The sequence below is a fragment of the Streptomyces sp. NPDC101393 genome, from assembly GCF_044767385.1.
Taxonomy (GTDB): Bacteria; Actinomycetota; Actinomycetes; order Streptomycetales; family Streptomycetaceae; genus Streptomyces.
On the sequence record NZ_JBIWNU010000009.1, the window covers coordinates 170497 to 225866 of the forward strand.

51 protein-coding genes, 2 tRNA genes and 1 riboswitch (1 of these 54 running past the window's edge) are annotated in these 55370 nt (G+C 72.2%); of the genes, 31 read left to right on the forward strand and 22 right to left on the reverse strand.

What is annotated here, in order from left to right; genetic code table 11:
* The first annotated feature begins 152 nt into the window (after positions 1-152).
* Positions 153-662: a hypothetical protein gene (locus ACIRQ7_RS27915; protein ID WP_401469650.1), complete on the forward strand. Its 510-nt coding sequence runs from the start codon at positions 153-155 to the stop codon at positions 660-662.
* Complete coding sequence (locus tag ACIRQ7_RS27920) at positions 662-1930, forward strand: sensor histidine kinase (RefSeq protein ID WP_404265415.1); 1269 nt, start codon at positions 662-664, stop codon at positions 1928-1930. The genes ACIRQ7_RS27915 and ACIRQ7_RS27920 overlap by 1 nt, the downstream gene beginning before the upstream one ends.
* 143 nt (positions 1931-2073) lie before the next feature.
* Here the strand turns inward: ACIRQ7_RS27920 and bcp are convergent, their stop codons facing one another.
* A complete protein-coding gene (gene bcp / locus ACIRQ7_RS27925) occupies positions 2074-2541 on the reverse strand; it encodes a thioredoxin-dependent thiol peroxidase (protein ID WP_404265416.1) in 468 nt (155 codons plus the stop codon).
* A gap of 236 nt (positions 2542-2777) precedes the next feature.
* On the opposite strand from bcp, the gene ACIRQ7_RS27930 reads away from it, so the two are divergent.
* The 3 genes from ACIRQ7_RS27930 to ACIRQ7_RS27940 all read left to right on the forward strand — a co-directional run bounded on the left by ACIRQ7_RS27930 (position 2778) and on the right by ACIRQ7_RS27940 (position 4100).
* Positions 2778-3095: a DUF3618 domain-containing protein gene (locus tag ACIRQ7_RS27930; protein ID WP_401469659.1), complete on the forward strand. Its 318-nt coding sequence runs from the start codon at positions 2778-2780 to the stop codon at positions 3093-3095.
* 120 nt (positions 3096-3215) lie between these two features.
* Positions 3216-3518, forward strand: coding sequence for a co-chaperone GroES (locus ACIRQ7_RS27935; protein ID WP_260639972.1), 303 nt, complete (start codon positions 3216-3218; stop codon positions 3516-3518).
* Between the two features lie 158 nt (positions 3519-3676).
* Positions 3677-3748: riboswitch (guanidine-III (ykkC-III) riboswitch) on the forward strand.
* A 31-nt stretch (positions 3749-3779) separates the two neighbouring features.
* Entirely contained in the window at positions 3780-4100 is a 321-nt protein-coding gene (locus ACIRQ7_RS27940; RefSeq protein WP_401469662.1) for a DMT family transporter, read from the forward strand.
* Positions 4101-4123: 23 nt separating this feature from the next.
* Here ACIRQ7_RS27940 and ACIRQ7_RS27945 read toward each other — a convergent pair whose 3' ends face one another.
* Positions 4124-6427 carry a transglycosylase domain-containing protein gene (locus ACIRQ7_RS27945; RefSeq protein WP_404265417.1) on the reverse strand — a complete coding sequence of 768 codons (2304 nt, stop codon included), beginning with the start codon at positions 6425-6427 and terminating at the stop codon, positions 4124-4126.
* A gap of 365 nt (positions 6428-6792) precedes the next feature.
* Here ACIRQ7_RS27945 and ACIRQ7_RS27950 point away from each other — a divergent pair, with 365 nt between their 5' ends.
* Complete coding sequence (locus ACIRQ7_RS27950) at positions 6793-7479, forward strand: DUF1707 domain-containing protein (protein WP_404265418.1); 687 nt, start codon at positions 6793-6795, stop codon at positions 7477-7479.
* A 115-nt stretch (positions 7480-7594) separates the two neighbouring features.
* Here the strand turns inward: ACIRQ7_RS27950 and ACIRQ7_RS27955 are convergent, their stop codons facing one another.
* The gene (locus ACIRQ7_RS27955) at positions 7595-8905 is read right to left on the reverse strand and encodes an SGNH/GDSL hydrolase family protein (RefSeq protein WP_404265419.1); all 1311 of its coding nucleotides are present in this window, start codon (positions 8903-8905) and stop codon (positions 7595-7597) included.
* A gap of 269 nt (positions 8906-9174) precedes the next feature.
* Between ACIRQ7_RS27955 and ACIRQ7_RS27960 the strand changes: the two genes are divergently transcribed.
* The 4 genes from ACIRQ7_RS27960 (at position 9175) to ACIRQ7_RS27975 (ending at position 13238) form a co-directional block, all read left to right on the forward strand.
* Positions 9175-10524 carry a DUF445 domain-containing protein gene (locus ACIRQ7_RS27960; protein ID WP_404265420.1) on the forward strand — a complete coding sequence of 450 codons (1350 nt, stop codon included), beginning with the start codon at positions 9175-9177 and terminating at the stop codon, positions 10522-10524.
* Between the two features lie 179 nt (positions 10525-10703).
* The gene (locus tag ACIRQ7_RS27965) at positions 10704-11408 is read left to right on the forward strand and encodes a class E sortase (RefSeq protein WP_404265624.1); all 705 of its coding nucleotides are present in this window, start codon (positions 10704-10706) and stop codon (positions 11406-11408) included.
* A 133-nt stretch (positions 11409-11541) separates the two neighbouring features.
* Positions 11542-11733, forward strand: a complete 192-nt coding sequence (locus tag ACIRQ7_RS27970) for a DUF3311 domain-containing protein (protein ID WP_401470337.1) — start codon at positions 11542-11544, stop codon at positions 11731-11733.
* Positions 11730-13238: a sodium:solute symporter gene (locus ACIRQ7_RS27975; RefSeq protein ID WP_404265421.1), complete on the forward strand. Its 1509-nt coding sequence runs from the start codon at positions 11730-11732 to the stop codon at positions 13236-13238. The genes ACIRQ7_RS27970 and ACIRQ7_RS27975 overlap by 4 nt, the downstream gene beginning before the upstream one ends.
* Here the strand turns inward: ACIRQ7_RS27975 and ACIRQ7_RS27980 are convergent.
* From ACIRQ7_RS27980 to ACIRQ7_RS27990, 3 genes are all read right to left on the reverse strand, one after another.
* Positions 13216-14184, reverse strand: coding sequence for an SCO0930 family lipoprotein (locus tag ACIRQ7_RS27980; protein WP_404265422.1), 969 nt, complete (start codon positions 14182-14184; stop codon positions 13216-13218). The two genes, ACIRQ7_RS27975 and ACIRQ7_RS27980, sit on opposite strands and share 23 nt — an antisense overlap.
* Before the next feature lie 136 nt (positions 14185-14320).
* Positions 14321-15847 carry an NADH-ubiquinone oxidoreductase-F iron-sulfur binding region domain-containing protein gene (locus ACIRQ7_RS27985; protein WP_404265423.1) on the reverse strand — a complete coding sequence of 509 codons (1527 nt, stop codon included), beginning with the start codon at positions 15845-15847 and terminating at the stop codon, positions 14321-14323.
* Entirely contained in the window at positions 15844-16590 is a 747-nt protein-coding gene (locus ACIRQ7_RS27990; RefSeq protein WP_404265424.1) for a hypothetical protein, read from the reverse strand. Before ACIRQ7_RS27990 ends, ACIRQ7_RS27985 begins: the two co-directional genes overlap by 4 nt.
* A gap of 564 nt (positions 16591-17154) precedes the next feature.
* Here ACIRQ7_RS27990 and ACIRQ7_RS27995 point away from each other — a divergent pair.
* Complete coding sequence (locus tag ACIRQ7_RS27995; protein WP_401470340.1) at positions 17155-17955, forward strand: PucR family transcriptional regulator; 801 nt, start codon at positions 17155-17157, stop codon at positions 17953-17955.
* A 373-nt stretch (positions 17956-18328) separates the two neighbouring features.
* Here ACIRQ7_RS27995 and ACIRQ7_RS28000 read toward each other — a convergent pair whose 3' ends face one another.
* From ACIRQ7_RS28000 to ACIRQ7_RS28010, 3 genes are all read right to left on the reverse strand, one after another.
* Entirely contained in the window at positions 18329-19789 is a 1461-nt protein-coding gene (locus ACIRQ7_RS28000) for a DUF1996 domain-containing protein (protein ID WP_404265425.1), read from the reverse strand.
* Between the two features lie 175 nt (positions 19790-19964).
* Positions 19965-20585 (reverse strand): DUF4142 domain-containing protein, encoded by a 621-nt coding sequence (locus tag ACIRQ7_RS28005; protein ID WP_404265426.1) that lies wholly within the window; start codon positions 20583-20585, stop codon positions 19965-19967.
* 208 nt (positions 20586-20793) lie between these two features.
* Entirely contained in the window at positions 20794-22692 is a 1899-nt protein-coding gene (locus ACIRQ7_RS28010) for an AMP-dependent synthetase/ligase (protein WP_404265427.1), read from the reverse strand.
* 176 nt (positions 22693-22868) lie between these two features.
* Here ACIRQ7_RS28010 and ACIRQ7_RS28015 point away from each other — a divergent pair, with 176 nt between their 5' ends.
* The 3 genes from ACIRQ7_RS28015 (at position 22869) to ACIRQ7_RS28025 (ending at position 25234) form a co-directional block, all read left to right on the forward strand.
* Positions 22869-23174 carry a DUF6412 domain-containing protein gene (locus ACIRQ7_RS28015; protein ID WP_401469700.1) on the forward strand — a complete coding sequence of 102 codons (306 nt, stop codon included), beginning with the start codon at positions 22869-22871 and terminating at the stop codon, positions 23172-23174.
* A 143-nt stretch (positions 23175-23317) separates the two neighbouring features.
* Positions 23318-24238, forward strand: coding sequence for a YidC/Oxa1 family membrane protein insertase (locus tag ACIRQ7_RS28020; RefSeq protein ID WP_404265428.1), 921 nt, complete (start codon positions 23318-23320; stop codon positions 24236-24238).
* 138 nt (positions 24239-24376) lie between these two features.
* Positions 24377-25234, forward strand: coding sequence for a fumarylacetoacetate hydrolase family protein (locus ACIRQ7_RS28025; RefSeq protein ID WP_404265429.1), 858 nt, complete (start codon positions 24377-24379; stop codon positions 25232-25234).
* A gap of 59 nt (positions 25235-25293) precedes the next feature.
* Here the strand turns inward: ACIRQ7_RS28025 and ACIRQ7_RS28030 are convergent, their stop codons facing one another.
* Positions 25294-25773 carry a heme-degrading domain-containing protein gene (locus ACIRQ7_RS28030; RefSeq protein WP_404265430.1) on the reverse strand — a complete coding sequence of 160 codons (480 nt, stop codon included), beginning with the start codon at positions 25771-25773 and terminating at the stop codon, positions 25294-25296.
* A complete protein-coding gene (locus tag ACIRQ7_RS28035; RefSeq protein ID WP_401469712.1) occupies positions 25770-26894 on the reverse strand; it encodes a Gfo/Idh/MocA family oxidoreductase in 1125 nt (374 codons plus the stop codon). The genes ACIRQ7_RS28030 and ACIRQ7_RS28035 overlap by 4 nt, the downstream gene beginning before the upstream one ends.
* Before the next feature lie 55 nt (positions 26895-26949).
* Between ACIRQ7_RS28035 and ACIRQ7_RS28040 the strand changes: the two genes are divergently transcribed.
* From ACIRQ7_RS28040 to ACIRQ7_RS28095, 12 genes are all read left to right on the forward strand, one after another.
* Positions 26950-28122 (forward strand): ROK family protein, encoded by a 1173-nt coding sequence (locus tag ACIRQ7_RS28040; protein ID WP_404265431.1) that lies wholly within the window; start codon positions 26950-26952, stop codon positions 28120-28122.
* Positions 28123-28199: 77 nt separating this feature from the next.
* Positions 28200-28955 carry a GntR family transcriptional regulator gene (locus ACIRQ7_RS28045; protein WP_404265432.1) on the forward strand — a complete coding sequence of 252 codons (756 nt, stop codon included), beginning with the start codon at positions 28200-28202 and terminating at the stop codon, positions 28953-28955.
* A gap of 156 nt (positions 28956-29111) precedes the next feature.
* Positions 29112-30233, forward strand: a complete 1122-nt coding sequence (locus ACIRQ7_RS28050; RefSeq protein WP_404265433.1) for a TIGR03364 family FAD-dependent oxidoreductase — start codon at positions 29112-29114, stop codon at positions 30231-30233.
* Complete coding sequence (locus tag ACIRQ7_RS28055; RefSeq protein WP_404265434.1) at positions 30227-30970, forward strand: phosphonatase-like hydrolase; 744 nt, start codon at positions 30227-30229, stop codon at positions 30968-30970. Before ACIRQ7_RS28050 ends, ACIRQ7_RS28055 begins: the two co-directional genes overlap by 7 nt.
* 1 nt (position 30971) lies before the next feature.
* On the forward strand, positions 30972-32078 hold the full coding sequence (locus ACIRQ7_RS28060; RefSeq protein ID WP_404265435.1) for an ABC transporter ATP-binding protein: 1107 nt from the start codon (positions 30972-30974) through the stop codon (positions 32076-32078).
* Positions 32079-32142: 64 nt separating this feature from the next.
* The gene (locus ACIRQ7_RS28065; protein ID WP_404265625.1) at positions 32143-33126 is read left to right on the forward strand and encodes a 2-aminoethylphosphonate ABC transporter permease subunit; all 984 of its coding nucleotides are present in this window, start codon (positions 32143-32145) and stop codon (positions 33124-33126) included.
* Positions 33113-33910 carry an ABC transporter permease gene (locus tag ACIRQ7_RS28070; RefSeq protein ID WP_404265436.1) on the forward strand — a complete coding sequence of 266 codons (798 nt, stop codon included), beginning with the start codon at positions 33113-33115 and terminating at the stop codon, positions 33908-33910. Before ACIRQ7_RS28065 ends, ACIRQ7_RS28070 begins: the two co-directional genes overlap by 14 nt.
* Before the next feature lie 126 nt (positions 33911-34036).
* Entirely contained in the window at positions 34037-35146 is a 1110-nt protein-coding gene (locus ACIRQ7_RS28075; RefSeq protein WP_404265437.1) for a 2-aminoethylphosphonate ABC transporter substrate-binding protein, read from the forward strand.
* A gap of 188 nt (positions 35147-35334) precedes the next feature.
* The gene (locus tag ACIRQ7_RS28080; protein ID WP_401469721.1) at positions 35335-36114 is read left to right on the forward strand and encodes an HAD-IIA family hydrolase; all 780 of its coding nucleotides are present in this window, start codon (positions 35335-35337) and stop codon (positions 36112-36114) included.
* 238 nt (positions 36115-36352) lie between these two features.
* The gene (locus ACIRQ7_RS28085; RefSeq protein WP_404265438.1) at positions 36353-36910 is read left to right on the forward strand and encodes a hypothetical protein; all 558 of its coding nucleotides are present in this window, start codon (positions 36353-36355) and stop codon (positions 36908-36910) included.
* Between the two features lie 22 nt (positions 36911-36932).
* Complete coding sequence (locus ACIRQ7_RS28090) at positions 36933-37790, forward strand: sortase domain-bontaining protein (RefSeq protein ID WP_404265439.1); 858 nt, start codon at positions 36933-36935, stop codon at positions 37788-37790.
* A gap of 347 nt (positions 37791-38137) precedes the next feature.
* Positions 38138-39244, forward strand: coding sequence for a glycoside hydrolase family 6 protein (locus ACIRQ7_RS28095; RefSeq protein WP_404265440.1), 1107 nt, complete (start codon positions 38138-38140; stop codon positions 39242-39244).
* Between the two features lie 58 nt (positions 39245-39302).
* Here the strand turns inward: ACIRQ7_RS28095 and ACIRQ7_RS28100 are convergent, their stop codons facing one another.
* The 4 genes from ACIRQ7_RS28100 to ACIRQ7_RS28115 all read right to left on the reverse strand — a co-directional run bounded on the left by ACIRQ7_RS28100 (position 39303) and on the right by ACIRQ7_RS28115 (position 44758).
* Entirely contained in the window at positions 39303-39656 is a 354-nt protein-coding gene (locus ACIRQ7_RS28100) for a hypothetical protein (protein ID WP_404265441.1), read from the reverse strand.
* Positions 39657-39783: 127 nt separating this feature from the next.
* Complete coding sequence (locus ACIRQ7_RS28105; RefSeq protein ID WP_404265442.1) at positions 39784-41736, reverse strand: galactose oxidase-like domain-containing protein; 1953 nt, start codon at positions 41734-41736, stop codon at positions 39784-39786.
* The gene (locus ACIRQ7_RS28110; RefSeq protein WP_404265443.1) at positions 41733-43715 is read right to left on the reverse strand and encodes a glycosyltransferase family 2 protein; all 1983 of its coding nucleotides are present in this window, start codon (positions 43713-43715) and stop codon (positions 41733-41735) included. Before ACIRQ7_RS28110 ends, ACIRQ7_RS28105 begins: the two co-directional genes overlap by 4 nt.
* A gap of 362 nt (positions 43716-44077) precedes the next feature.
* Positions 44078-44758: a FadR/GntR family transcriptional regulator gene (locus ACIRQ7_RS28115; RefSeq protein WP_404265445.1), complete on the reverse strand. Its 681-nt coding sequence runs from the start codon at positions 44756-44758 to the stop codon at positions 44078-44080.
* A 169-nt stretch (positions 44759-44927) separates the two neighbouring features.
* On the opposite strand from ACIRQ7_RS28115, the gene ACIRQ7_RS28120 reads away from it, so the two are divergent.
* Entirely contained in the window at positions 44928-46331 is a 1404-nt protein-coding gene (locus tag ACIRQ7_RS28120; RefSeq protein ID WP_404265446.1) for a hypothetical protein, read from the forward strand.
* A 121-nt stretch (positions 46332-46452) separates the two neighbouring features.
* Here ACIRQ7_RS28120 and ACIRQ7_RS28125 read toward each other — a convergent pair.
* Positions 46453-46526, reverse strand: a tRNA-Lys gene (locus ACIRQ7_RS28125).
* A gap of 532 nt (positions 46527-47058) precedes the next feature.
* Between ACIRQ7_RS28125 and ACIRQ7_RS28130 the strand changes: the two genes are divergently transcribed.
* The 4 genes from ACIRQ7_RS28130 to ACIRQ7_RS28145 all read left to right on the forward strand — a co-directional run bounded on the left by ACIRQ7_RS28130 (position 47059) and on the right by ACIRQ7_RS28145 (position 51319).
* A complete protein-coding gene (locus ACIRQ7_RS28130) occupies positions 47059-47478 on the forward strand; it encodes an SsgA family sporulation/cell division regulator (protein ID WP_401469747.1) in 420 nt (139 codons plus the stop codon).
* On the forward strand, positions 47478-48695 hold the full coding sequence (locus ACIRQ7_RS28135) for a hypothetical protein (protein WP_404265447.1): 1218 nt from the start codon (positions 47478-47480) through the stop codon (positions 48693-48695). The genes ACIRQ7_RS28130 and ACIRQ7_RS28135 overlap by 1 nt, the downstream gene beginning before the upstream one ends.
* Positions 48696-48864: 169 nt before the next feature.
* Positions 48865-49458: a lytic polysaccharide monooxygenase gene (locus ACIRQ7_RS28140; protein WP_404265448.1), complete on the forward strand. Its 594-nt coding sequence runs from the start codon at positions 48865-48867 to the stop codon at positions 49456-49458.
* A gap of 199 nt (positions 49459-49657) precedes the next feature.
* Entirely contained in the window at positions 49658-51319 is a 1662-nt protein-coding gene (locus ACIRQ7_RS28145) for an AMP-binding protein (RefSeq protein ID WP_404265626.1), read from the forward strand.
* 92 nt (positions 51320-51411) lie between these two features.
* On the opposite strand, the gene ACIRQ7_RS28150 is transcribed toward ACIRQ7_RS28145, so the two are convergent.
* From ACIRQ7_RS28150 to ehuA, 6 genes are all read right to left on the reverse strand, one after another.
* Positions 51412-51485, reverse strand: a tRNA-Lys gene (locus ACIRQ7_RS28150).
* A 70-nt stretch (positions 51486-51555) separates the two neighbouring features.
* Positions 51556-52314, reverse strand: a complete 759-nt coding sequence (locus tag ACIRQ7_RS28155; protein WP_403668044.1) for an IclR family transcriptional regulator — start codon at positions 52312-52314, stop codon at positions 51556-51558.
* A gap of 370 nt (positions 52315-52684) precedes the next feature.
* Positions 52685-53191, reverse strand: coding sequence for a hypothetical protein (locus ACIRQ7_RS28160; RefSeq protein WP_404265449.1), 507 nt, complete (start codon positions 53189-53191; stop codon positions 52685-52687).
* 56 nt (positions 53192-53247) lie between these two features.
* Positions 53248-53664, reverse strand: a complete 417-nt coding sequence (locus ACIRQ7_RS28165) for a hypothetical protein (RefSeq protein WP_404265451.1) — start codon at positions 53662-53664, stop codon at positions 53248-53250.
* 138 nt (positions 53665-53802) lie between these two features.
* Positions 53803-54318: a winged helix-turn-helix domain-containing protein gene (locus ACIRQ7_RS28170; RefSeq protein WP_404265452.1), complete on the reverse strand. Its 516-nt coding sequence runs from the start codon at positions 54316-54318 to the stop codon at positions 53803-53805.
* Positions 54319-54807: 489 nt separating this feature from the next.
* On the reverse strand, positions 54808-55370 hold the 3' portion of the coding sequence (ehuA, locus tag ACIRQ7_RS28175; RefSeq protein ID WP_404265454.1) for an ectoine/hydroxyectoine ABC transporter ATP-binding protein EhuA. The gene runs 253 nt beyond the window's last position; only the last 563 of its 816 coding nucleotides appear in the window; its start codon lies beyond the right edge, outside the window; its stop codon occupies positions 54808-54810.

Genomic DNA, 55370 nt, shown 5'->3' on the forward strand with positions numbered 1-55370 from the left:
GCAATCAGCCTGTAGCGAGGGGGCGGGAGAGTGGGACGGTCGACCTCGCTCTTCTCCGACGCGTCACGGGTGCCCGCCGGGCCCCTTCGGAGGCGTGGCGGCGTGCGGGTGTGCTGGTGGGGTACGGGGTGTGGCCCCGGGAGGAGATCGTGATGACCGACCGGGAGGGGTCCCGCAGGGCCCGTGGGCGCACGGCCCTGGTGGCGTTCGTGGTGGTGACGGCGCTGGCGGCGGGCGGGGTGTGGTTCTTCGGCCACGCGACGGACCGTGCGTCGGCGGTGGACGCGGCGCCGAAGACGTCGGCGGCGCAGGAGGTGAAGTCGGCCGAGAAGCCGTCCGGGGACCTGCCCGGGGTGCGGGACTGCGGGATGGGACGGCCGGAGATCAAGCCGCAGGTGATCACGCTGGCGTGTGCGGATTCGGGGATGGTGGCGACCGGGATCACCTGGGAGCGGTACGGCTCGCAGGAGGCGGAGGGCACGGGCATGGTGCAGGTCGAGAAGACCGCCGCGGGGGCGGGTACGGACGCGGGGTTCCCCGCGACGTTCCGGTTGTACGGGCCGAAGCCGGTGGACGGCGGCCGGGCCTTCACGGGGCTTGAGGTGACGTACGACGGCTCGACGCCGCTGGGTGACACCACGGAGATGTACAACCTCGCGTGATGGGCATTCGAGGCCGGATCGCGCTGGCCATTTCGGGGATGACGGCACTGGCCGTGGTGGTGCTCGGTTTCGCGGTGCATCACATAGCGGACGCGGAGCGGGAGCGGTCGGCGCGCGCGTATCAGGACGACCGGCTGAGTTCCGCGCTGCAGATCTACGAGCGGGACGGGACGCTGGCGCTGGGGGCGCAGCCGGACGATGCGACGCTGCCGTCGCCGCTGCGGGAGGCGGTGTTCGCGGGCAAGTCGGGGACGTACATCAGCGGTGGTGAGGATCCGCGGGTGTGGGCGGCGACGGGGGTCGGCGGGGGTGCGCGGGGGCCGGACCGTTCACTGTCGGTCTCGGCGGCGTTCCCGGATGACGATCCGGCGCAGGTGGCGCTGGACCGGGCGCTGCTGATCGCCGGGGTGGGCACGGTCGCGCTGATGGCGGTGGTGGCGTGGTTCGTGTCGCAGCGGTTGTCGCGGCGGCTGCGGCTGAGTGCGGCGGCGGCGCGGCGGATCGCGGCGGGGGCGGCGCCGGACGCGGATGCGCTGGCGAGTCATGGCCGGGACGAGGTGGCCGAGTTGGGGCGCAGCGTGCACCACATGGCGACGTCGTTGGCGGCGCGGGTGGAAGCGGAGCGGGAGTTCACCGCGGATGTGGCGCACGAGCTGCGGACGCCGGTGGCGGGGCTGGTGGCGGCGGCGGAGCTGCTGCCGCAGCAGCGTGCGGTGGAGATGGTGCAGGACCGGGCGCAGGCGATGCGGCGGCTGGTGGAGGACCTGCTGGAGGTGTCGCGGCTGGACGCGGGGGTGGAGCGGGCGGATCTGGATGCCTGTGAACTGCCGTCGCTGGTGCGCGGGATCGTGCGGCGGGCGGGCCGGCAGCGGGGTGTCACCGAGGTGTCCGTACGGGTCGAGGGGGAGCCGCGGATCGTGGAGACGGACCGGCGCCGGGTGGAGCGGGTGCTGGTGAATCTGCTGGCGAACGCGGCGAAGCACGGTGCGCCGCCGATCGAGGTGGTGGTGCGGGGTACGCGGATCGTGGTGCGGGATCACGGGCCCGGCTATCCGCCGGAGTTGTGCGCGGAGGGGCCGCGGCGGTTCCGTACGGCGGCTCCGGAGCGCGGGACCGGGCACGGGCTGGGGCTGACGATCGCGGCCGGGCAGGCGGAGGTGCTGGGGGCGCGGCTGGACTTCGGCTCGGCCGGGGAAGGCGGCGCCGAGGCCGTGCTGGAGTTGCCGGACCGGGCGGTGGCGGTCGCGGAGGGGGTGCGGGCCCCGTAACGGGCGGCGCCGTCCGGCGGCGGGGCGGTGACGTGGCGAGGGGGCGGTGTGGTGACGAGGGGCGAAGTCCGCTCCCTCGTCACGAAGCCCGTCCCCTCGTCACGGTCCCCGGTACGGCTCGCCCCGTGGCGGCCCCGCCTGCGTTACAGCCCCAGGTCCTTGATGATCTTGGCGACGTGGCCGGTGGCCTTGACGTTGTAGAGGGCGCGTTCGACCTTGCCGTCCTCGTCGACGATGACGGTGGAGCGGATGACGCCCGTGACGACCTTGCCGTAGAGCTTCTTCTCGCCGAAGGCGCCGTACGCCTCCAGGACGGCCTTGTCCGGGTCGCCGAGCAGCGTGACCTTGAGGTCTTCCGTCTCGCGGAACTTGGCGAGCTTCTCGGGCTTGTCGGGGGAGATGCCGATGACGTCGTAGCCGTGTCCGGCGAGGAAGTCGAGGTTGTCGGTGAAGTCGCAGGCCTGCTTGGTGCAGCCGGGGGTCAGGGCGGCCGGGTAGAAGTAGACGATGACCTTGCGGCCCTTGTGGCCGGCGAGTGAGACCTGCTTGCCGTCCGCGTCGGGGAGGGTGAAGGCGGGGGCGGTGTCGCCGGTCTGCAGTCGCTCGCTCATGGCTCTCCTTGTGCGGGGTGGTGCGGTGGGTTCTGTGTGCCCGAGGTTAGCCAGAGGGGCGGCGGGGCGGTGCCGGGGGCGGCGCGGCCGCGCGAAACGGGGGTGCTGTGGGGCGCGCGGGGGTGTGAGCTGACAGACTGTCCATCACGAATCGGCACGGACATGTTGGCCGGTTCCGTACGGGGTCTCCTTCCCGGTCCTCGTACGCATCGGCCCGAGACGACGGAGGCAGCGCGGTGTCGGAAGCCAGGACCCCTGCGCAGATCGAGGCGGACATCGCCCGCAGGCGGCAGGATCTCGCCGTGACGCTCGACGAGATCGGTGTGCGGCTGCACCCGAAGACGATCATGGGTGATGCGAAGGCGAAGGCGGCGGCCGCGGTCGACCGTACGGCCGGGCGGGCGTATGTGGCCGCCAATCGTGCGGTGTCGGACGTGCGGGGCCAGTTCGTGTCGGAGGACGGGGCGCCGCGGCTGGAGCGGATCATTCCGGTGGCCGTGGTCGGTGTGGCCGTGGTGAGCCTGCTGATGCTGCGCACCGGGCGGCGCAGGTAACGCCTGCGCCGGTCTCGGCCGGGCGCGGTACGCGGTGCGTGACAGGTGTCCGCGGGCAGGTACGGTCATGCCGTGAGCCCGAATAACTCCAAGGACACCCACGACAAGCTGCCGATCCGGATGCTGCACGACCGTGTGCTGGTCCGGACGGACATTCCCGAGGGGGAGCGCCGGTCGACCGGCGGCATCGTCATTCCGGCGACCGCGGCGGTGGGCCGCCGCCTGGCCTGGGCCGAAGTGGTCGCGGTGGGGCAGAACGTACGAACGGTCGAGGTCGGTGACCGGGTGCTGTACGACCCCGAGGACCGAGCCGAGGTCGAGGTCCGCGGGGTGGCGTATGTGCTGATGCGGGAGCGCGATCTGCATGCGGTGGCCGCGGAGCGGCTGGAGGGCGCGGAGGACGCGACGGGCCTGTATCTGTAGGCCTCGCAGGCGGTAGATCTCGCAGGCGGTAGATCTCGCAAGCGGTAGGCCCCGGACCGTGGCCTCAGCTGTGGGCCTCCTCCGGGCGCCGTTGCTGTGGGGCGGCTGGGCCTGACGGTGTGAGCGGGCGGGCGGTGACCGAGGTCACCGCCCGTTTTGCATGCCCTTTGCTAGCCTCGAAGAGAACCCGACGAGACGCGCCGTACCGGGTCATGACAAGACGACGCACCCCTGTTGAAGCTCGTTCACGGAGGTGCCGTCATGGCATGGATCCTGCTTGCGATCGCCGGTCTGCTGGAGGTCGGCTGGTCGATCGGTATGAAGTTCACCGACGGTTTCACCCGGCTGTGGCCCAGTGTGTTCACCGGCGCGGGCATCGTCGCCAGCATGATGCTGCTGTCGTACGCGGCCCGGACGCTGCCGATCGGTACGGCCTACGGCGTGTGGGTCGGTATCGGGGCGGCCGGTGCGGCGGTGGTGGGGATGCTGGTGCTCGGTGAGCCGGCCACCGCGGCCCGGATCTTCTTCATCTGCCTGCTGCTGGTGGCGGTGGTCGGTCTCAAGGCGACGTCCGGTCACTGACCGCGGGGCGGAGGGGCCGCGCGTCAGTAACCCGGCAGCCCGCGCGGCCGCCATCCCGCGTTGTCGCCCTCTCCTCCCGGCCCCACGGTCGGGAAGTCCTCCGTGGGCTCGCCGGTCGGCGGCTCCTCGGTGGGGAAGGTCGGCGTCGGCGGCACGGTGGGCGGTCCGGTCGGGAAGCCGGTCGGCGGGCCGGAGGTGGGCGGCAGGGTGGGGCCGGTGGTGGGTGTGCCGGTGTCGCCGGTGGGCGGTGCGGAGGCGGTGTCGGTGGGCTCGGGCGGCGGCGGTTCGGCGCCCGCCTCCAGCTCCAGGTCGAAGTCGCGTACCGGCTCGCCCTCCAGCGCGGCGGCGGTGTAGTCGGCCCAGATCTCCGCGGGGAAGCCGCCGCCGTTGACGCGGGCCAGTCCCGCGGCGCCGTAGAGCGGCTCCTGGGCGTTGGTTTTCGTGTTCTGGCCGAGTACGGCGACGACGGTGGCGAGGTCGGGGGTGTACCCGGCGAACCAGGCGGCCTTGTCCTTCTCGGCGGTGCCGGTCTTGCCCGCCGCGGGGCGCCCGGCGGCCTGGGCGGCGGTGCCGGTGCCGCCGTCGACGACGCTCTGCAGGATCGAGGTGGTGGTGTCGGCGGCCTCCCGCTCGATGGCGGTGCCCTCGGGGCGTTCGGGGAGTTCGACGTCCTCGCCGCTGCGGGAGAGCTTGTCGACGAGGGTGTGCGGCCGCTGCTTTCCGTGGTGGGCGAAGGTCGCGTACACCTGCGTCATGTCCAGGACGCTGGGGGTGGCGGTGCCCAGGGAGATGGCGCCCTGGGACGAGGCGAGGGAGGGGGTGCCGGCGGGGACGCCGAGGTCGACGGCGGTCTTCTTGACGGTGTCGGGGCCGACGTCGATGCCCATCTGGGCGTAGACGGAGTTGACGGACTTGTCGGTGGCCTCGGTGACGGTGATCGGGCCGTAGGAGCGGTCGTCCTCGTTGGCGGGTGCGAAGCCGGTGGGGGAGCCGTCGCTGACGGTCATCCGCTTGTTGGTGCCGTCGTAGAGGGTGTTCGGGGTGATGCGTTGGCCGTCCTGGGTGGTGGAGTCGTTGGCGACGGCGGAGGCGAAGACGATCGGCTTGAAGACGGAGCCGACCTGGTAGTCGGTGCGGGTGGCGCCGTTGACGTACTGCTTGGCGTAGTCGATGCCGCCGTACATCGCGACGACCCGGCCGGTTTCGGGGTCGATGGAGGCGCCGCCCGCCCGGACGTAGCCGTCGACCTTCCGGGAGTCGTCCAGCTCGTCCATCAGGCGGTTGTCGACGGCGTCGACGAAGGCGTCCTGGCGGTCCTTGTCGATGGTGGTGGTGATGCGGTAGCCGCCGGCCTGGAGGGTGTCCTCGTCGATGATGTGGTTGCCGGTCAGGTAGTCCTTGACGGCCGTGACGAGATAGCCGCGCTGGCCGGACAGGCCGGTGGGGGCCTTCGCGGGATGCGGGGCGGGGAACTTCATCGCGGCCCGGTCGGACGGGCTCAGCCACTTCTTCTTCACCATGCCGTCCAGCACGTAGTCCCAACGTGCCTTCGCCTGTGCCTTGTTCTCGGGGTGGGCGATGATGTCGAACGTGCTGGGGGCGTTGAGGAGGGTGGCGAGGTAGGCGCCCTCGGCGGTGGTGAGCTTCTCGGAGCTCTTGCCGTAGTAGGCCTGGGCGGCGGCCTGGATGCCGTAGGCGTTGCGGCCGTAGTAGCTGGAGTTGAGGTAGCCCTCCAGGATGTCGTCCTTGCTCACCTCGCGGTCCAGCTTGATCGCGATGAAGAACTCCTTGGCCTTACGGGTGACGGTCTGTTCCTGGCCGAGGTAGTAGTTCTTGACGTACTGCTGGGTGATGGTGGAGCCGGACTGCTTGCCCTTGCCGGTGAGGGTGTTCCACGCGGCCCGGACCATCGCGGCGGGGTCGACGGCCGACTCGGAGTAGAAGTCGCGGTCCTCGGCCGCCAATACGGTGTGCTGGACGGGCCTGGGGATCTGGCCGAGGGAGACGTTCTCGCGGTTGACCTCGCCCTCGCGGGCCAGCTCCGAGCCGTCGGAGTAGAGGTAGACGTTGCTCTGGGCCTTGGCGGCGCTGTTGGCCGGCGGGATGTCCACCAGCAGATATCCGGCGACCAGGCCGCCCACGACGATCAGCCCGAGCAGCAGCACGGCGCCGAGCACCATGCGCCAGGTGGGGATGACACGGCGCCAGCCGGTCCGCCGGGGGCGGGACTTCCCGCCCTGACCGCCCGCCGACGGCAGGGCGGGACGCGGGCCCCACCGCTGGGGGCCGGGGTGCTCCGGGCCGTCGTGCTGCGGATCGTCGCTCATGTCTGTAGGGACTCCTAGACCACCGCCGAAGGTTGTGCCGCGGCGGGCGGGCGTCGTGCCGCCGCTACGAAACTGTCGCATCCTGCGGCACGGCCGCGGGAGGTGGCGCGCACCTGTGACCGCGCCGTGACCGGCGAACGGGCGTCGGCGGCTCACCCGGAAAGGTGACGGAGGCCGGGCGGAGGAGAGCGGAGCGGCCCAGGTCCGGGCGGCCGGAGGCGGGTATCCGGCGGCCCGGCGGCGGAGCCGGGCCGGGCGGTTGTGGTACGCGGCGGGGGCGGCGGCCGGCGTCCGGCGGCAGGCCGGGACGCCTCCCCGGGGGCGAAGATCCGCCCGGGTCGCCCGGCGCGCCGTAATCTGGCCGCATGACTGACGAACGCCCCGAGTTGCGTGCTTCCGACTCCGACCGTGAGCGGGTGGCCGAGGTGCTGCGGGACGCCCTCGCCGAGGGGCGGCTCGCCATGGAGGAGTTCGAGGAGCGGCTGGAGAGCACCTACCGGGCGCGTACGTACGGCGAGTTGGCGCCGCTGACCGCCGACCTGCCCGGCGCGTCGGGAAGTTCGGCGCCCGCCGTGCGGCCTGGCTCCGCGGGCGCCCCGGCGCGCTGGTCCGAGCGGATCGGCGGTGCGGCCACCTCGCGGGGCGCGTTCGCGATGTGGGGCGGGTTCCTGCGCAGCGGGCGGTGGACGGCGCCGCGGGCGTTCACGGCGGTGGTGTTCCAGGGCGGCGGCAAGATCGACCTGCGGGACGCGCGGTTCGAGGCGGCCGAGATCACCATCCGCTGTTTCGCGCTGATGGGCGGGATGGAGGTCGTGGTGCCGCCCGGCGTCCAGGTCAGGGTCACCGGTTTCGGGCTGATGGGCGGCTTCGACCGTACGGAGGACGGCACCGGCGACGAGGGCGCCCCGGCGGTCAAGGTGACCGGTTTCGCGCTGTGGGGCGGGGTGGGCACCAAGCGCAGGGCGACGAAGGCGGAGCGGCAGCGGCTGGAGGCGGAACGCGAGGGGCGGAGGCCGGCCGACGGGCAGCCGCCGCGCAAGGAACTGGGCTGAGGACCCAGGCCGGGCACCGGAAGGGCGTGCCGGGCCGAGGGGTGCGGCAAGGCCGTCGCCGAGGACGCCGGAGCCCCTCCGGAGCAGGGGTGGCCGGGCGCCGTGCGGTGAGGCGTCAGAGCGAGGCGGGGGCCGAGCGTGCGAGGTGCTTGAGGTTCACCGCTTCGGCCATCGCGCGAAAGCCCTCGTCGCTCGGGTGCAGGTGGTCCCCGGAGTCGTAGACGGGGCGCAGCCGTACGGGGGCCGCCGGGTCGCGCAGCGCCTTGTCGAAGTCCACGACCTCGTCGTAGACGGACCCGGAGCGGATGATGTGGTTGACCCGCTCGCGGACGGAATTGAGCAGTGCGGAGTAGCCGCGGTGGCCGCCGAACGGGGTCAGGGTGCTGCCGGTGACGCGCAGCCCGCGGGCGTGCGCCTCGTTCACGATCTGCCGCATGCCCGCGACGATCTTCTGGGGATCGAGCTGGCGGGGCGACTTGAAGAGGTCGTTCAGCCCGATCTCGACGACCACCGCGCGTACACCCGTACGGGCGAGCGCGTCGCGGTCCAGCCGGGACAGCACGCTCGGTCCGTTGTTGGGGGAGAAGCGGCTGCCGTTGACGAGCAGGCGGTTGCCGCTGATGCCCTGATTGAGGACGCCGTAGCGGGGGGCGCCGGGCTCGTTGCGCAGTCTCGCCGCCAGGAAGTCCGTCCAGCGGTGGTTGGCGCCCGCGGTGGAGGTGATGCCGTCGGTGATCGAGTCGCCGATGGCGACGACCGTGCCGCGCGCCTCGGTGCTCCAGACGTCCACGCCGGTCAGGTAGCGCCAGTAGGGGCTCTGCTCGGTGTAGGCGGCGCCGGTGGCGTCCTCCGCCCGGTCGCCGCGCGCCAGGTAGGAGGTCTGGCGGGCGTACGGGTGGTAGGTGGCGGGGCCCGAAGGGGACGGGGAGTAGGTGGTGACCAGGAGGTCGGCGTCGTGCGGGACGTTCAGCCGGACCGGGTCGCTGCTGACCGCGCCGCCCGCCGGGATGGACACGGCCGGCCGGCCGCCGAAGGACAGCCGGCGCATGCTGCCGGCCGCGGCGGTCGGGTTGCTGGGCGCGGCGGCCAGCGCGATCGAGGCATGGCTGACGGGCAGCGGGCGGGTGCCGTAGAGGTTGGAGAGCTGGATGCGGGCGCTGGAGCCGCCGACGCTGGTGTGCACGACGTTGCGGATCGACATGCCCGCGTAGCCGTCCAGGGTGCCCGGCTCGGCCGCCGCCGCTGCCGCCGACCAGGTGCCGACCCACTGTCCGGAGACGGCGGGGGCCGCGGGGTCGCGCGGCTTGTGCGGGGAGCTGCCGGGACCGCTCTGGTCGCCGCCGAAGCCGACGAATATCGCGGTCGAGATCAGCACCACCACTGCCGCCAGTCCGGCGAGCAGGGCGTAACCCACACTTTTGTTCATGCGGGAGGCGTCTCCTGGGGCAAGCGGAGCATGCAGCTCCGGGCGGGCAAGGGCAGCGGATGATCAGCGGCACCGTTGCGGTCCGATCGCTTCTCAATGATCCCACGGACGTTGTGGAGGCTGCCCGGCGCCCTGGCGATGTGCCCCCATGCATGGACGCGGGGAACTCGTTGTTCGTTCCAGGAGTAGGTCACAGTTGGGTGTGCGGTGCGGCACGGTCGCACCGATGGCGGGCCGGGACGGCGGGCACGGTGGGAGCGGTGGAGCGGATGGAACGTACGAACGCGGAGATGGCGCCGGAAACGGGCGCGCCGGAGGCGGCCGCCGGGCCGGTGGGGCGCGGCGCGCCGGGTGGCGGGTTCGGCTACAGCGCCGCCGACCAGGAGAAGCGGCGTGGCGTACGGCGGATGAAGACGCTGGCCACGGCGCTGCTGCTGGGGGTCGCGGTGGTCTATGTGCTGGCGACCTGGGCGAAATCGTCCGGTGCGGGCGGCTGGGCGGGGTACGTCGCGGCCGCGGCGGAGGCCGGCATGGTCGGTGCGCTCGCCGACTGGTTCGCGGTCACCGCGCTCTTCAAGCGGCCGCTGGGGCTGCCGATCCCGCATACCGCAATCATTCCCACCAAAAAGGACCAATTGGGGCAGAGTCTGGGAGATTTCGTCGGGGAGAACTTCCTCTCCGGTGACGTCGTCCGCCGCCGGCTGCGCTCCGTCGGCATCGGCCGGCGCCTCGGCGGCTGGCTTGCCGACCCCCGGAATGCCGACCGGGTCACCGCCGAACTCTCCACCGCGCTGCGCGGTGCCCTCACCGTGCTGCGGGACTCCGACGTCCAGGCCGTCGTCGGCGAGGCGATCACCCGGCGCGCCGACGCCCAGGAGGTCGCGCCCGGCATCGGCTCGATGCTGGAGCGGGTCGTCGCCGAGGGCGGCCACCGGCGGGTGGTGGACCTGGTGTGTGCCCGCGCCCACGACTGGCTGGTCGCACACGGCGACTCCGTGATGACCGCGGTCTCCGGCGGCGCACCCGGCTGGACGCCGCGGTTCGTCGACCGCAAGGTCGGCGACCGGGTCTACAAGGAGCTGCTGCGGTTCGTCACCGAGATGCGGGACATGCCCGAGCATCCGGCGCGCGGCGCGGTCGACCGCTTCCTGAAGGACTTCGCCGGCGATCTGCAGAGCGACACCGAGACCCGGGACAAGGTGGAGCGCCTGAAGTCCGAGGTGCTGGGCCGCGGCGAGGTGCAGGACCTGATCGCCTCGGCCTGGGGCTCCGTCCGCGCGATGATCGTGGCGGCCGCCGAGGACGAGCACAGCGAACTGCGGCTGCGGGTGCGGGCGGCGCTGCTGTCCCTGGGGCAGCGGCTGTCCCACGACGAGCGGCTGCAGGGCAAGGTCGACGGCTGGCTGGAGGGCGCGGCCGTCTACGTGGTGACGACGTACCAGGGCGAGATCACCTCGCTGATCACCGAGACCGTCGCCGGCTGGAACGCCGAGGACACCTCGAAGAAGATCGAGGCGCACATCGGACGCGACCTGCAGTTCATCCGGATCAACGGCACGGTCGTCGGTGCGCTCGCCGGACTGTGCATCTACGCCGTCTCGCAGGCCTTCGGCGGCTGACCGGCCGCCCGGCCGCCCCCGCACCGCATCGTCCCGCCGCCCGGCCTCTGGTGACCTCGGCCCGCAGGGCTTACGGTGCCCGCGTGCGGAGGCGGGAGCGGATACCGGTGGTCGTACAGGGGCGGCGCGGGCGCCGCCCTCCGGTGGCGCGCGCCCTGTGGACCGGCGCCGAACTGGCCGTGACGTGCGGCGTCGTGCTGATGCTGCTCGTCGTCCACCAGCTGTGGTGGACGAACCGTCAGGCGCAGGGCGCGGCCCGCGAGCAGGTGGACCGGCTGGAGCGGCAGTGGGACGACCCCGGCCCGCGGCCGGGCGGGCCCCCGCACAGCGGGCCCAATGAGGGCGAACGGCAGCGGGCGGACGCCGCGGCCCCGCGGGCCGGACCGCCCAGGACCGCGCCGCCCGCCCCTCGCGCCGCCGCCCCACCGCCGCATGACCTCGCGTACGCGGTGCTGCGCATCCCGCGGATCGGCGTCACCGCGCCCGTCGCGCAGGGCGTCGGCAAGGCCGCGGTCCTCAACAGGGGCTATGTCGGGCACTATCCGCGGACCGCGCAGCCCGGCGGCGCCGGCAACGTGGCGCTGGCCGGGCACCGCAACACCCACGGCGAGCCGTTCCGCCGCCTCGACCGGCTGCGGCCCGGGGACACCGTCACCCTCGACACCGCCGAGGCCCGCTACACCTACGTCGTGCGGCGGATCCTGCCGCGGACCACACCGGGCGACGGCACGGTCATCGACCGCATCCCGCACAGCGGCGTGCACCCCTCCTACGGCTTCACCGCGCCCGGCGCCTATCTGACGCTGACGACCTGTACGCCCGAATACACCTCCACCTACCGGCTGGTGGTGTGGGGCGTGCTGCGGTCGGCGCAGCGGCGCTGAGCGCGCGGCGGACGGCTGCGCTGAGACGGTCGACACAGTCGCGCCACCGGGCCCGCGCCGTCCTCTAGGCTCTCGCGACGTGCGAAACCCGTCGCGAGACCCCTCCGCCGGTGGCCGGCCCGCCGGTTCCCGAATGCGCCCGGCGCTGCTGTGGCTGCTGCTGCCCTACGTGCTGTTCCTGGTGGTGCTGCCGCTGGTGAACCGGGTGACGCCGACCGTGCTGGGGCTGCCGTTCCTGTTCTTCTGGATGCTGCTGGCGACCCTGCTGACGCCGGTCGCGGTGTGGCTGGCGCGGCGCGCCGACCTGAGGCGGGGGCGCGGATGAACGCCACCGTCGCCACCTCCGTCTTCGGTGCCTTCATGGTGCTGACCGTCGTCCTGGGCCTGCTCGCGGTGCGTGGCCGGGGTTCGGGCGGGGGGCTCACCGAGTGGTCGGTGGGCGGCCGCAGTCTGGGCACCGTCTTCATCTGGGTGCTGATGGCCGGCGAGAGCTATACGTCGTTCAGCTATCTCGGCGCGGCCGGCTGGGGCTACAACTTCGGTGCCCCGGTGCTCTATGTCGTCGCCTACATGTCCTGCGGGTACGCCATCGGCTATGTCGTCGGTCCGATGCTGTGGGCGTACGCCCGGCGGCACAACCTGGTCGGCATCACCGACATGGTCGCCCACCGCTACGGGCGGCCCTGGCTCGGCGCCACCGTCGCGATCCTCGCCACCGTCTGCCTGCTGCCCTACATCCAGTTGCAGATCACCGGGATGGGTGTGGTCGTCTCGACGATCTCCTACGGTGCGATCAGCCTCAACTGGGCCTATTTCCTCGGCTTCGCGGTCACCACCACCTTCGTGGTGATCAGCGGGCTGCGCGGCAGTGCCTGGGTGTCGGTGCTCAAGGACATCCTCGTCATCGTGACGCTGGGCTTCCTCGCGGTCTATGTCCCGCTGCACTACTTCGACGGCTACGGGGACTTCCTGGGCCGGATCACCGCCGAGAAGCCGCAGTGGCTGACGTTCCCGGGGCATGGGTCCGGCGGTCTGGGCCAGGGCTGGTTCATCACCACGACGCTCATCAACTCCCTGACCGTGGTGATCTTCCCGACGACCGTGGCGGGCTATCTCGGGGCGCGCAGCGCCGATGCGCTGCGCCGCAACGCGATGTATCTCCCGTTCTACAACGTGCTGTTGTTCGTGCCGATGCTGCTGGGGCTCGCCGCCCTGTTCGTGGTGCCGGGGCTGGTGGGCGCGGACTCCAATCTCGCGCTGTTCAAGCTGGTGGTGGACTCCCTGCCGGCCTGGGCCGTGGGGGTGATCGGGGTGGCCGCCGCCCTCTCCTCCATCGTGCCGATGGCCGTCTTCATGCTGGTCATCGGCACGATGTGGGGGAGGAGCGTGCTCGGTGCGATCCCGCGGCTGGCGCACCGGCAGAAGCTGTGGTCGCAACTGGTGGTGGTGGGCGCCGGGGCGCTGGCGCTGCTGCTGACCTACACCGCCCCCAACACCCTCGTCCGGCTGTCCTTGATTTCGTACGAGGGCATGGCACAGCTGGTGCCGATGCTGCTGCTGGGGCTGGTGTGGCGGCGGCTGACGCTGCATGCCGCGGTGAGCGGCCTGGTGGTGGGCGTCGCGCTGGTGTGTGTGCTGGTGTTCGGGGGCCATGACCCGCTCTGGGGGATGAACGCGGGGATCCTGGGGCTCGCCGTGAACGTGGTGGTCGCGCTCGCCGTCACCTGGCTGGGGCCGCGCGGCGCGGACGGGCGGCCGGATGCCGAGGTGCTCGCGCTGGAGGACGAGTTCCCGCGTCAGGACGGGGTCAGCCGGCCGGCGTCGACGTGATCTTCTTGCCGTCCTTGGAGACCGCGAACCACAGGCCCATCTTGCCCTGGCCGTTGATGTCACCGGGCTCCTTGTCGCCGGTGAACCAGTAGACCGGCCAGCAGTCGACGGCCAGTTGGCGCACGCCGTCGGGGCGGGTGACGGTGGTGATCAGCTTGGCAGGGATGTCCTCGGAGAGCTTGGAGCGGTCGGCCGGCTTGGCGGGCTTCCAGGTGTCCAGGCAGGCGTCGTTGCAGCCGAACTTCATCGGCCAGGCGCTGTCCTTGTTGAAGCGGTACAAGGTCCGGCTCTTGCCGTCGACGAGGATCTCGCCGAGGTCGGGCTGGCTGAGCACCGACACATCGGTCGCCGGCTGCGCGGTGGCCTTCTTGCCGTCGGCGGCCAGCGCGTTCCAGGTGCCGCCGACGCCCTGGCCCTTGGTGTCGCCGGCCTTGGTGTCCTTGGCGTAGCGGTAGGCGGGCCAGCCGGCGATGGTGAGCTGCTTGCTGCCGTCGGCGCGGGTGACCGAGCCCAGATCGCTCTTGGCGATGCCGGCGGGGGCCGTGGCGCCGTCGGAGGGGACCGGCGGCCAGGTGGTGGCGCAGGCACCCGAGCAGTTCGACTTGGGCGGCTTGGCGGTGTCCTTGTCGAAGCGGTAGAGGGTCATGCCCTTGGAGTCGGTGACGACCGGGCCCAGTTCGGTGGCCTGGCGCAGGGCGAGCTTCCCGGCCGAGGGGCCCGCTCCGGCGGCCTTGCCGTCCTCGCCGCCCGCCTGGCCACCGTAGGCCCCTTCGTCGCCCTGGGAGGAGCCGGAGGAGCCGTAGTCGCTGGTGCCCTGGCCGGCCGGCTGGACGGTGTCGGTGGTGGGGATGCCGTTGCTCTGGTTGTCGCTGCTGCCGCAGGCGGCGGTGAGCGCCAGCGTCGCGACCGCCGCGGCCGCGAGTCCCGCACGACGTCGAGTGATCATGTTTTCTCCTCATGTCGGGTGGTGGCGTTTGCGGATGCTGTCGGAGGTGGATACGCGGTACCGGGCGGCCCGCGTTCAGGCCGGGGGAAAACCCGGGGAAGTTGTCACCCAGGAGCCAAAAACCGTCCCTCGGTGGTCAGTTGCCGCCCTGGATGCGTAGGGCCAGCGCGGGACAGCGGCGTACGGCGAGCTGCGCGCGGCGCCGCATCCGGGCGGGCATCGGCATGTTGGCCGACTCGGGGTAGCCGTCCGGGCCGAGCCGCACCATGCCGGGCACCAGGTCGGCGCACAGGCCGTGGCCGCGGCACAGCGTCCAGTCGACGAGCAGCCGTTCCTGCGGTGGCGGGGGCGGTGTGGCGGTGGGTGTGGGCGGCAGGTGCCCGGTGACCGGCAGGGCTCCGGTCACCGGGCGGCCGCACCCGAACCCGTGCGCATGGCGCTCGAACTCCTCGGGGAAGGCGGTGAGGGCCGAGTCGACGAAGCGCGCGGTGCCGTCCGGGTGGCTGCAGGCGCCGCGCCCGCGCACGGCCCGCATGCGGGTGCGGACGACGTCCAGGGCGGCGCTGCCGCCGCCCCGTACGGCCTGTGCGAGGGCATCGGCGAGGGCGGGCAGGCCCAGGACGCAGGGGCCGCACTGGCCGGCCGACTCGCCGGCCATCCAGCGGGCGACCCGTACGGTCTCGCCCGCCACGCAGGTGTCGTGCGGCATCGGCAGGACCGCGCCGGCGCCGAGCACCGCGCCGTGCTCCGCGAGGGCCTGGCGGGAGAGGGTCGCGGTCGCCGCGTCCTCGGGGGAGAGCCAGGTGCCGTGGTAGCCGCCGAGCATCACGCCCTGGCCGGGGTCGGTCCCGCACAGCGCGAGGACCCGGGCGAGCGGAATGCCGTACGGGACCTCCACGACGCGGTTGCCGGAGACGGTCAGCAGCAGCGTGCCGGGCTCGGCGGGCAGCCCCGTGGTGCGGTAGCCGAGGGCGCCCAGCCGCGCTGCGAGGGCGAGTTGGGCGTACGTCTCGGTGTTGGACAGCAGCGTCGGGATGCCGTTCAGGCCGCGTTCGCTGGAGCGGACCTTGCGGCCCGAGGGGAGGCCAGGCCCGCCGTTCAGGCCGTTGGTCAGCGCGGTGCCCTCGCCGGTGACGAACCGTTCGGTCAGCTTGGTGACGCGTAATGCCGGCCGCACCGGGCCGCGTTCGGCGATGGCGCGGCGCACCGAGTCCTCGACGTCCTGGCGGGTCACGCCGATCGCGACCTCCTGGGCGCCCAGGGCCTCCGCGGCCAGCAGGGCGCCGTCCAGCACCAGGTGCGGGACGTGCAGCAGCAGCGCCGTGTCCTTGAGGCAACTGGGCTCGCCCTCGCTGCCGTTGACGACCACCGCGCATTTGCCGTCGGCGCGCCGGGTGCCGGCGAGGACGGCGGTGAGCTTGCGCGCGAAGGGGAAGCCGGCGCCGCCGCGGCCGCGCAGGTCGGTGTCCTCGGCCAGCGCCACCAGTTCCTGTGCGGACATCCGGGGCGGGGTGCCGTGCCGGGCCAGATGCGCCACCCGGTCCAGGCGGGGCATCTCGTCGAGCCCGGCCAGCAGCCGGGGCGGGCCCAACGACGCGAGCGTCGGTACCGGTTCGGACTCCGGGACGGCCGGCAGCAGGCGGGTGGGGGCAGGTGCGGTCATGAGGGTTCTCCTGAAGTGCGCCGCGCTGCGCGCAACCGCAGTGCGAGCCGGACGGCGACCGCGGCGAGGCAGATGCCGTAGCCGGCAACCGCCCAGCCGGCGGCTTCCCTGCCGGACTTGAGGCCGTGTACGAGGGCCAGCGCCCAGGCGACGTAGGCGCTCATGTGCAGCGCACGCCACCAGCGGGACGCGGTGTGGCCGGTGAACATGCCGCGCACCGCGCCGGTCACGGCGACGGCGAGGAAGACATACGCGGCGAGGGTGCCGAGGCCGATGAGGAAGGGCCGCGCCCCGTCGGTGAAGGGGATCGCGGCAGACGCGGCGCCGGTGTGGCCCTCGGCGACCTTGACCCAGATGTGCAGGCCGAGGAAGCCGAGTCCGGCGATGGCGGTGCCGCGGTGGACGGCCTGGGCGAGCAGTCGGTGCGCGGAGTGCAGCACCATGCGGTCGGTGGCGGCGAGCCCCCACAGGACCGTGACGGACAGGGAGACGAGTGCCAGCACCCCGGCCCCGTAGTCCAGGAAGCGCACCGTCGCGTTCATCGCGCCGGAGTGCAGGGTGACGGCGAGGAAGAGCAGCAGCGCGGCCGGAAGTGCCGGGCGCAGTACGGCGGTTCTGGTGAGGCCGCCGGCCGGGGAGGCGGGCGGCCGACCGGGTTCGCGTGGCGGGCGCCTCGGGCGGGGCGTTGGTGGCGAGGGCCGGGCGCGGTGTGCGTGCCGGCTGTGCAATCGCGGTGCGGACATCGAACCTCCCGGGTGGCGGGCACGGGTGTGGGATGCGAATTTCGATGAAATCTCCCGGCGGTGGTATTTGCACCGGGGCTTTTGTTCGGGTGACCCCCGGTAACACTCGACATTCTGTGACCGGGCGGATACTCAGGGCCGTAATCCGGATGAGCAAAAGCATCTCCGAACCTGTTCGGGATTTCGTAAGGTTTAGCGCGCTGTGACAAATTCCTGCACCGGCATCGCGGCCGCGCGGGGTCACTCCGGATGATGCCGAGTCAGGCGCAGGCCGTACCCCAGCCGCATCCCGCCAGGATCGAGGTAGCGATGTGTGAACTCCTGAACCGCATCTGGTCGCGTCCCCGAGGTGAGTGGACCCGTGTAGTGAGAAATGAACTCCCGGACCTCGCAGAGAAGGTTGTCGCGGAGTTGCAACGCGGATTTCCTCAATTGTCAGCACTTCTCGGGGATACGCCCGTAGAAGAGGCACAATGGGCGCTTGAACAGGCCCTGCTGACATCTCTCGGGTACCAAAAAACATCGGAAAGTAAACGCCCGGCCGTTTCGTCGGTCGTGACCCCGATGCCCGTCGCCAGGGCCCGTCAGGACCTGTTCGACGTGCTTGCCGGGCAGCGTGACGAACCGGAGGAAGGGCTGGCCGAGTTGGCCCGCGCGGCCGGCTGGCCGGTCCCCGACACCCTCCAGGCCGTCGTCCTCGCCACCCCCGCGGAGGCCGCCCAACTGGCCGCCGCACTCGGCCATGCCCTCATCGGCACGGTCGAGGGCGACACCTGCCTCTTCGTCCCCGACCCGGAGACCCAGAACCGGGCCCGCCTGGAGGCGGCACTCAAGGGAAGGAGCGCGGCGGTCGGACACGTCGTCCCCGCCACCGACACGGCGTCGTCGCTGCGTTGGGCCCGCTATCTGCTCTCGCTGGCACCCAGCAGGGTCGGCCCGGAGTCGCGGGCCGCCTTCGTCGATGACCACCTCTCGGCGCTGCTGCTGCTCCAGGACGAGTCACTGGCCGACGCGCTGACGTCCCGTTGGCTGGGCCCGCTGGACGAGCTGACCCCCCGGCAGAGCGAACGCCTCGAAGTCACGCTGCTGGCCTGGCTGGAGGGCGGCGGTGCGCCCGAGGCGGCGAAGCTGCTGCATGTGCACCCGCAGACGGTGCGCTACCGCCTGCGCCAGATCGAGAAGCTCTTCGGTCCGGTACTGCGTGACCCGCGTACCCGTTTCGAGCTGGAGATGGCACTGCGCAGCCGCCGCCTGATGGCACACGTACGAAGCTACCGAGCGCGGGCCGGCCGCCGTGCCCGTGCCGTCGCCTCCACCATCCGCCCGCTCGGCATGGCCAGGGAGGCACGGGTGAACGGCCTGTGAGACGCCGGACCTGACAGTCCACGGCGCAGAGCGGCGGCCCCGGATTCCTTTCCGGGGCCGCCGCTTTCGTGTGCCCGGAGGGGCGGGGGCCCGGGGGCGGTGCGCCCGGGAGGGACGGCTGCCGGGGGAGGCGTGTCCGGAAGGGCGGTGCACCCGGAGGGGCGGTGCCCGGAAGGGCGGTGCCGGGGCCCGTGGGACCGGGGTTCCGGGCCCCGGCGGCCGGCGTGCCCGGTGTGGTGGCCTGGGTGGGGCCCGGGGTGTCCGGTGCGGGCCCGGACGCCCGGCACGCCCCGCCCCGGCTGTCCGGGCGGGGCGGGGCGTGCCGGAGGGGCGGAGCCCTGTGACGGGCCCCGCCCCGGGGCTCACCGGCCCATCAGGTGCACGTCTGGCCGCTGTTGATGCAGTTGACGGCCTTGCTCATCAGGTCGTCCGGCATGACGTTGATGAAGTCACCGTGGTCGGTCACCGGTTTGTGCAGCTGCTCGGGGAAGCTGTCCACCGCGAAGCTGTTGCCCTGGGGGACGTCGTAGGTGATCCGCTGCACCAGCTGCGGCACCGCCGTGAAACCGTTCGGGCAGTTGCCCGCCTGGTCGGAGAAGGACATGTGGTCGCGGTGGTTGCCGCTGTCGATGCTCCGGCCGTCCCAGCAGTTCTGGAACGCGAAGGTACGCACCACGTCCGCGCCGTCGGGGCAGATCGGGTACTTGTCCTTCAGCTGCCGGTTCTCGAAGCCCTCGCAGCTCCAGGAGGCGTTGGCGTTCTTCGTGCCGTTGGTGAACGCCTTCGCGTCACCGGTGATGATCTTCAGGAAGCGCGGCATCGCCTGCACGTCGCCGGCCTGGCTGCCGCGGAACTGCAGGGTCACCGTGGCCGGGGTCAGCACCGAGCCGACATTGCCGTCGTGTCCGGCACCCGGCTTGTGCTCCGAGGTCCCGTCCAGTTTGCGCAGCACCGGCCAGTAGTGCGTCGACAGGTCGCCGTTCTTGCAGGTGGTGTCGGAGTCGGCCAGCTTCTGGTCGTTGGCGAACGCGTCGGTGGCGGTGTTGCCGACGTAGTCGTGGGTGTGGTGGGCGCCGTTGCTGACGCCCGGCGTCACGATCACGTTGTCGGAGTTGAAGTGGCCCTCCTCGTTGACCCCGCACTCGGTGGTGAAGGTGCCGGTCGAGGCGTTGCCGCCGTTCGGGGCGGCGAACGGCGGCTGCCCGGCGTTCGGCTGGACGGAGGTGATGTCGGCGAAGTCGTCGGGGGAGGGGCCGCCGGGCTGACCCTGCTGCCCGCCGTCCTGCCCGCCGTCCTGGCCCTGGTTCTGGTCCTGACCGCCGTCCTGCCCCTGGACCTGGCCCTGGTTCTGGTCCTGGCCGCTGTCCTGGCTCCCGCCCTGGCCCCCGTCCTGCCACTGGGTCCAGCCGTTCGCGGACTTCGCCGAGGCCTGCGCCGTATCGTCCTGCTTGGTCTTGCAGCCCGCCAACTTCGCGAGATACGACGGGCGTGCGGCGCTCTTGGCGATGGCGTCCGACATCGTCCCGATCGTCCGCTGCCGCTGCTGCTTCAGCTTGCCGAGCACCTCGCTGCCGCCGCCCTCGGTCATCTTCCCGTAGGCGTCGGCGACCTGCCGGTCCAGCGAGGCCAGGCCCTTGGAGACCTGGAGCTGCGCCGCGCGCGGCACCGTCTTCAGCGCTTCGCCCACATCGGGGCAGGAGACGGTGCCCGCCGCCACGGTGTGCTGCGCGTGGCCGGCGCCCGCGTCCGTGCCGGAGTTGCCGGCCAGGGCCGTGGTGGCGACCACCGCCAGCCCGCCGCCGCCCAGCAGGAGCGCGGCTGCGGCGACGAGCATTCTGTTCGTCAGACGCGACCTTTTATGGGCCTGTTGCTTTTGCCTCATGAGATCACTTCGCTTCATCCGATGTGAGGGGTGTCGATTCCGTGTGCCGGTTGTCCGTGTGCCGGTGGTTCCGTGTGCCGGCGGTGCGTGATCCGGCGTTCCGGGAGGGGAGGTGGCTCCGGAGGGTTCAGCTGGAATAGAGGGTGTCGAAGTCGACCTGCCCGGTGTTCTCCAGGACCGTGATGTGGTCCAGGACGACGGCGTTGGTCCGGGTCGCCAGAGCGCGCACCATCGTGTTCTCGGTCTGGTCCCGGACCAGCGCGATCAGGGCGAAGACCTTGCCGTGCGCCCGGCGCAGCAGCTCGGCGAAGACCGGTGCGAAGTCCTTGCCCTGGGCGGCGTTCATCTGGCTCAGCCAACTCTGCTGATCGTCGTTGGGCTGGTTGGGCAGCGGGATGTTCAGGGCCCGCCCGGCGTTCACCGCCAACCGGTCCAACTCCGTGTGCCCGGCGACGAGATGGTTGCCCGCGGTGCGCACCGCAGCGGTCGTTCCGCGCTCCTGCGCCTGCCGTCCCGCGGGCATCTCCCACAGACCGGCCAGCCGGACCTTGCGCACGAAGTCGCGGTCCAGCGCGGTCAGCGGCCCGTAGCGGGTGTTCACGGTGCCGCCGCCGTCGTCGTCGAAGGACGGCGCGCTGGAAGCGGCCGACGCGGTCTCGCCGAAGAGCTGCACCGGCAGCAGCAGCGCGGCGAGGGTGGCGACGAGCGCACTGACCACCAGACCGGTGGCGATGGTCCGCCCGGACATCGCGGATTGTGTGACGATCGACCGCACAGGGCCTCCCGGATTCGTCCGTAGTGGAATGCCACCGGACGCTAAGCGCCGTGAGGCCCCCGAGGGCGAGGGTCCTCACGCCTGGACAAATAACGGCCGGGCCCGCCGCGGCGCTGCTACGGTGCCGCGTGCGGGCCCGGCCGCTTGCCGGGCGAGGTGTGCCCGGCCGGGACGACAGGGCCTAGCGTGCGTGCGCCCCGGCCGCCGCCGACCTGCGGTGCTCCCCGCGCGAGAGGCGGATCTCGGCCTCTCCCTGCGCGTACAGCGCCTCGATCTCCACGGCGTACGTCCGCACGATCGCGTCCCGCCGGAGCTTGAGCGACGGCGTCAGCAACCCGTCCTGCTGGCTGAACTCGCCCGGCAGGATGCGGAACGCGCGGATCGACTCAGGCCGTGACACCGCACTGTTCGCCCGCGCCACCGCCCGCCGCACCTCCGCGTGCACCTCCTCCTCCGGCGACTGGCCGGCGCCCTGCGCGCCCTGCCCGGCGCGCAGCCGGTGCCAGTGCGCCAGCGCCTCCGGATCCAGCGTGATCAGCGCCGTCACATAGGGCCGGTTGTCGCCGACCACCACGCACTGCGAGATGAGCGGATGGGCGTACAGCCGCTCCTCCAGGGCCTGCGGGGCGACGCTCTTGCCGCCGCTGGTGATGAGGATGTCCTTCTTGCGGCCCGTGATGACGAGATAGCCCTCGTCGTCCAGATGCCCGAGGTCACCGGTGGGCAGCCAGCCCTCGTAGAGCCCGTTGCCCGGCGCGCCGTCCTCGTCCAGGTATCCGGCGAACACCACCGGGCCGCGCACCCACACCTCGCCGTCCAGCGCCATGTGCACCGAACTGCCCGGCAGCGGCCGCCCCACCGTCCCGAACCGCACCCGGCCCGGCGGCTGCACGGTGATCGCCCCGGTGGTCTCCGTCAGGCCGTAGCCGTCATAGACGGTGATCCCCGCGCCGGAATAGAGCAGCCCCAGCTCCCGGCGCAGCGGCGAGCCGCCGGAGACCGCGGTCCGCACCCGGCCGCCCAGCAGTTCCCGGATACGGGAGTACACCAGCCGGTCGTAGACGATGTGCCGGGCCCGCAGGAACGGGTCCGGGCCGCGCCCGATGCCGCGCTCCTGGTCCGTCAGCGCCTGTGCGTGCCGCACCGCCACCGTCATCGCCGCGTCGAACATCCGGGCCCGCCCGGCCTGTTCGGCGGCCCGCCGGGCCCGGTCGCAGATCTTCTCGAAGACGTACGGCACCCCGAACAGGAACGTCGGCCGGAACGACGCGAGGGCCGGCAGCAGTTCCGGCGTGCTCGTGTCCGGCTGGTGGCCGAGCAGGACGCCGCTGCGCAGGCACGCGACCTGGCTCATCAGCCCGTAGATGTGCGCGAAAGGCAGGAACGCCAGCAGCGAGGGCCGCTCACCGGGCGCGGCGAGCAGCCCGCCCCAGCCCGCGTAGAGGGTGTCGCACTCGGCGGCGAGGTTGGCATGGGTGATGACACAGCCCCGCGGGTGCCCGGTCGTGCCCGACGTGTAGACGATCGCGGCGATCGCCCCCGGGGTGACCGCGTGCCGCAGCCGGTGCACATCCGCGTCGGTCAGCCGGGTGCCCTCCTCCATCAGCCGGCGTACGCAGTCCCGGTCCAGCTGCCAGATCCGCCGCAGCCCCGACCCCTCGCCGCAGGCCGCGGCCACGGTCATCGCCTGCGCCTCGTGCTCCACGACGATCGCGGTGACGCGTGCCCCCGCAAGGATGCAGCTCAGCTGCTCGGCGGAGGCGGTCGGATAGACCGGGACGAGCTGCGCGCCGATCGCCCACAGCGCGTAGCTGAACAGCGTCCACTCGTAGCGGGTCCGGGACATCAGCGCGACCCGGCTGCCGGGCCGCACCCCCTGGGTCAGCAGCCCTCTCGACAGTGCCAGCACCTCGTCGCGGAACTCCGCCGCCGACACCTGCTGCCAGGTGCCGGGGGGGTGGATGTCGCGGCGGGCGAGCTGGGCGAAGTCCGGCTGGTGCTCGGCGGTGTCGAAGACGGAGTCGGCGAGACCGCCGGTCCGCAGCGGAGCAGCCAGGGCCGGAACGCTGGTGTCGCGCACAGCACCTCCCACACATTTAGGTGTCCCCCTGAATCCACCGCCGTCCCGGCGGCAGGCAGGGCAAGTTACCCGCCGGTCTCCCGGCTGCCCAGATCCATGGCTACTCTTGAGCGGAAGTCGACAAGTCCGGTCACAGGTCTTGAGTCATGCGACGTGAGTCATAAGGAGGACGCCTGATGCACCGCATCGCCGATGCCTGGCGCCTCCAGACCTGCGCGCTCTTCTTCCTGCTCGCCGGTCTCCTGCTGACCCAGAGCGGCCTGACCTCGGCCCTCACCGCCGCCGCGACCACCGGCGCCGTGCTCCTGCTGTGCAGCGCCTTCCTCATCGCGGCGTTCGCCCGCCCGGTGCCGCCGGGCCGCATCCGCACCGCCATCCGCGACCGCGAGCGCCGTACGGCGTTCCTGCCGCAACGCGATCCCGACGCGGCCGGCCGGCCGCGCCCCCGAGCACCGGGCCGCGCCCTCCCGACGACCGCGTAGGCGCCCGGCACGGCTCCCGGCGAGCTGCCGCGTACGCATTCCGTACGCGCTCCCCGTATGAGCCCCGCTGCCCGGCCGCCTGCCCGCGGTGCGTCACGCCGTCTCCCGTTCCGGCACGACGAGACCCCGTGGAGGGCTCACCCATGTCCCTGTCCGTTTTCGGCTTCCTCGGCGACGCGCTGGCGCGCGGCGCCGAAGCGATCGACCCGCTCTTCGGCACCGCGGCCACCGCCGCCGCCATCGTCCTGGTCACTCTCGCGGTGCGCGCCGCGCTGCATCCGCTCGCCCGCGCCGCGGCCCGCGGTGAGAAGGCCCGCTCCGCGCTCGCCCCGCAGATCGCCGAGCTGCAGCGCAAGCACAAGGGCCACCCCGAACACCTGCAGAAGGCGATGACCGCCCTGTACGCCGAGACCGGCTCGTCCCCGCTGGCCGGCTGCCTGCCGACGCTGCTCCAGCTGCCGGTCTTCTTCCTGATGTACCACCTCTTCTCCACCGGGGGCGGCGCCCTGCTCGATCACACCCTGCTGGGCGCGCCGCTCGGCGGCCACTGGACCCAGGCGCTCGCCGACGGCGGTGTTCTCGGCCCGCACGGCCTGGTCTATCTCGCGCTGTTCGCCCTGATCGCGGGTGTCGCGACGTGGAACTTCCGGCGGGCGCGGGCGACCCTGGCCGCCGCCCCTGAGGCGTCCGCAGGTGCCGGGGCGGCGGCCGTCCCGGGCATGGCCAGGATGGCGAAGCTGATGCCGCTGCTGTCGTTCGGCACGCTGATCACCGTGGCCGTGGTGCCGCTGGCGGCCGGCCTCTACATGGTCACGACGACCACCTGGACGGCGTGCGAGCGGGCCCTGCTGCACCGGAAGAACGGCCGCCGGACGCCGGAGCAGGCGTCGGAGCCGGAGCCGGACACGGCGCAGGAGCAGGAGTCGTCCGCACGGCAGGCGGCGCCGAAGTCGCCGCCGCGGGCACCGAAGAGCCGGGCGGCACGGCAGCGGGCGGCCCGGTCCCGGGCGCGTACGGCCGCCTCCCGGGGGCCTTCCGACGAGATCGTTACTACCGCTCAGTAACGGTCCAGTCCGTGAACGGGGTCTTGCGGAGTGGACCTTGTTCTTGGACGATCGGCCAAATCGCTCGATGGCCGTCCCCCATCGGCCGGCCCGGAAGAACCCTTCCGGGCCGACCCTTCGACCACGGGAGTGGAACCGATGAAGCTGCTGCGAGTCGGAACGGTGGGGGCGGAACGCCCGGCGCTGCTCGACGAGAACGGGGTTCTGCGGGACCTGTCGGGCCATGTGCCGGACATCGACGGATCGCTGCTCGCCGACGACGAGGCGCTGGCGCGCATCCGCGCCGCCGCCGCATCCGGTGAACTGCCCGCGCTCGACGCCGCCGGACTCCGCACCGGCCCGCCGGTCGCCCGGATCGGCAAGGTCGTGTGCATCGGGCTGAACTACCACGATCACGCCCGGGAGACGGGGGCCGCGACCCCCGAGGAGCCGATCATCTTCATGAAGGCCCCGGACACGGTCATCGGCCCCGACGACACGGTGCTGGTGCCGCGCGGCAGCGTGAAGACCGACTGGGAGGTCGAGCTGGCGGTCGTCATCGGCCGCACGGCCCGCTACCTCGAGACCGACGCGCAGGCCCTCGCCGCCGTGGCCGGCTACACGGTGGCGCACGATGTCTCCGAGCGCGCGTTCCAGATCGAGCGCGGCGGCCAGTGGGACAAGGGCAAGAACTGCGAGACGTTCAACCCGCTGGGCCCCTGGCTGGTCACCGCCGACGAGATACCCGACCCGCAGGCCCTCGGCGTACGGCTGTGGGTCAACGGCGAGCTGAAGCAGGACGGCACGACCGCCGAGCAGATCTTCCCGGTGGCCGAAGTGGTCCGCTACGTCAGCCAGTTCATGACCCTCTACCCGGGCGACGTCATCAACACCGGCACCCCGGCGGGTGTCGCGATGGGGCAGCCCGAGCCCAAGCCGTACCTCCGGGCCGGTGACGTCGTGGAGCTGGAGATCGACGGCCTGGGCCGGCAGCGCCAGGAACTCAAGGACGCCTGAGGAACCTGCCCCCGGCGGGCCCGGACAGCATCTCGCCGGGACCCGCCGGGGGCAGCCCTTCAGACCGCCAGATACCGCTCCAGCGCCTCGACCACCAACGCGTGGTCCTCGGCCTGGGGGAGCCCGGACACCGCGACCGCGCCGACCACTCCCGTGCCGCGCAGGCGGATCGGGAAGGCGCCGCCATGGGCGGCATAGCGGTCCGCGTCCAGGCGGGAGCCGTCCTCGAAGGTGCGGCCCTTCGCCCGGAACCGCGCGCCGACCAGGAACGACGACTCCGCGTAGCGTTCGACGACGGCACACTTGCGGGCCAGCCACGCGTCGTTGTCGGCGGACGTGCCGGCCAGTGCGTAGTGGAACAACTGCTGGGCCCCGCGCCGGATCTCGACGCTCACGGCGGCGCCGCGCCCGCGCGCCATCTCCACCAGCAGCGAGCCCAGCCGCCAGGCGTCGTCGTGCCCGAACGCGTCGAAGACCAGCCGCTCCTCCTGCGCCACCAGCCCGGCGACCTCCTGGCCCGCCTGCGCGCCGGCGCTCACGCGGCGGCCTCGATCCGGACCGTACGGCCCTCGGCCGCGGAAAGCTTCGCGGCCTCCAGCACGCGCAGTGCGGCCGCCGCCTCCAGGGCCGTCACCGGCGGGCGTCCGCCCGTCCGCAGGGCGTGCGCGATCGCGGCGTAGTACGCGGGGTAGTCGCCCTCCAGCGTCGGCACCGGCTCGCCGCCACCGCTCTGCGGGGACTCGCCGGAGCCGAGGCGCCCCCACCAGGCTTCCGCCTCCACTCCCCACCGGGCGCCGTCCGCGCCGGGGCGCAGGCCCTCGCGGAGGGCGGCCTCCTGCGGGTCGAGTCCGTACTTCACATAGCCGGCCTTGCTGCCCAGCACCCGGAAACGCGGACCGAGCTGGGCGGTGGTGGCGCTCACCCACAGGTGGGAGCGGACGCCGTTCGCGTGGGTGAGGGCGATGAAGGTGTCGTCGTCGGCCTCGGCGCCCGGACGGCGGACGTCGGACTCGGCGTAGACGGAGAGCACCGGGCCGAAGAGGGCCAGCGCCTGGTCGGCGAGATGGCTGCCGAGGTCGTAGAGCAGCCCGCCGACCTCCACCGGGTCGCCGGACTCGCGCCAGCCGCCCTTGGGCTGCGGCCGCCAGCGCTCGAAGCGGGACTCGAAGCGCTGGACGTCGCCGAGTGCGCCGTCCTCGACGAGCTTGCGGACGGTGCGGAAGTCGTTGTCCCAGCGGCGGTTCTGGAAGACGGACAGCAGCAGACCGCGCTCGTCGGCGAGGGCGGCGAGCTTCTCGGCCTCCGCGGCCGTCGCGGCGAGCGGCTTGTCGACGACCACCGGCAGACCGGCCTCCAGCGCGGCGGTGGCGAGCGGCACATGGGTCTTGTTCGGCGTCGCCAGCACGATCAGGTCCAGTCCGGCCGCGCGGTCGAGGACGGCCTCGGGGGTGCCGACCGTGGTGACCTGCGGATGCTCGGTGCGGGCCTGCGCCTGCCGCTCGGGGTCGGACGTCGAGACGGTGTCCAGGACGAGGCCCTCGGTGGCGGCGATCAGCGGGGCGTGGAAGACGGAACCCGCCAGGCCGTAACCGATCAGGCCGACGCGGAGCGGACCGCGGGAGTCGGCAGGGCGGTCGGGGGTGCCGGTGGAGTCACTCATGATTCCACTTAAGCAACGCTGTTGCCAAAGTGCAAGCGATGCGGACAATGGACCCGTGACCAGCAACGACCCCGGCCCCCCACCCGAACCCGAATCCGAACCCGGAGGCGACACCGAACCCGTACCCGGCCTCGGCGGCCCCGGCTCGGGCGCAGGCCTGTCCGCCCTCCGCGGGCACAACGCCGCCCTGGTGCTGGGCCTGCTCCGCGCCGCCGGGGAGGACGGGGCGAGCCGGCTGGAGCTCGCCGCGCACACCGGCCTGACCCCGCAGGCCGTCAGCAAGATCACCGCCCGGCTGCGCGCCGACGGCCTCGCCGCCGAGGCGGGCCGCCGCGCCTCCACCGGCGGCAAGCCCCGCACCGTCCTGCGCCTGGTCCCCGGCGCCCGGCACGCCGTCGGACTGCACCTGGACCGCGATGAACTCACCGCCGTGCTCGCCGACCTCGCCGGCGAGGCGGTCGCCGTCCGGCGCGCCCCGCTCGCCTTCGAAGCGGGCGCCGAGCAGGTCCTGGCCACCGCCGCCCGGGAGGTCGCGGCGCTGCGCGCGGAGGCCGGCGGCCCCCCGGTGCTCGGCGCGGGGGTGGCGTGCCCCGGCCCGCTGGACCACACGGCGGGCGTACTGCACCGCGTCACCGGCGCCCCCCACTGGGACGGCTACCCGCTGCGCGACGCCCTCGCCGACCGGCTGGGCCTGCCCGTCGTCCTCGACAAGGACACCAACACCGCGGCCCTCGGCCTGGCCCGGGCCTCGCGCGCGGGCGCCGGCTCGTTCGCGTATCTGCACCTGGGGACGGGGCTCGGCGCCGGACTCGTCCTCGGCGGCACCCTCTACCGAGGCCCCCGCACCGGGGCCGGCGAATTCGGCCACCAGGTCGTGCAGTTGGACGGCCCGCAATGCACCTGCGGCCGGCGCGGCTGCATCGAAGCCCTGTGCCTGGCGGCGGTGGCGCGCGACGACCTGCCGGGCGCGGCACGGGTCCTGGGCACCGGAGCCGCCAACCTCGTGGAACTCCTCGACATCGACCGCGTCCTGCTCGGCGGCCGCACGGTGGCGGACCACCCCGACACCTTCCGCACCGGCGTCGCCGACGCCCTCACGGCACGGGCCGCCCACCGGGGCAGCACCGGACCCGCCACCCCCGTCGCCCTCGCCGCGGGCGGAGCCCGCACGGTGGCCGACGGCGCGGCACAGCTGGTGCTGGCACCGCTGTTCGGCCGGGTGCTCTGACCCGGGCGGCCCGTCGTCCGGCGGCGACGGGGCACGGGCCCGCGGGCGCCGCTCGCGCGTGGTGCGAGGATCACGCCGTGGAGTTCTTGTACGGCCAGCATCCTGGCGCACCGGTCCGGTCCGGCATCCCCGAGCACGGACGCATTCCGAAGTACTACGCGGCCAAGGTCGAAATCGCCGCGCTGCTGGAGGAGTTGGGGGAAGGCGGGCTGCTGCCCGCCGAGCGTGATCTCGCGCTGCGGTTCGAGGTGTCCCGCGAGACCCTGCGGCAGGCGCTGCGTGAGCTGGTCCTGGAGGGGCGGCTGCGGCGGCTGGGACGGGGCACGGTCGTGGCCGGGCCGAAGCTGGAGCAGCCGCTGTCGCTGGCGAGCTACACCGAGGGGGTGCGCGGGCAGGGCCGGGAGCCCGGCCGGCGTCTCGTCCAACTGGACCGCTTCGCGTGCCCGGACGCGCTCGCCGCCGACCTGGGCGTCGAAGCCGGCGACGCGGCATGGCACCTGGAGCGGGTGCTGCTCGCCGACGACGAGCGGGTCGGGCTGGAGAGCACCTACATCGCCGCGGCCCGGGTGCCGGACCTGGACACCGACTTCGAGCCGGACTCCTCCTTCTACGGCTACCTCCGCGAGCGCCTCGGCATCGGCTTCGGCGACGCGGACGAACGGCTGGAGACGGTGCTGGCGACGCCCCGGGAGGCGCTGCTGATCGGAACACCCGGCGCGCTCCCGATGATCCTCATCCACCGGCTGTCGCGCGATGCGGCCGGGCGCCCGCTGGAGCGGGTGCGGTCGCTGTACCGGGGGGACCGGTTCTCGTTCACCACGCGGCTGGGGTAGCCCGCACAGCGGCCCCGGGGGCGCGCGGGGCGGCGGGCAGCGCCACCCGTCGCATCACGAAACGGTAACGGGTCTAGGCCAACCTTGCGGCCCTGTTCACCGCCGCGTCGCCGGACCGACCGTCGCGGGTCACCCGCCGCCACGACCGTCTGGGGCATGCGAGTCATAGTTGTCGGAGCCGGCGTGCTGGGAACCCTGCACGCCTGGCACGCGGTCGAACGGGGCCACGAGGTCCTGCACATCGAGCGGGAGGCCGAGGCCCGCGGCGCCTCGGTCCGTAATTTCGGGCAGATCTGGGTCAGTGGGCGGGCCGGCGGCGAGGAACTGGCCACCGCGCTGCGCGCCCGCGAACTGTGGGAGGCCATCGGCGAGCGGGTCCCCGGCCTCGGCTTCCGGGCCATCGGCTCGCTGACCGTCGCCCGGAACGCCGCGGAGCGGGCCGTCGCCGAGGCCGCCACCCGCCGCCCCGACGCCGCCGCCCGCGGCTACCAACTGCTGGACGCCGACGAGGCCCGCGCACTCAACCCCGCCCTGCGCGGCGACTTCACCGCCGCCCTGTGGTGCGAGCGGGACGCCGCCGTCGAACCACGGGTCGCCCAACGCGCCCTCAAGGAAGAGCTGTTGAAGTCCGGGCGGTACGCCTGGCTCGGCGGGCGGGAGGTACGCGAAGTGGTCGGCGAGCGGGCCGTCCGCGACGACCACGGCGACATCCACCACGGGGACACCGTCATCCTCTGCACCGGCGCCTGGCTCGGCGGACTGGTGCGCGAACTGATCCCCGACCTGCCGGTGCGCCGCGTACGGCTCCAGATGATGCAGACCGACCCGCTCGGCGAGCCGCTGACCACCTCCGTCGCCGACGCCGACAGCTTCCGCTACTACCCGGCGTACACCGGCGAGGCCCTCGACGCGATGGCCGCCGCACAGGACCAGACGCCGACCGCCGCCGCGCACAAGATGCAGCTGCTGATGGTCCAGCGCGCCGACGGCGGCCTCACCATCGGCGACACCCACGAATACGCGACCCCCTTCGGCTTCGACGTCGTCGAGGACCCGTACACCCACCTCACCGGCGTCGTCGAGGCCCTCCTCGGCCGTCCGCTGCCCGCCGTCCGCCGCCGCTGGGCCGGGGTGTACGCGCAGTGCACGGACACCACCCGGGTCGTGCACCGCCAACAGGCCCGGGACGGCGTCTGGCTGGTCACCGGGCCCGGCGGCCGGGGGATGACCTGCTCCCCGGCCATCGCCGAAACCACCGCGAACGCACTGGGATGGTGAGCAAGTTGACGCATACGGCACACGGGTCCCCGGCACCGGAGACCGGGACCGCACCCTCTGACGCCACCCTCGTCGTGCTCGACATGGCCGGCACCACCGTCGCCGACGGCGGGCTCGTGGAGCAGGCCTTCGGCGCGGCGGCACAGCGGCTCGGCGTCGAGCCGGGCAGCGCGGACCACGAACACCAGCTGGCGTATGTCCGCGCCACCATGGGCGAGTCCAAGATCTCCGTCTTCCGGCACCTCTTCGCGGACGAGGACACGGCACAGCGCGCCAACACCGCCTTCGAGACGGCCTACGCCGAACTCGTCGACGGCGGACGGATCGCCCCGGTTCCCGGCGCCCGCGAGACCATCGAGCAGTTGCGCGCCGCGGGCCGCACCGTCGTCCTGACCACCGGCTTCGCCCGCGTCACCCAGGACGCCCTCCTCGACGCACTCGGCTGGCAGGACCTGGCCTCGCTGACGCTCTGCCCGGCCGACGCGGGCGGCCGCGGCCGGCCCCACCCCGACATGGTGCTGACGGCCCTGCTGCGCACCGGCGGCGCCGACGACGTGCGGCGGATCGCGGTCGCCGGCGACACCTCCTACGACATGCTCGCCGGCCGCCGCAGCGGCGCGGCCGTCGTCGCCGGCGTCCTCACCGGCGCGCACGACGCGGCACAGCTCCGCGACGCCGGCGCCACCCACGTCCTCGGCTCGGTCGCCGAACTCCCGCCCCTGCTGGGGGTGGTGTGAGATGACCGGCGCACCGGGCGGGTCCGGCATCCGCTTCGACCGGGTATCCGTGGCATACGGCCGACACCATGAGCACCTCGTCCTGGACGCCCTCGACCTGACCGTCGAACCGGGCGAAGTGATGGCGCTGCTCGGCCCGTCCGGCTCCGGCAAGACCACCGCGCTGCGGGCCGTCGCCGGATTCGTCCGGCCGGTCTCCGGACGCGTCCTGATCGGCGGCCGCGATGTCACCGACCTGCCGCCCCACCGGCGCGGCATCGGCATGGTCGTCCAGCAGTACGCGCTGTTCCCGCACATGAAGGTCGCCGAGAACGTCGCCTTCGGCCTCAAGGCGCAGAAGACCCCGCGCGCGGAGATCGCCGGGCGGGTCGCCGAGGCGCTGGAGATGACCGGCATGGCCTCCTACGCCGACCGGCACCCCCGGGAACTGTCCGGCGGCCAGCAGCAGCGGGTCGCCATCGCACGGGCCCTCGCCATCCGGCCCGGCGTCCTCCTGCTGGACGAACCCCTGTCCGCCCTCGATGCCCGGCTGCGCTCCGGGATGCTCACCGAACTCGCCCGCCTGCACCGCGAGTTGCCCGACGTCTCCGTCCTCTACGTCACCCACGACCAGGTCGAGGCGCTCACCCTCGCCGACCGGATCGCCGTCATGGACCGGGCCCGGCTGCGCGACTGCGGCACCCCGCAGCAGCTCTACCGGCGCCCGCGCACCGCATTCACCGCCTCCTTCGTCGGCACCGCGAACCTGCTGCCCGTGACGGTGCGCGGCGGCGGAGTCCGCTTCGCCGGGCGCCCGCTGACCGTGCCCGCCGCCGGCGTGGCCGACGGAGCCGACGCGACACTGTGCCTGCGCCCGCACCTCGTCGGCCTCGGCGAGAGCCCGGCCGCCGACGGCAACACGCTGCACGGCACGCTCACCGAGGTCCAGTGGCGGGGCGCGACCCACCGCCTGCACGCGGACGTCGACGGCCACCGTGTGCTCGCCGAGCTGCGCGAACTGCGCGACCCGCCGCGGCCGGGCGACGCGATCGCCCTGCACTTCGCCCCCGACGACGCGGTCCTCATCCCGGCCGGGCTCACGGCGGACGGCGGTGCGCACGATGCCTAGGACGCCAACGGACCGGGCCACCGGCACCGCGGACCCGGCGACGGGCCGGGCCACCGGCGCCGGCATCAGCCCTCCGGACACCGGCACCGCCGCCGCGGCGGACGCGTCCCCGGCCGGGGGCGGCGCACCCCGCTCCGGGTCCGGCCCCGACGGCCAGCGCGCCACGGCCCGCGCCCGCGGCACCAAGGCGCTCCGGGCACTGCCGCCCGTCGCCGCGCTCGGCACGGTCTTCCTCTACCCGCTGGCCCTGCTGGTGTGGCAGTCCTTCACCCCCGAGGACGGCGGGCACTCCACCGCCCCGTACGCCGCCGTCCTCGCCGAGACGTCCTTCCGCGACGCTCTCACCACCACCGTCCTCATCGCGGCCGGCGCCACCCTCGGCGCACTGCTGCTGGGGCTGGTGCTCGCCCTCGTCCTCGCCTTCGTCCCGTTCCCCGGCAGCCGGGCGCTGGGCCGCTTCATCGACGTCTTCCTCGCCTTCCCCTCCTTCCTGATCACCCTCGCCCTGCTGTTCCTCTACGGGACCGTCGGCATGGCCAACGGCCTGTGGACCGACCTGACCGGCGCCGCCACCGGGCCGCTGGATTTCCTGCACACCCCCTGGGGCGTGCTGCTCGCCGAGATCACCTACTTCACCCCGTTCGTGATGCGGCCCCTGCTGGCCGCCTTCTCCCAGGTGGAATCCGGGCAGTTGGAGGCCGCCGCGTCACTGGGCGCCCGGCCCTGGCGGATCGTTCGGAGGGTGATCCTCCCGGAGGCGCTGCCCTCGCTCGCGGCGGGCGGCGCACTCGTCCTGGTCCTGTGCCTCAACGAGTTCGGGATCGTGCTCTTCACCGGCGCCAAGGACGTCGTCACCCTGCCGGTGCTCGTCTACACCAAGGCCCTTCTCGACGGCGACTACACCGGCGCCTGCGTCGTCGCCGTCGTCAACATCGTGCTGTCCGTGGCGCTCTACGCCCTCTACCGGACCGTCGCGTCCCGTACGGGCGGTCCGGGCGCGCGCGGCGGTTCGCGCACAGGAGGTGTGCCGCAACGTGCTGGTGCATAGCAAGGGTGCCCGCCGGGCCGTATGGGCCGTCTTCTTCGTCCTCTTCGTGCCGCTCTTCGCGCTGCCGCTGCTGGTCGTCGTCGTGGCGTCCTTCGCGGGCAGTTGGAGCGGCGCCCTGCCCTCGGGAGCCACCCTGGCGCACTACCGGGACCTCGCGCGCGGCGACGCGACGACCGCGCTGCTGGTCAGCGTGGCGACCGCACTGACGGCGAGCCTCGCCGCGCTCACCGCCGGCACCTGGGCGGCGCTGGCCGCCGAACGCCTGGGCCGGCGCACCCGGCGCCTCGTCGACGCGCTGTTCGTGCTGCCGCTCGCCGTGCCGTCCGTCGCCGTCGGCCTCTCCCTGCTGGTCGCCTTCTCGCAGCCGCCCCTGCTCCTCAACGGCACCCCGCAGATCGTGATCATCGCGCACGCGGTGCTCGTGACCGCCTTCGCCTACCAGTCCGTGACCGCCGCCCTCGCCCGCCTCGACCCGGCGTACGAACAGAGCGCGGCGGGCCTCGGCGCACGCCCCGGATACGTCCTGCGGCGGGTCAAACTGCCGCTGCTGCTGCCGTCGCTCACCGCGGCGGCCGGGCTCTGCTTCGCGCTCTCCATGGGCGAGCTGAGCGCGACGATGATGATCTATCCGCCGGAGTGGCTGCCGCTGCCCGTCCAGATCTTCGCCGCCACCGACCGGGGCTCCCTCTTCGCCGGCGCGGCCCTCGCCGTGGTCCTGATGGCCACCACGCTGCTCGTGCTGCTCGGCGTCTCCCGGATCCGCACCAAGGCCTCATACCGCTGACCCCCGGCGTACCCCTGACCACCGGCGTACCCCTGACCACCGGCGTACCCCTGACCACCGGCGTACCGCCGGCCGCTGCCCTCCGGCCCCCTCCCTCCGGCCGCCGCCTCCCCAAGGAGACCCGCCATGCCCCGCACCCCGAAGCCCCGCCCGCTCGCGCCGGCACGCACGCCCCGCACGCTCGCGACACCCCTCACCGCCTGTGCGGGCGCCGTCACCCTCGCCGCCTCGCTCACCGCCTGCGGCGGCGCCTCGTCCGCCGACCCCGACGCCAAGGAGATCACCGTCTACAGCGCCGACGGCCTCAAGAGCGAGAAGGGCGAAGGCTTCTACGACAGGGTGTTCGCCGACTTCCGGAAGAAGACCGGCATCAAGGTCAACTACGTCGAGAGCGGGTCCGGCGCGGCCGTCCAGCGGCTGGCCCGCGAACGCGCCAACACCAAGGCCGATGTCGTCGTCACCCTCCCGCCGTTCATCCAGCAGGCCGACGGCAAGGGCCTGCTGGACACGTACCGCCCCCAGGGATCCGACCGGGTCGCCGCCGCCGGCAAGGACCCCGGCGGTAAGTGGACCTCGGTCGTCAACAACTACTTCTGCTTCATCTACAACAAGAAGGCGCTCAAGCAGCCCCCCGCCACCTGGCAGGACCTCACCGCTCCCCGCTTCGCCGGCAAACTCCAGTACTCCACGCCCGGCGTCGCGGGCGACGGCACCGCCGTGATCATCAAGGCCCTGCACGACTTCGGCGGCCAGGGCCCGGCCATGAAGTTCCTGGGGAAGCTCCAGGCCAACAACGTCGGGCCGTCCTCCTCCACCGGTCAGCTCGCCCCCAAGACCGACAAGGGCGAACTCCTCGTCGCCAACGGCGACGTCCAGATGAACTACGCCAACATGACGTCGATGCCGAACCAGGGCATCTTCTTCCCCGCGGCCGGGCCCGGCGCCAAGCCCACCACCTTCGCGCTTCCCTACGCCGCCGGCCTCGTCAAGAACGCCCCGCACCGTGCCAACGCCAAGAAGTTCCTGGACTATCTGCTCTCCGAACCGGTCCAGCGGCAGGTCTCCTCGGTCGGCGGCGGCTTCACCTCCCGCAAGGACATCAAGGCCACCGACCCGCACGCCACCGCCCTCGCCAAGATCATGAACGGCGTCGAGATCTTCACCCCGGACTGGAACGACATCGACAAGAACCTCGACTCCTACGTGGACGCCTGGCGAACGGCCACCGGGGGCTGAGCCGGAGCGAGACGCCCCGCCGGCGGGGGCTGCGACGGAGCGAGAAGCGGAGGGGGTCACCGACAGGCCCCGCTGACTTAGGGTGGGGGCGTCGGCCATACGTACGAGACGCGAGTCAGCGCGGCGGTACGCGGCGCGTGCGGGAGACGGCCGACGCCCTGGTCAACACGTACGGCAGGAGTCCGGCAGTGGCAGAGCGCAAGCCGATCGAGTCATGGCTCACCGACATGGACGGCGTCCTGATGCACGAGGGCATCCCGGTCCCCGGGGCGGACGCCTTCATCAAGCGGCTGCGCGAATCGGGCAAGCCCTTCCTCGTCCTGACCAACAACTCCATCTACACCCCGCGTGACCTGCACGCCCGGCTGTCCCGGATCGGCCTGGACGTGCCGTGGGAGTCGATCTGGACATCCGCGCTGGCCACCGCCCAGTTCCTGGACGACCAGCGGCCCGGCGGCACCGCGTACGTCATCGGGGAGGCGGGGCTGACCACCGCCCTGCACGACATCGGCTATGTGCTGACCGACCACGCCCCGGACTATGTGGTCCTCGGCGAGACGCGCACCTACAGCTTCGAGGCGCTGACCAAGGCGATCCGGCTGATCAACGCCGGCGCCCGGTTCATCGCCACCAACCCGGACGAGACCGGCCCGTCGGCCGAGGGCGCGCTGCCCGCGACCGGGTCGGTGGCCGCGCTGATCACCAAGGCGACCGGCGTCGAGCCGTACTTCGTCGGCAAGCCCAACCCGCTCATGATGCGGCACGGCCTCAACGTCATCGGCGCCCACTCCGAGACCTCCGCCATGATCGGCGACCGGATGGACACCGATGTGCTGGCCGGCCTGGAGGCGGGCATGGAGACCTTCCTCGTACTGACCGGGCTGACCCGCCCCGAGGAGGTCGAACGGCACCCGTTCCGCCCCTCCCGCGTCGTCGACTCCATCGCGGACATCGTCGACCTGGTCTGAGGAATCCACCGCGGCCCGGTGCGGAACGCCGCGACCCGGGCCGGGGCTGAGGAACGCGGGGACCTGCGCTTCGTCACGTCCCGGACCGGGGCGTCGTCGGGTCCCGGCCCTGGCTGACCGCCGGCCGGTGATCATCGGGCCGGTCCCGGCCGATCTCACCTGAACGGTGCAGTGCGGGGCGGCAGCGGATGCGGGCGGCCCCGCAGGGGCGGACCTTCGGAGTATTCGGAGGTTCACCATGCGCTCACGGCAACTCACTTTCTGTGCCGCCGTCGCGGCCTGCGCGGTGACGACGGCGCCTGCGTACGCCGGGGACGAGCGCGGCGCCGGTTCCGTCCTGGTCTCGCGGGCCCCCGCCGCGCCGGGCGACGCGGTGACCCTGCACGTCACCGGCTGCGACACCGAGCGGGCAACGGCCCGGTCGTCGGCGTTCGCCGCACCCGCACCGCTCGCCCGGACCGCCGGGGCCCTCACCGGCGACGCCCGGATCAGCGCCGACGCGCCGCCCGGCGCGCACTCCGTGACCGTCGCCTGCCCCGGTGCGCACGGCCGTACGGCGCCCACCACCGGGACCGTGACGGTCGGCGCCCCCGCCGCCGGCCAACCCATAGGGGGAACCCCCACCGCCGACCCCGCACCGGGCGGCGGTCAGGCCACCTCCGGCCACGAACTGAGCAGCACCTCGGCCGTCGGCCTGGTGCTCGCCGGGGGCGCGGTGCTGGTCATCGCGGGCCAACTGCTGCGACTGAGACTGCGGATCCGGCGCGAACGGCAGGGCGGCGGAGATGGTCGATGAGGCCAACGGCGGAGCGGCCACGATGAGCGCAGCGGAGACGACCACCGCGGAGACGAGTGCGGCGGAGACGACCGCCGCGAAGGCGAACACCGCGGAGCGGGGCGTGGAGGGCGGCGGGGGCCGGGCGGCGGGCGCCGCGCCCGGGTCCGGTGAGGGGGGCCGGCCAGGCCCTGGGCAGGGGCAGTTGCTGACCGGAGTGGCATGGGCCGTGCTGCTGCTCGGGCTGTGGTTGTGGGGGAGCGAGGTGACGGCCGGGGTGGCGGCGCAGCTGCCCGCGACCGGTGATGTCGCCGCCGTCGGGCGGCCGTTGGGACAGGCACCGCAGCGTGCCCACGAGCCGGTGGCCGCATCCGACGCGGTCCGGCCACGCCGGATCAGCATCGGCGCGCTCGGTGTGCGTGCCGCCGTCGTCGAAAGCGGCCTCGACGCGAACGGCGAGGTGACCGTGCCGCCGGCGACCTCCCCGGCACTCGTCGGCTGGTACGCCGGCGGCCCGCAGCCGGGTGCGGTGGGCGCCGCGGTCATGGTCGACGAGAGCGCCGCCGCAGGCACCGGCGCGGACGCGGCGAAGCGCACGGGCCCGGACGCCCGCAAACGGCGGGGCGTCTTCCACGGTCTGAGCGGCATCACCCCGGGGGAGCGGGTGGACGTACGGCGCTCGGACGGCAGCACTGCGCAGTTCACCGTTGAGGACGTCCGGCTCTACGACCGCGCGGAATTCGACCCCCGTAAGGCCTACGGCGCCCACGAGCGTGACCGGGCCGAACTGCGCCTGGTCACCGGCGGCGGCACCTTCGATCCCGCACAAGGGGTGTACCGGTCGAAGGTGGTGGTCTCGGCGTACCTGACCGGCCTCCGGCCGGCGGACCGCCAGGGCTGACCGGCTGCCGGAGCCAACCGGGGTGACCCGTGGGCGTCGGCGTCGACGGGCGGGCGTGGGCGTCGGCGTCGGCGGACCGGCCGGGGAGGGCTCATCAGTGGCTCATCAGTGGGTCATCCGCGGCCCAACGGAGGCCCAACGGCGACCCATCGCCCCGTTCCTGCCCGGCGCTCAACACCTTTTCCACAAGCCTTTGTTGCTTATCCACAGGTCGCTTCGAGCGCATGGACGGTGTGCCAGGATGGCTGTGGCCGGGGAGATCCACAGACACACCTTCCCTGTTCCGAGGGGGATCGGACGCGAGGGGAGCGGACATGAGGGGGGACATGAAAGTGAGGGGGCAGCGGATGTACGGCAGTCTTCGGCAGGCACCCGGGACGGGGTCCGAGGCCAGGTCCGGGACCGGGTGCGGCCCGCCCGGCGGGAAGGGCGCCCGGCACCGCCGCGCGGCACTCGGCGCGGCATCGGCGGTCGGCGCACTGCTGCTCAGTGCATGCAGCGGCGCGTCCGACGGCGGCAACGGCGCCCTTCCGCCCAAGCCGTCCCAACGCCCCAAGTCCACCGCGCCGTTCTGGGTCAACCCGGACAGCAAGGCGGCCCGCCAGGTCAGCGCCTACGGCAAGGACGACAAGGCCGCCGACGCCCGGCTCGTGCAGCGGATCGCGGCGCAGCCGGTCGCCGAGTGGATAGGCATCGATGATCCGGAGGGCGAGGCCCGCGGCTTCACCGAAGCGGCCGCCAAGGCGGACCGCGAGGCGCTGCTCGTCCTCTACAACATCCCGCACCGCGACTGCGGCAGCTACTCCCGGGGCGGCGCCTCCGACGGCAACGCCTACCGCGCCTGGCTGGACGGCGTTCTCAAGGGCATCGGCGACCGCCCCACCACCGTCCTCCTGGAGCCCGACGCCCTCCCGCACATCGAGGACAAGTGCACCCCGCAGCAGTTCCACGAGGAGCGCTACGCCCTCCTGACGGAGGCGGTCGGCAAGCTCAAGGGACTGGCGCACACCAAGGTTTATCTGGACGCCGGAAATCCGCACTGGATCAAGGATCCGGGCCGGATGGTCGAACCCCTCAAGCGAGCCGGCATAGCGCAGGCCGACGGCTTCGCACTGAACATCTCCAACTACCAGACCACGCAGGAGAACACGACCTACGGCAAGAAGCTCTCCGCGATGGTCGGCGGCAAGCACTTCGTCATCGACACCAGCCGCAACGGCAACGGCCCCGCGCCCGGTGGCGACGACCCGGAGAACTGGTGCAATCCGCGCGGCCGGGCGCTGGGTACCGCGCCCACCATCAGGACCGGCGATCCACAGGTGGACGCGTATCTGTGGATCAAGCGGCCGGGCGAGTCGGACGGCACCTGCAAGGGCGGCCCCAAGGCCGGTGCCTGGTGGCCGACTTACGCCCGCGAACTGGCCCGCAACGCCGACGGCGCGAAGAAGGGGTAGCGACATCGCGGCGGGTGCCCGGGGCGTCCCCCCGGGCACCGCGCCTGGCGGCTGCGGCTCAGGTCCGCTTGGCGCAGGTCAGCGGCACCTGGCCGCCGCGCACGAGGAACCAGTCGTGACCGGTCTTTCCGCACTTGTTGTACGACTGGGAGTATCCGTTGGCGATGAGGCAGGACCTGAGCTTGTCGCCCTTGTGCACGTAGCGGGTGACGCGGTCGTTCGCGTCCGCCACCGTGTCGCCCTCGTCCGGCATACGGACGGCGACCTTCTTCCCCGTGATCTTGATCGTCGTACAGGCGGCGGTCTTCGGCACCCCGGCCTGCGCGGGCGCCGCCGTGGCAAGGCCGGCCCCCAGCACCGCGAGACCGAACATGCCGGCCACGGAGCACCGGAGAGTACGAGAACGCTTCATGTGTTGTCCTTCATGGTCAGTGAAGAACCCGCCCGAATGGCAGGCGAGTTCACGCTAGCCCCACACGCCTCACCCGCCACAAGCGGGTGCCATGAGACGGACGCACACGAGGCGTCGGGCAGGACCCTCACCCCAGGTTCTTGGCCTGCGGGATCTTGATCCATACCGCCTTGGACGGTGTGCCGTGGTCGTCCACGGCGTTGAGCATGTACCAGCCGGGCGGGACCAGTGACGGGTCCTTGGGGAGGGTCACCGTCACCCCGTCCTTGGTGGTGGTGAAGTCCAGCGCGATCGACCGTTGTTCGATGTTGGTGACGTGGGTGAAGGAGCCGGGCCGCATCAGCCGCATCTTCTTGATCGCTGAGGCGTGCGCGGAGCGGTAGGTGGCGGTGCCGCCGAGGGCGACGGTCCTGGGCCCCGGGTCCTTGAGCGCGGGACGCGAGTCCCGGAAGAGGTACGGCGGTGTGTAGAGGTCGATCTGCTGCTGGAAGACGCCGGGCTTGGTGTTGTCCTTGTCGGCGTAGAGCGAGTCCGACCCGAAGGTCATCACCCGGCCGTCCGGCAGCAGCAGCGCCCCGGAGTGGTAGTTGCGGCCGACGAGCGGATCGGCCACCTGCCGGGAGGTGTTGGCCACCGGGTCGTACAGCTCCGCCTTGAGGATGTTGGAGTCGCTGCGCCCGCGGTAGTCGCCGGAGCCGTTGGTGGTCAGCACGGTGTCGTCCGGCATGATCACGCTGCTCGGGTAGCGCGTCTTGGCGTAGAGGTCGGGGCCGTCCTTGAAGCGTGGGCGGGGGGCGTGCAGATCCACGATGCGGGTCTTGGCCGTCGCGCGCGGGTCCTCGCCGACCCCGCCGCCGCCGAGCACCATGTAGCGCTGTTCCTGGGCGGGCGGCAGCAGTACCGACATCGACGTTTCGAGGATCTTCGGGTCGCTCATGCCGGGCACGGTCTGGAACTTGTTGGACTTCAGGTCCCAGATGCCGGGCGTGCGGCCGATGTTGTCCGGGCCGTAGCCGGCGTTGGATCCGGTGTAGAAGACGCGGCCCTGGTCGGTGAGGAAGAGCGAGGGGTAGGTCGGGAAGAAGCGGGTCTTGGGGAGGTAGGTCCATTTCTTGGTGTTCGGGTCGTAGACCTCGTTCTTGCCGGGCACGACCTGCCCGATCTCGTCCAGGCCGGAGACGGAGAGGACCTTGCCGTCCTGGAGGGAGGTCAGCGTCGGGTACCAGCGGGCTTCGTTCATGGGGTCGACGGGTATGTAGCGCTCGGCCACCGGGTCGAACTCGAACGCGTCCTTGATGCCCTGGAAGTCCTTCTTGTCGAAGGACAGCTTCTGGGCGATGCCGTAGAAGTTGTGGGCGTCGCCGCCGGTCAGGCCGTGGATGCGGTAGTTGTCCTGGGCGCCGGTGGCGTGTGCGTTGCCGTCCTTGAGCGCCTCGACGTAGACCCGGGCCTCGCTGTGGGTGACGGTGACCTTGCCGGTCGCCGGGTCCTTGGTCTTCTTGGCGCGCGGCACCACGACCGGGTCCTTGGAGGTGAACGTCTTGCCGTTCTCCTTGCCGGTGAAGAGCGTGCCGGCCGGGAAGGTCTTGGGGCCGTCCGGGTCCTCGTTGTAGATGATCATGAGGCCGCCGGCCTTCTTCACATCGCCGCCGAGCTTCTCGTAGCGCTGGGTGCCGCCGGCCACCAGCAGGTTTCCGTTCGGCAGCTGGGTGTGCCCGGAGCAGAAGAGGTCCTTGGGGGTGGGGATGTTCTTGAAGGTGTCCTTCTCCGGGTCCCACAGCACCGTACGGAACGACTTCGCCTTGAAGTTGGCGGCGTTGTTGCCCGAGCCCGCCACGAGCAGCACCTTGCCGGTGTGCAGGAGGGCCGCGTGAATGGTGTTGATGCGGTACTTGTCGGGAACGTCGACGGCGTCCCAATGGCCGTTCGACGCCTTGTACTCGGGCTTGTTGATCTTGTACTGGTGGTACTGCTCCGAGGCGAAGCCGTAGAGCGCCGGCCCGTTCATCCCGGCCAGCGCGAGCACCACCGCCGTCGCTATCGCAAGTCTGCGCGTGCGACGGCTCGGACGGTACTTCATGTGTGACGTCCCCCAAGGGCGATCTGCATGGTCTGTTCGGCGGTGGCGGCCGGATCGGCGGCCGGATCGGTGGCCGACCCGGAGTCCCCGGTGGGCTCCGCGGAGGCGTCCGGAGCGGTGTCCGGAGCGGCGTCCGCGGTGGTCGTGCCGGGTGCGGCGGCCGTGGCCCCCGTGGTGCCGGCCCTCCGCCGCCGCTTCTCCCCGCGTACGGTCAGCCGCCAGGCGACGATCGGGGCGGCGGTGATCAGCAGGGCGAGCACCGCCCAGGTGATCATCGCCGGGTGGCTGTGGCCGAGGACGAACGAGGCGCCCAGCGAGCCGCCGAAGACGAGGAGGAAGAAGAGGTGCACCCGGAACGTCCCGAAGAGGGTGTCCGGACTCGACGAATCGCCCTTCGGCGTCACCACGAACTTGCTCTTGCGGCGCAGTACGGCATCGAAGAGCGAGCGGGCGTAAATGGGCGCCGACAGCGCGGACATCACCATGCCGGCGATCCCGCCGGAGCCCTCCGGTTCGTGCGGTGAGACATTGTGCCGGCGATTCCAGATGTACAGCCCGATCTGGAGCGCGGACGCATTGCCGTAGAGCATCATCCACACCGCGGGATCGATCTGCACACCCGAGGCGCCCAGACCCAGGAACAGCGCGCAACTGAGCGCCGCCAGAATCCAGTTCAGCGCCGACATCGGATAGAAGATCACCATCATGGTGTAGTTGAAGAACCGGCCGGGCGGCAGCGTGAAGGGCGCCTTCCAGAACTGCTTGAGGATCGTCTCGTACGTCCCGCGTGACCAGCGCAGCTGCTGGGTGAAGAAGTCCGTCCAGGCCGTGGGGCCCTCGCCGACGGCGAGCACGTCCGGGGTGTAGACCGAACGCCACTTCTTTCCGGTCTGCGGGTTGCGGTGCCGGTGCATCTCGAAGCCGGTCGCCATGTCCTCGGTTATCGAGTCGTACAGCCCGCCGATCTGTTTCAGCGCGCTGATGCGTACGGCATTGGACGTGCCGACGAACATCGGTGCGCCGTAGCGGTTACCGGCCCGCTGGATCAGTGCGTGAAAGAGGAATTGCTGTGATTCGGCGGCCTTGGTGACGAAGGTGTCGTAATTTCCGTACACCTGCGGTCCGATGACGAATCCGACATCCGGGTCGCGGAAGAAACCCAGCATCCGTTCCAGGTAATTGGGCAGCGGGACATGGTCGGTGTCCACGGAGGCGAAGTAGTCGTAGGCGTCACCGTGCGCCTGCAGCCAGGCGTTGTAGTTGCCGTGCTTGGTCTTGGCGCGGTGCGGGCCCTTCGGCTGGTTCCACTGCGGCACGCCCTTGCGGGTGAAGTGGTGGACGCCGAGCCGCCGGCAGACCTCTTTCACCTCCGGGTCGTCGCCCTCGTCCAGCAGCCAGATGTGCAGCAGCCCGCGGTGGCGCAGCTTGACCGCCGCCTCCAGCGTCTTCGTCACCATGGCGAGGGGTTCCTTGCCGGGTACGAACGAGGTGAGGAAGGCGACGCGGGTGCCGTTCTCCGGCACGACGGGGACGGGGTCGCGGGCGACGAGGGTGGCGTGCGCGTTGGAGAGGACGTTCATGCAGCGGAAGAACTCGATCAGCCCGATCGCGACCAGCATGACGACGTCCAGCACGGGCAGGAAGTCGTAGGCGGGGTAGTCGCGTTCGGTCCAGTGGGCCGGCTGCATCAGCCAGGCCAGCAGTCCCAGCGAGACCAGGGGCGCGGCGCCGAGCAGCAGTGCCGCCCGGATGCGGTGCGGCTCATCGGCCAGCAGGGAGCGGTAGCGGACCTTGTAGGGCTTGTCCGGGTCGGGCCGGGTGAGCGGCCCGGCCAGCCGGCTGTAGTGCTCGTAGTCATAGCGCGGCAAGGGCTTTTGCTGGGCCCGCCGCTGCCGGAGCTGACGTGGCACGCGCAGGCGTGTCGTCGCGGACGGGTCGAACGAGTGCTGCGGCCTGGCGCCCTCAGGCGGCGACGTCATGAGTCCATCCCCCCGCACGCAACACCCGCTGCGTGCCGTCTGCTGATGGCCCGAGTCCCGGTCCCCCTCGACCGACTCGGGCTCACTGGTGTCGGCCGCCCACGCCGTGAGACGGAGCCAGCCGTCTCACGGTTGCACGATGAACGCCCGGCCATCCTCCCAGTGCGTCGCGGCGCCCGCCCCCGCGCGAGGGGAGCCGGGTCATCCGCCGGCTTTTCGATCCGTCAACTTCGTGGTAGTCGCGCCCTGTCAGGCCCGGGGCCGCGCTCAGCGTTCCGGACGGCACCCATGATCGCAAGATCGAAAGGAGAGACTTACGGACAACACCGACCAATCCGGGACGCTTCGCCTCGCGGGGCGTATTACTGCGTGGGGGAACTGCGCAATCTCAGACGGATGTTGTCGAAATGTGTTCGCACGGCCCGCTCCGCCCGCACCGCGTCCCCGGCGCGCACGGCCGCCACGATCTCCTGATGCTGCCGCCAGGTGCTCCGCGGATCCGCCGTCGTCGCCACCAGATCGGTACGCACCCGGTGAAATGCCTCCCAGAACGCGTCCAGCACCTCGCTGAGCAGCGGGTTCGCCAGGCCCCGGTAGAGCGCGGCATGAAAGGCCCGGTCCGTTCCCGCCGCCACCGCCCCGTCCGCGGCCTCCCGCCCCATCTGCGCCACCAAACCGTCCAGTTCGGCGAGATCCTCGTCACACGCCCGTCCCGCGAGTCGCGCGATCAGCCCCGTCTCCACCGCCTCCCGCAGCTCCAGCAACTGCCGCAGGCTGTCCTCGCCGCGCAGATGCCCCGCCACCGTCCGGAACGCCAGCCCCTCACTCATCGGCGCCATCGACATCGGTCCGACATACGTCCCGAACCCGTGCCGGATATCCACGATGCCCATCGCCTGCAGCGCCTTGAGCGCCTCCCGTACGGAGTTCCGGCTCACCCCCAGCAGGGCCATCAGCTCCGGCTCGGTGGGCAACGCGGCACCGGACGCCAGCCGTTGGTCGATGATCAGCCTCTTGATCCGGTCCTGAATATCGCGTGCCATGCGGTGACTCTGCACCGGGGGGAGGGTTTTGACCAGCGAGGGGGCGGTTTCCGGTGCGGCGTACGGGGGCGTCGGCGAGCGGCCCCAACGGTCAAGAACGAGAAGGGCGCGGGTAAGGTCCGCCCCCGGATGGCGTCGTGAAGTGGGTGAACACGCAGAGGAGACCCAGGTGAACAGGCTCGGCAGCAGCGCCGGCGCGACCCTCCTCGGCCGCTGCGTCGCCGTCGTCGGGACGGCCGCACTCGTCGCGCTCACGGGCGGCTGGCTCTTCCTGGGCGCGGGCCCGCGGCGTGCGGCCGTGGTGTGGGTCGCGCTCGCCGCGCTCGCCGGGGCTGTCCTGGCGGTTGCCGGCTACGTCCTGCGGGTCGGCCGGGTCACTCCCGCGCGCGGGTACGCACTGGCGCTGGACGCGGTGCGCGACCCCGCGGCGCGGCCGGACCCCGCGGTACCCGCCAGGCTGCACGGATCCGGCTGGACCTGGGCCAGGATCACCGCCCTCGCCGTCGCCCTGGGCACCGCGCCGGTGCTGTTCTTCAGCCTGGGCGCGGGCGCACCGGACCGCGGCGAGACCGCCGGCCGGATCGTCGGCGCCCACTATGTGATCAAGGAACTGCCGGTCGTGGCCGTCGCCCGTGTGGAGCGCGCGGGAAGCAGCCCCCGCGCGTCGTCCGAGGCCGACTACACCGTCCGGCTGCCGTCGGCCGAGGGCGGTACGGGCGTACCCGCCACCTTCCGGGCGGAGGTCTCCCGGGGCGTCGCCGAGGTGGGTGACACCTTCCCCGTCGCCTACGTCCCCGGTCACCCGCAGTGGGGTGCGGTCGGCGCCACCGGCCGGTCGTATGTCCAGGCGCAGCTCGACGGCCGCGCCCTCGGCCGCGGCGGTTACCTCGCCGCCGCAGTCTGGGCGGTCCTCGCCGTGCTGATGGTGGGCAGCGCAACCGCCATCGCCTCCCTGCCGCGCCGGGCCCGGCGGGTCCAAGGGGACTGGGTCGCGCTGCGTGCCACGGCGACCGGCGTGGCGGAACACGTCGAACCGCCGTCCGGTGCCGGCTCCGGTGAGGGCGGCGCGAAGAGCACCTCGCGTTACCCGTGCCTGACCCTGCACACCGGGACGGGCGAGGTTCCGCTGCGTCTGGCCGCGTCGCACCGGCGTGCCGCCCCGGTGCTCGTCGGCAGCGAAGGCTGGCTGGTGTGGGACCCCGCCGCGTCCCAGGGCAGGGCCGCCGCGGAATTCCTGGCGGACGCGGGCTGGCAGCTGCCGGGGCGGGTCCCGGCAGCCGAGGCCGCCCGGGTCGCCGCCCTGCCGCGCGGCCCGGTCCCCGTCGACCCGGGGCGCCGGGTCCGGCTGCTGGAACTCGGCAGCCTCTGGCCGCGCACGGTGCCGGCCGCCGTACTGCTCGGCACGACCGTCTCGGTGGCGGCCGCGGGCGCGCTGCTGCTCCCGGCCGGCGGCGGCTGGCGGATCTGGGTGGCCGTCGCGGGTGTGCTCGCCCCGCTGCTGGTCTGGGTGTCCACCCTGGCCGAGGCGGACCCGAAGCCCGAAGCGCAGGTCAGCGGCGCGCCGACCGGCTGACATCCGGATGCGGCACCCCGACTGAGGCGTACGGCGCATCGACTGGGCGTACGGCGCGACGACGGAGATGCGTGGCACAACGACTGAGGCCCCTCGCGATGCGAGGGGCCTCAGTGTGACGTGCGCCGCCAGGGACTCGAACCCCGGACCCGCTGATTAAGAGTCAGCTGCTCTAACCAACTGAGCTAGCGGCGCGCGCTGACCTGAAGAACTTTACACGAACTCCAGAGGTGCTCCGTACCCCCGGCCGGCCTACCCACGCAGGCACCCCGGTGTGACCCGCCTCACTCGCGCCGGGCCCCTCATGCCGCCTTGATCGCCGCCGGGAATTCCTCGCGGTACGGGCCGGAAGTCCCGCCATCTCGGGACCTTCGCCCCGCGAGTTGCCCGAATTGGTCTGTGAAGATCGAGTTCGTAGTCGTAGATCATCAGTTGCACCGTCAACATGCGGTATCTCCCGCCAGTTGAGAGGCTGAGTGAGCGCCAGGGGAGCGCACCGACCGGTCCGGAGGGAACGGAAATGGCACAGCCGGGAACGTCGTACGCGGCAGGCGGATACGGAAACGGGCACGCCGTGAAGCGCCGCCTCCGCCTCCCGGCCGGTCATGGCGTCCGTCACTCCTTCGGGCCGTCCGGCAACCTCCCCCCGCGTCGCAGCGTCTGCTAGGACGCGCGCCCCGGACCCGGGCCCCCGGGACTCGCCCCTCCGTCGGAAAGGTTGATCGTCATGGTGTCGACAGCCAAGCGCACCCTTGAGATGCGGCTCCTGCTCGGGCCGGACGAAACGGTCCCGGTGGCGGGCCGGTTCAGCTACCGCAGCGACCGCCCTTTCGAGGTCGAGGTCGCCTTCATCGTCCGCGGCCGCACCGCCGCGACCTGGCTGTTCGCCCGCGAGCTGCTGCTGGCGGGGCTGCGCGACGAGGCGGGGGAGGGCGACGTACGGGTCTGGCCCTTCCGTGAGCTGGGCGGACAGCGCCGCGTGCACATCGAACTGTCCACGGACGACAGCGTCTGTGAGCTGTCGGTGCGCACGACGGAGCTGACGGCGTGGCTGGAGCAGACGGTGGCGATCGTGCCGCCCGGAGACGAGGACCGGTACCTCGACATGGACACCCATCTGGCCCGGCTGTTCGCGGGGAAGAGCTGATGACGACGACCGCGACGACCGATACGACCGATACGGCCGATACGGCCGATACGGCCGATACGGCCGATACGGCCGCACCCGGCGCCGGCCCCGGCCCCGGCGCCGACTCCGGTCTCCGCATACCGCAGGCGCGGGGTGCCGAGAGCCGGGCGGCCGGCTCCGCCTCCGGTTTCCCCGCGCCGCACGATCCCCGGGCGCACGGCTTCCTGCCCGAGCGGCCCCCGGTCCGTTCCATGATCGGGACCTGGACCCGGCTCGACGCCCTCGCCCGCGCGGCAGCCGTCGCCCCCGGTCACGAAAGCGCCGTCGAGCTCGTGGCGCGCGCGCACCGCGCGAAGGAGCTGAGCGCCCTGCGGCAGCGGGTCTCCCGGCTCTCGCCGCGCAATGCCGAGGCGGCCGCGATGCGGGTCGCGGTGATCGCGGTGTCCTGCGGCTGGAGCGGGCTCGACCCGGTTGCGCCCGCCGCCCGGCAGGTCGCCGACGAGGCGTTCCTCGACCTGTGGGCGGCCGTCGCGCACCGCATCGACCACGACCAGTTCGTCGCGCTGCCCACCCTCGCGCTGCACAACTGGGCGCCCGAACGAAAACCGCGCCGGCACATCCCCATCGACCAGCTGGCCCGTACGGAAGCGCTGGTCCCCATCATCCGCTGGGCGCCGGAGGGCCGGCCGCTGTGCCGGCTGGACCGGCTGATGCTGGCCGCGACCCGGCTCGAAGCGCACGGAATCTGGCTCTTCCGGCTCGCGGAGACCCTCGCCGGCCGCTCTCCCGACGACTCCTCCACCCCGACGGCCCTGCGCCGCCTGGTCCGTATCCAGCACTCCCTGCGCGCCCAGCTGCACTCCGAGGCGGCCGGTCTGGCGGCCGCCCCGGCGACCGCGCAGCAGCGCGCGGTGCTCGGTGCGCTCGCCGAACAGGGCGCCCTGGAACCGCCGGTGCTCCAGGCCGCGGACGCGGTGCTGGGGATCGGCGGCCGCCGGATGGGGGAGGGCAGGCGGCAGCTCGTACGCCGGCATCTGCCGGTGCAGCACCGGGCCTGGCTCAGCGCGATGGACCGGCACTGCGCTCCGGTCCGCACCCTCGCGCACCGCGGCGGGCCGGATGCCGCCGTCTATCGCGAGGCCCAGGAATCCTTGATCGCCCTCCGCCGGACGTACCAGGCACTGGTGCACGCCGCCGTCCGCCCGGCGGCGGGCCCGCTCACCGCCGCCGCCTGAGCGTCGCCGCCGAGGGGGCGGAGGCGCGGCGGCAGGGGCGTGGTTATTGGTCTGGACATGCTCTGGACATGACCAACGTCCCTTACTAGTCTGCCATTTGGTCTAGACCGCATCTCCTGCACTTCACGCAGCTCACGGAACTTCCCCCCATGTTCTTCAGGAGCGAAGCATGCGCAAAAGGATCAGTGCGGCCGTGGTCGGCCTGGGCATCGTCGGCGTCTCCTTCCTTTCGACGGGCAGCGCCTCCAGCCACGGCTACAGCGACGCACCCCCCAGTCGGCAGGCGCTCTGCGCCGCGGGCACCGTCAAGGACTGCGGCGCGATCCAGTACGAACCGCAGAGCGTCGAGGCGCCCAAGGGCTTCCCCGGCGCCGGTCCCGCCGACGGCAAGATCTGTTCCGGCGGCCACGAGAACTACGCCGAGCTGGACGACCCGCGCGGCGGCAAGTGGCCGGGCACCAAGCTCTCCCCGGGGCAGGCCTACACCTTCACCTGGCGGCTGACCGCACGTCATTCCACCACCGACTTCGAGTACTTCATCACCAAGGACAGCTACGACCCGAGCAAGCCGCTGACCCGCGCCGACCTCGAACCGGAGCCGTTCATGACGGTGCCGATGGGCGGCGAGCAGCCGGGTGAGACGGTGCAGCACCAGGGCACCGTGCCGACCCAGAAGTCCGGCCGGCACATCGTCCTCGGCGTCTGGAACATCGCCGACACGGGCAACGCCTTCTACGCCTGCTCGGACGTCGACATCTCCTGACCGCCCGTCCGCGGTTGCCGAACCACCCTGCGCCTCTCGCTTTCTGACGTAACGTCAACTAGCCTGCGGCGCCATGGCAGCCAAGGGCACCCGCGGCAGGAACGGCACCAGCGGCAGCAACGGCCCCGGCGCAGGCAGCGCCGGGGCCACCGTCGCGGAGCTCGTCGCGGCGCAATGGGGCGACCACCGGCCCGGCGCGATGTGGGGGGAGCGCACCCTCACCCACCATGAGCTGGCCGCCGGGGCGGCGGCCCGTGCGGCCCTGCTCGCGGAGCTGCTGCCGCGCGGCGCCGAACCGCACCTCGGGATCCTGCTCGACAACATCCCCGACTACCCGCTGTGGATCAGCGCCGCGGCGCTCGCCGGCGCGGCCGTGGCCGGTATCAACCCCACCCGCCGCGGCCCCGAACTCGCCCGGGACATCGCCCACACCGACTGCGCGGTGCTGATCACCGAAACCGCTCATCTGCCGCTGCTGGCCGGCCTGGAGCTCTCCGTCCCGCCCGAGCGCATCCTCGTCGTCGACGACCCGGGCCACCCCGGCCTGCTCACGCCGTACGCGGACGCCCGGCCCGACGCGCTCACGGCCCGCCCCACCCCGGACTCCCACCTGCTGCTCTACTTCACCTCCGGCTCCACCGGCACCCCCAAGGCCGCCCTCTGCACCCAGGGCCGGCTCGCCGCCGCCGGCCACTCACTGGTCCGCCACTTCGACGTCCGCCGGGACGACGTCCACTACCTCTGCATGCCGATGTTCCACGGGAACGCCGTGATCGCCGGCTGGGCGCCGGCGCTCGCCGGCGGCGCGGCGGTGGCGCTGCGCCGCCGCTTCTCCGCCTCCGCCTTCCTGCCGGACGTCCGCCGGTACGGCGCCACCTACTTCACCTACGTCGGCCGCGCCGTGCACTATCTGCTCGCCACCCCGCCCGCCCCCGACGACCGCGACCATCGGCTGCGCACCGGCTTCGGCACCGAGGCGGGCACCGTCGACGCCGCCCGTTTCGCCGACCGCTTCGGCGTCCGCCTCGTCGAGGGGTACGGCTCCTCCGAGGGCGGCGCCGCACTCCAGCGCACGCCGGACACCCCGCCCGGCGCCATCGGCCGCCCGGCCCCCGGCGACGACCTCGCCGTCGTCGACCCGGAGACCGGTACGGAGCTGCCTCCCGCCCGCCTCGACGCGTCCGGCCGGCTGCTGAACGGGGAGCAGGCCATCGGGGAGCTGGTCAACCGCGGCCGCAGCTCCTTCGAGGGCTACTGGCGCAACCCGGAAGCCACCGCCGCCCGCACCCGGGGCCGGGCATCGGGACAGGTCGGCGCGGGCTGGTACTGGACCGGGGACCTCTTCTTCCGGGACGCCGACGGCTTCTTCCACTTCGCCGGCCGCACCGACGACCGGTTGCGGGTGGACAGCGAGAACCTGGCCGCCGCGATGATCGAGAACATCCTCGCCCGCTACGCCCCGGCCACCGGCGCCGCCGTCTACGCCGTCCCGGACCCGGTCGCCGGCGACCAGGTCATGGCGGCCCTGGCGATGCGCGACGGCGTGCCGTTCGACCCGGACGACTTCGCGGTCTTCCTCGCCGCCCAGCCCGACCTCGGTACGAAGATGGCGCCCCGCTTCGTGCGCACGGTGCCCGCGCTGCCGGTCACCGCCACGAACAAGGTGCACCGGGTGGCCCTGCGGCGGGAGGGCTTTCGCTGCCCGGGGCCCGTCTGGTGGGCGCCGCCGCGCGAGCCCGGCGGGGCGGGGCTGCCCTCGGCGGAGGTGTCCGGTCCGTATCGCCTCTTCACCGAGGAGGACCGCGCCGCCCTTCTCGCCCGGTACGGCGAGCACGACCGCGCGCATCTGCTGGACCGCTGATCCCCAGGGCGCTGTGGTGGCCCTCACACCGGAAAGGCAGCGGATAACGAAAGCGGGCGTCCCCGGAGAACCGAGAACGCCCACTTCATACGTGCGCCGCCAGGGACTCGAACCCCGGACCCGCTGATTAAGAGTCAGCTGCTCTAACCAACTGAGCTAGCGGCGCGCGCTGACGACATAAATACTACCTGCTCCGCAGGGGTGCTGGAGACCACGTCCGGCCGGGGCCGGAAGGATCAGATCGCCAGGGACAGCAGCACGGGTGCGGCGCTGCGGTTGAGGGCGTCGGCGGCCTGCCGCAGGCGGTGGGCGTGCTCCAGCGGCATCGACAGGGCGAGGCAGCCGACCGTCGAACCGGCCGTGATCGGTACGGCCGCGCAGACCGTGCCGACGGCGTACTCCTGGAGGTCGAGCACGGGGACCGTCGGCGGCTGGCTGTCGAGCTTGTGGAACAGCACCTTCTCGTTGGTGATCGTCTTGGAGGTGAGCCGGGCGGTCTTGTGCCGGGAGAGGTGGTCCATGCGGCCGTCGTGGTCCAGCTGCGCGAGCAGGCATTTGCCGACGGCGCTGGCGTGTGCCGTACGGCGGAATTCGGCCCACTCGTTGACCTTGGGGGCCAGCGGCCCGTCGGCGTAGTGGAGGATCTTGACCTCGCCGTCGATGTACCGGCTGATGTAGACCGCCGCGCCGACCGAGTCCCGCAGATCGTCGAGGGTGAGCTGCAGCTTGTCCCGCAGTGCCTGATCGCGGTCGCCGCCGGAGCCCAGCAGCATCAGCGAATCGCCGACGGCGTACGCGCCGTCGGAGAGCTGTTCCACATAGCCCTCGCGGCGGAGCATCGACAGCAGGTGGGCGAGATGGGCCGTGGGCAGGCCGGCTTCGCGTGCGATCTGCTCATCGGTCACGCCGTCGGCGTGCCTGGAGATCGTTTCGAGCACGCGAAGGGCGTACTGCACCGAATGGAACGGCGCGGTCGGCTCGGGCTTCAGCGCCACGGTGTCCCCCTAGCAGGTTGTTACCGCTTGCGTCGTGACCTTCGTTGGTGGTCACGGTCGACCGCGACCGCTCCCGGACAACGGGGCTCGTCCCACGATAGCGGTCAACGGGCCTCAGCGGAGGGGGTCTTGACCGAAAAGAGGTGCATCCCGGGTTTCCGGGCCGGAGCTCGCGTCCTGGGCATATGCCAAGGTCACGGGGCAGGGCGCTGAGCCGTGCGCGTGCCCGTGCGCCGCCCGGTGCGCCCCGGGCGCCCGCCGGACAGGTGTCCCCCATGAGCGCGGAACCGGCCATCGCCGTGGCCGGTTCCGCGGGCCTGACGCCGCCAGGAGGCCGTCAGGCCGTCATCAGGGCGCGGTCAGCGCATCGTCACGTCTGCAGCATCTTTTCGTCGCTGGTGCCCTTGATCTTGCTGCCCTTCCACTTGCTGACGTACCAGAGGAAGACATGCCCCTCGGCCATCTGGCGGTCGAAGTTGCAGACCTTCCAGCCGCCCTTGTAATTGCCGTAGCAGCGGTATCCGGGCTGGCCATTGGAGTTGACCGTGCCGCGTACCTCGATACGCATACCGTCACGGGCGGTGTCCCGGATCCAGACCCGGTCGCCCTTCTTCCTGAAGCAGGCCATCCCCGCAGTCTTACGGCCGTTGTTGATGGAGTTGCACTTGGCGTCGAACTTCGGCGCCTTCGAGCTGGAGCGGGCCTTCTGGCTGTACACCTTCTTCTTCAGGTGCACGGCCTGGTGGCTGTCGGCGGCCTGGGTGTGTGCGGTTTTCGTGCTGCGGCCGGATTCCGCCGAGGCGGATCCGGCGAAGGAGCCCATCAGGGTCGTGGCGGCGAGAGCGGCCACCGCCCCGCGCGCGATCGACGTACGCATACGCACTCTGCCTTTACTGGTCAGGGGTGGGAAAGAGCCGGGGAGGTCGGCGGGGATCAGCCGTGCAGGGCCTTGCTCCAGACGCTCTTGTGCTTTCCGGAGCCCCAGGCGCCGGTCACCTTGGTGCGCCAGGTCTGGACGGGCATGTCGTCCTTGACCGCCTTGGTGGCGACGTAACAAGCCTTCTTGTGGTTGGCGCAGGTGGCCTTCGCCATCTTCTTCTTGCCCTTGTAAAGGGTGACGACGATCTTGGTGTAAGCGGGCTTGTAGTTGCACTTGATGGCGCCGTTGCCGAACTTGTCGGTCCGACGGTCGACGCGATCGGTGTAAGCGGAGACCTTGCAGGTCTTCTTCTTCAGCACGGAGCCGTGGTCGGCGGCCACCGCGGCGTTGGACGCCATTCCTGTGGTGCCGAGAATGCTCACGGCGGCGGCGCTCACGAGGAGTGCGCGGGATGCCTTGGGTATGCGCATGGTGCGTCCCTTCGGAATTCGTCAGGGTCGAAGACGCCGTCCGGATAAAGGATTTCCCTGCGCCCGGAAAGGCGGCCCCGCTGTGATTCGCCTCATAGTCTTGAGGAATCCGGCGGGGCCGCCAATGTCAGGTTGATGTCAGTTCACTGACGGCTGGAGTTCCTGGGCGGTGATCCGCAGGCCGTATCCGCGGACCGACTCGATTCCGACGTCGACGCCGGCCCCTTCCAGCTTCCGGCGCAACCGCCGTACCGCGCTGTGAATCACCGTCGTGTCCACTCCGCAGGACGCTCCCCAGACGTCCTGGACGAGTTCCTGGAAGGAGGCCACGCTGCCGCCGTGCCGGGCGAGGCACCCCAGCAGCCCGATCTCCTGCGCGGTCAGCTCCAGCGGGGCGCCGTGCCACAGCGCCCGCTGCTCATCCGGCCGGATCTCCAGATGGCTGACCTGGAGGGGCGCCGGCCGCGGCGCCTTTGCCCCGGTCTCCTCGCCGTCCATCAGCCGGCTGGCCTGGCGGAGGTCCCGGACGAGCAGGACCGGCAGGTTGCTGTCCAGCAGTTCGTTCAGCTGCCCGATGTCGTCGACGCTGTCCGCGACGACGACGGCGTACGCGTCCTGGTGCCGGTGCGGCGGCTCTTGGATGTGCCGGTCCACATCAGCCCCGCACGGCATCGCCGTGAGGGCGGGTGCGCCGCTGCGGGCCGGCGCCGCCGGCTGTGCTTCTCGGTCGGCCGACCGCTCCCGTGGCGAAAAACGAGACGTTCACGTTTCCCATCTGTCCTTCCCGTGCAAAGGGACCCCGTTGATGACCTGCGGACAGACACCCGGGGCGAGTTGCCCGAGGTGAAACGCCTGTACCGGTTCAACTCCCTTGTTCCACCCTGGTCATGAGGTGGTGTCAGAAGTGCCGCGCAGGCCGTGCGTAGAGGGTAGCCCTGTTTCAGCCACAGGTCATCGGGTTGAGGAACAGTGGAGGCATGCGGACGATATTCCGGAAGGTGTCCGGCAATTTGTCGGTTTGTGGAAAAGGGTATGCGGAAAGCGAAAGGTGGTGTGCCCCGGGGAACGGGGCACACCACCCAGGGTGGCGCAGCGGGCGCCGGCCGGCAGTTCAATGCCGGCCGGCGCCGGGCGGTCCGGTACTCAGAGCACCGCGCTCAGGAATTCCCGGGTGCGGTCGTGCTCCGGCTCGGTGAAGATCTTCTCCGGGGAACCGGATTCGATGACCCGCCCGGCGTCAAACATCAGGACATCATCGGAGATGTCCCGGGCGAAATTCATCTCGTGGGTGACGCACAGCATCGTGATGTCCGTGGTGTGCGCGATGTCCCGCAGCACGTCCAGCACCCCGGCCACCAGCTCCGGGTCGAGCGCGGACGTCACCTCGTCCAGCAGCAGCACCTGCGGACGCATCGCCAGCGCCCGCGCGATCGCGACCCGCTGCTGCTGGCCGCCGGAGAGCTGCGTGGGGTACTTGTCGATGTGCTCGGTCAGCCCCACCAGGTCCAGCAGCCCGCGGGCGCGCTCCTCGGCGGCGTCCTTGTCCAGTCCGAGGACATGCACCGGGGCCTCGGTGATGTTCCGCAGCACCTTCATGTTGGGGAAGAGGTTGAACTGCTGGAACACCATGCCGATGTTCTTGCGGACCTCGCGGGTGTGCTTCTCCCCGGCCGGTACGAGCTTGCCGCCCTTCTCCTCGTGCGTCA

Bases quoted from the DNA above. Each gene is read 5' to 3' on its own strand.
- ACIRQ7_RS27915 (WP_401469650.1), top strand. From the start codon at position 153: ATGACCGACCGGGAGGGGTCCCGCAGGGCCCGTGGGCGCACGGCCCTG.
- ACIRQ7_RS27920 (WP_404265415.1), top strand. From the start codon at position 662: ATGGGCATTCGAGGCCGGATCGCGCTGGCCATTTCGGGGATGACGGCA.
- bcp (WP_404265416.1), bottom strand. From the start codon at position 2,541: ATGAGCGAGCGACTGCAGACCGGCGACACCGCCCCCGCCTTCACCCTC.
- ACIRQ7_RS27935 (WP_260639972.1), top strand. From the start codon at position 3,216: ATGCTGCACGACCGTGTGCTGGTCCGGACGGACATTCCCGAGGGGGAG.
- ACIRQ7_RS27940 (WP_401469662.1), top strand. From the start codon at position 3,780: ATGGCATGGATCCTGCTTGCGATCGCCGGTCTGCTGGAGGTCGGCTGG.
- ACIRQ7_RS27945 (WP_404265417.1), bottom strand. From the start codon at position 6,427: ATGAGCGACGATCCGCAGCACGACGGCCCGGAGCACCCCGGCCCCCAG.
- ACIRQ7_RS27950 (WP_404265418.1), top strand. From the start codon at position 6,793: ATGACTGACGAACGCCCCGAGTTGCGTGCTTCCGACTCCGACCGTGAG.
- ACIRQ7_RS27955 (WP_404265419.1), bottom strand. From the start codon at position 8,905: ATGAACAAAAGTGTGGGTTACGCCCTGCTCGCCGGACTGGCGGCAGTG.
- ACIRQ7_RS27960 (WP_404265420.1), top strand. From the start codon at position 9,175: ATGGAACGTACGAACGCGGAGATGGCGCCGGAAACGGGCGCGCCGGAG.
- ACIRQ7_RS27970 (WP_401470337.1), top strand. From the start codon at position 11,542: ATGCGCCCGGCGCTGCTGTGGCTGCTGCTGCCCTACGTGCTGTTCCTG.
- ACIRQ7_RS27975 (WP_404265421.1), top strand. From the start codon at position 11,730: ATGAACGCCACCGTCGCCACCTCCGTCTTCGGTGCCTTCATGGTGCTG.
- ACIRQ7_RS27980 (WP_404265422.1), bottom strand. From the start codon at position 14,184: ATGATCACTCGACGTCGTGCGGGACTCGCGGCCGCGGCGGTCGCGACG.
- ACIRQ7_RS27985 (WP_404265423.1), bottom strand. From the start codon at position 15,847: ATGACCGCACCTGCCCCCACCCGCCTGCTGCCGGCCGTCCCGGAGTCC.
- ACIRQ7_RS27990 (WP_404265424.1), bottom strand. From the start codon at position 16,590: ATGTCCGCACCGCGATTGCACAGCCGGCACGCACACCGCGCCCGGCCC.
- ACIRQ7_RS27995 (WP_401470340.1), top strand. From the start codon at position 17,155: ATGCCCGTCGCCAGGGCCCGTCAGGACCTGTTCGACGTGCTTGCCGGG.
- ACIRQ7_RS28000 (WP_404265425.1), bottom strand. From the start codon at position 19,789: ATGCTCGTCGCCGCAGCCGCGCTCCTGCTGGGCGGCGGCGGGCTGGCG.
- ACIRQ7_RS28005 (WP_404265426.1), bottom strand. From the start codon at position 20,585: ATGTCCGGGCGGACCATCGCCACCGGTCTGGTGGTCAGTGCGCTCGTC.
- ACIRQ7_RS28015 (WP_401469700.1), top strand. From the start codon at position 22,869: ATGCACCGCATCGCCGATGCCTGGCGCCTCCAGACCTGCGCGCTCTTC.
- ACIRQ7_RS28020 (WP_404265428.1), top strand. From the start codon at position 23,318: ATGTCCCTGTCCGTTTTCGGCTTCCTCGGCGACGCGCTGGCGCGCGGC.
- ACIRQ7_RS28025 (WP_404265429.1), top strand. From the start codon at position 24,377: ATGAAGCTGCTGCGAGTCGGAACGGTGGGGGCGGAACGCCCGGCGCTG.
- ACIRQ7_RS28035 (WP_401469712.1), bottom strand. From the start codon at position 26,894: ATGAGTGACTCCACCGGCACCCCCGACCGCCCTGCCGACTCCCGCGGT.
- ACIRQ7_RS28050 (WP_404265433.1), top strand. From the start codon at position 29,112: ATGCGAGTCATAGTTGTCGGAGCCGGCGTGCTGGGAACCCTGCACGCC.
- ACIRQ7_RS28055 (WP_404265434.1), top strand. From the start codon at position 30,227: ATGGTGAGCAAGTTGACGCATACGGCACACGGGTCCCCGGCACCGGAG.
- ACIRQ7_RS28060 (WP_404265435.1), top strand. From the start codon at position 30,972: ATGACCGGCGCACCGGGCGGGTCCGGCATCCGCTTCGACCGGGTATCC.
- ACIRQ7_RS28075 (WP_404265437.1), top strand. From the start codon at position 34,037: ATGCCCCGCACCCCGAAGCCCCGCCCGCTCGCGCCGGCACGCACGCCC.
- ACIRQ7_RS28085 (WP_404265438.1), top strand. From the start codon at position 36,353: ATGCGCTCACGGCAACTCACTTTCTGTGCCGCCGTCGCGGCCTGCGCG.
- ACIRQ7_RS28090 (WP_404265439.1), top strand. From the start codon at position 36,933: ATGAGCGCAGCGGAGACGACCACCGCGGAGACGAGTGCGGCGGAGACG.
- ACIRQ7_RS28095 (WP_404265440.1), top strand. From the start codon at position 38,138: ATGTACGGCAGTCTTCGGCAGGCACCCGGGACGGGGTCCGAGGCCAGG.
- ACIRQ7_RS28100 (WP_404265441.1), bottom strand. From the start codon at position 39,656: ATGAAGCGTTCTCGTACTCTCCGGTGCTCCGTGGCCGGCATGTTCGGT.
- ACIRQ7_RS28105 (WP_404265442.1), bottom strand. From the start codon at position 41,736: ATGAAGTACCGTCCGAGCCGTCGCACGCGCAGACTTGCGATAGCGACG.
- ACIRQ7_RS28110 (WP_404265443.1), bottom strand. From the start codon at position 43,715: ATGACGTCGCCGCCTGAGGGCGCCAGGCCGCAGCACTCGTTCGACCCG.
- ACIRQ7_RS28115 (WP_404265445.1), bottom strand. From the start codon at position 44,758: ATGGCACGCGATATTCAGGACCGGATCAAGAGGCTGATCATCGACCAA.
- ACIRQ7_RS28130 (WP_401469747.1), top strand. From the start codon at position 47,059: ATGGTGTCGACAGCCAAGCGCACCCTTGAGATGCGGCTCCTGCTCGGG.
- ACIRQ7_RS28135 (WP_404265447.1), top strand. From the start codon at position 47,478: ATGACGACGACCGCGACGACCGATACGACCGATACGGCCGATACGGCC.
- ACIRQ7_RS28140 (WP_404265448.1), top strand. From the start codon at position 48,865: ATGCGCAAAAGGATCAGTGCGGCCGTGGTCGGCCTGGGCATCGTCGGC.
- ACIRQ7_RS28145 (WP_404265626.1), top strand. From the start codon at position 49,658: ATGTGGGGGGAGCGCACCCTCACCCACCATGAGCTGGCCGCCGGGGCG.
- ACIRQ7_RS28160 (WP_404265449.1), bottom strand. From the start codon at position 53,191: ATGCGTACGTCGATCGCGCGCGGGGCGGTGGCCGCTCTCGCCGCCACG.
- ACIRQ7_RS28165 (WP_404265451.1), bottom strand. From the start codon at position 53,664: ATGCGCATACCCAAGGCATCCCGCGCACTCCTCGTGAGCGCCGCCGCC.